Annotated in this window: 43 protein-coding genes and 1 riboswitch (1 of these 44 running past the window's edge); of the genes, 25 read left to right on the forward strand and 18 right to left on the reverse strand. The window is 62.4% G+C overall.

What is annotated here, in order from left to right; translation table 11 throughout:
• Window positions 1–221: 221 nt before the first annotated feature.
• From IV112_RS03100 to IV112_RS03155, 12 genes are all read left to right on the forward strand, one after another.
• Window positions 222–1637 (forward strand): esterase-like activity of phytase family protein, encoded by a 1416-nt coding sequence (locus IV112_RS03100; protein ID WP_304000995.1) that lies wholly within the window; start codon window positions 222–224, stop codon window positions 1635–1637.
• A 777-nt stretch (window positions 1638–2414) separates the two neighbouring features.
• Window positions 2415–3323 carry an exosortase B gene (gene xrtB / locus IV112_RS03105; RefSeq protein WP_304000996.1) on the forward strand — a complete coding sequence of 303 codons (909 nt, stop codon included), beginning with the start codon at window positions 2415–2417 and terminating at the stop codon, window positions 3321–3323.
• Between the two features lie 53 nt (window positions 3324–3376).
• Window positions 3377–4069, forward strand: coding sequence for an exosortase C-terminal domain/associated protein EpsI (locus IV112_RS03110; RefSeq protein ID WP_304000997.1), 693 nt, complete (start codon window positions 3377–3379; stop codon window positions 4067–4069).
• On the forward strand, window positions 4066–5277 hold the full coding sequence (locus IV112_RS03115) for a hypothetical protein (RefSeq protein WP_304000998.1): 1212 nt from the start codon (window positions 4066–4068) through the stop codon (window positions 5275–5277). Before IV112_RS03110 ends, IV112_RS03115 begins: the two co-directional genes overlap by 4 nt.
• Window positions 5274–6596, forward strand: a complete 1323-nt coding sequence (locus IV112_RS03120; RefSeq protein WP_304000999.1) for an O-antigen ligase family protein — start codon at window positions 5274–5276, stop codon at window positions 6594–6596. The genes IV112_RS03115 and IV112_RS03120 overlap by 4 nt, the downstream gene beginning before the upstream one ends.
• Entirely contained in the window at window positions 6586–7737 is a 1152-nt protein-coding gene (locus IV112_RS03125; protein ID WP_304001000.1) for a glycosyltransferase, read from the forward strand. Before IV112_RS03120 ends, IV112_RS03125 begins: the two co-directional genes overlap by 11 nt.
• 2 nt (window positions 7738–7739) lie before the next feature.
• Window positions 7740–8906, forward strand: a complete 1167-nt coding sequence (locus tag IV112_RS03130; RefSeq protein WP_304001001.1) for a glycosyltransferase family 4 protein — start codon at window positions 7740–7742, stop codon at window positions 8904–8906.
• Between the two features lie 51 nt (window positions 8907–8957).
• Window positions 8958–10382, forward strand: coding sequence for a murein biosynthesis integral membrane protein MurJ (murJ, locus tag IV112_RS03135; protein ID WP_304001002.1), 1425 nt, complete (start codon window positions 8958–8960; stop codon window positions 10380–10382).
• A 299-nt stretch (window positions 10383–10681) separates the two neighbouring features.
• Window positions 10682–11569, forward strand: coding sequence for a glycosyltransferase (locus tag IV112_RS03140; RefSeq protein WP_304001003.1), 888 nt, complete (start codon window positions 10682–10684; stop codon window positions 11567–11569).
• Window positions 11566–12735 carry a glycosyltransferase family 4 protein gene (locus IV112_RS03145; protein ID WP_304001004.1) on the forward strand — a complete coding sequence of 390 codons (1170 nt, stop codon included), beginning with the start codon at window positions 11566–11568 and terminating at the stop codon, window positions 12733–12735. The genes IV112_RS03140 and IV112_RS03145 overlap by 4 nt, the downstream gene beginning before the upstream one ends.
• A gap of 42 nt (window positions 12736–12777) precedes the next feature.
• Complete coding sequence (locus IV112_RS03150; protein WP_020164791.1) at window positions 12778–14100, forward strand: UDP-glucose dehydrogenase family protein; 1323 nt, start codon at window positions 12778–12780, stop codon at window positions 14098–14100.
• Window positions 14101–14326: 226 nt separating this feature from the next.
• Window positions 14327–14418: riboswitch (cyclic di-GMP riboswitch) on the forward strand.
• A gap of 206 nt (window positions 14419–14624) precedes the next feature.
• Window positions 14625–19676: a cellulase family glycosylhydrolase gene (locus IV112_RS03155; protein ID WP_304001005.1), complete on the forward strand. Its 5052-nt coding sequence runs from the start codon at window positions 14625–14627 to the stop codon at window positions 19674–19676.
• Between the two features lie 24 nt (window positions 19677–19700).
• On the opposite strand, the gene IV112_RS03160 is transcribed toward IV112_RS03155, so the two are convergent.
• The gene (locus IV112_RS03160) at window positions 19701–20090 is read right to left on the reverse strand and encodes a DUF779 domain-containing protein (RefSeq protein ID WP_304001006.1); all 390 of its coding nucleotides are present in this window, start codon (window positions 20088–20090) and stop codon (window positions 19701–19703) included.
• Window positions 20091–20337: 247 nt separating this feature from the next.
• A complete protein-coding gene (gene adh / locus IV112_RS03165) occupies window positions 20338–21852 on the reverse strand; it encodes an aldehyde dehydrogenase (protein WP_304001007.1) in 1515 nt (504 codons plus the stop codon).
• A 141-nt stretch (window positions 21853–21993) separates the two neighbouring features.
• Here adh and IV112_RS03170 point away from each other — a divergent pair, with 141 nt between their 5' ends.
• Window positions 21994–23181, forward strand: a complete 1188-nt coding sequence (locus tag IV112_RS03170) for a helix-turn-helix domain-containing protein (RefSeq protein WP_304001008.1) — start codon at window positions 21994–21996, stop codon at window positions 23179–23181.
• Between the two features lie 387 nt (window positions 23182–23568).
• Here the strand turns inward: IV112_RS03170 and IV112_RS03175 are convergent, their stop codons facing one another.
• Window positions 23569–24015: an REP-associated tyrosine transposase gene (locus IV112_RS03175; protein WP_304001009.1), complete on the reverse strand. Its 447-nt coding sequence runs from the start codon at window positions 24013–24015 to the stop codon at window positions 23569–23571.
• Between the two features lie 316 nt (window positions 24016–24331).
• Here IV112_RS03175 and IV112_RS03180 point away from each other — a divergent pair, with 316 nt between their 5' ends.
• The 3 genes from IV112_RS03180 (at window position 24332) to IV112_RS03190 (ending at window position 27876) form a co-directional block, all read left to right on the forward strand.
• Window positions 24332–25462: a M14 family metallopeptidase gene (locus IV112_RS03180; protein WP_304001010.1), complete on the forward strand. Its 1131-nt coding sequence runs from the start codon at window positions 24332–24334 to the stop codon at window positions 25460–25462.
• A gap of 73 nt (window positions 25463–25535) precedes the next feature.
• On the forward strand, window positions 25536–26858 hold the full coding sequence (locus IV112_RS03185) for a UDP-glucose dehydrogenase family protein (RefSeq protein ID WP_020164791.1): 1323 nt from the start codon (window positions 25536–25538) through the stop codon (window positions 26856–26858).
• A gap of 10 nt (window positions 26859–26868) precedes the next feature.
• Window positions 26869–27876 (forward strand): NAD-dependent epimerase, encoded by a 1008-nt coding sequence (locus tag IV112_RS03190; RefSeq protein ID WP_304001011.1) that lies wholly within the window; start codon window positions 26869–26871, stop codon window positions 27874–27876.
• Between the two features lie 42 nt (window positions 27877–27918).
• Here the strand turns inward: IV112_RS03190 and IV112_RS03195 are convergent, their stop codons facing one another.
• The 6 genes from IV112_RS03195 to IV112_RS21470 form a co-directional block, all read right to left on the reverse strand.
• A complete protein-coding gene (locus IV112_RS03195; protein WP_304001012.1) occupies window positions 27919–28695 on the reverse strand; it encodes an energy transducer TonB in 777 nt (258 codons plus the stop codon).
• Between the two features lie 130 nt (window positions 28696–28825).
• Window positions 28826–30205 (reverse strand): MATE family efflux transporter, encoded by a 1380-nt coding sequence (locus tag IV112_RS03200; protein ID WP_304001013.1) that lies wholly within the window; start codon window positions 30203–30205, stop codon window positions 28826–28828.
• Window positions 30202–31218, reverse strand: coding sequence for a quinone-dependent dihydroorotate dehydrogenase (locus tag IV112_RS03205; RefSeq protein ID WP_304001014.1), 1017 nt, complete (start codon window positions 31216–31218; stop codon window positions 30202–30204). Before IV112_RS03205 ends, IV112_RS03200 begins: the two co-directional genes overlap by 4 nt.
• Window positions 31219–31523: 305 nt before the next feature.
• Window positions 31524–32276 (reverse strand): arginyltransferase, encoded by a 753-nt coding sequence (locus IV112_RS03210; RefSeq protein WP_304001015.1) that lies wholly within the window; start codon window positions 32274–32276, stop codon window positions 31524–31526.
• 25 nt (window positions 32277–32301) lie between these two features.
• Window positions 32302–33006 carry a leucyl/phenylalanyl-tRNA--protein transferase gene (gene aat, locus IV112_RS03215; RefSeq protein ID WP_304001016.1) on the reverse strand — a complete coding sequence of 235 codons (705 nt, stop codon included), beginning with the start codon at window positions 33004–33006 and terminating at the stop codon, window positions 32302–32304.
• Window positions 33003–34100 (reverse strand): ABC transporter ATP-binding protein, encoded by a 1098-nt coding sequence (locus tag IV112_RS21470; RefSeq protein WP_368500316.1) that lies wholly within the window; start codon window positions 34098–34100, stop codon window positions 33003–33005. Before IV112_RS21470 ends, aat begins: the two co-directional genes overlap by 4 nt.
• A 132-nt stretch (window positions 34101–34232) precedes the next feature.
• On the opposite strand from IV112_RS21470, the gene IV112_RS03230 reads away from it, so the two are divergent.
• A complete protein-coding gene (locus IV112_RS03230; protein WP_304001017.1) occupies window positions 34233–35879 on the forward strand; it encodes an ABC transporter permease in 1647 nt (548 codons plus the stop codon).
• Window positions 35880–36135: 256 nt separating this feature from the next.
• Here IV112_RS03230 and IV112_RS03235 read toward each other — a convergent pair whose 3' ends face one another.
• The 7 genes from IV112_RS03235 to dapC are packed head-to-tail and all read right to left on the reverse strand — an operon-like array spanning window position 36136 to window position 44946.
• Window positions 36136–36585 carry a response regulator gene (locus IV112_RS03235; protein ID WP_304001018.1) on the reverse strand — a complete coding sequence of 150 codons (450 nt, stop codon included), beginning with the start codon at window positions 36583–36585 and terminating at the stop codon, window positions 36136–36138.
• A 27-nt stretch (window positions 36586–36612) separates the two neighbouring features.
• Window positions 36613–39537: a PAS domain-containing sensor histidine kinase gene (locus IV112_RS03240; protein WP_304001019.1), complete on the reverse strand. Its 2925-nt coding sequence runs from the start codon at window positions 39535–39537 to the stop codon at window positions 36613–36615.
• Window positions 39534–40463 carry a 50S ribosomal protein L3 N(5)-glutamine methyltransferase gene (prmB, locus tag IV112_RS03245; RefSeq protein WP_304001020.1) on the reverse strand — a complete coding sequence of 310 codons (930 nt, stop codon included), beginning with the start codon at window positions 40461–40463 and terminating at the stop codon, window positions 39534–39536. The genes IV112_RS03240 and prmB overlap by 4 nt, the downstream gene beginning before the upstream one ends.
• On the reverse strand, window positions 40460–41605 hold the full coding sequence (gene dapE / locus IV112_RS03250) for a succinyl-diaminopimelate desuccinylase (RefSeq protein ID WP_304001021.1): 1146 nt from the start codon (window positions 41603–41605) through the stop codon (window positions 40460–40462). Before dapE ends, prmB begins: the two co-directional genes overlap by 4 nt.
• Before the next feature lie 33 nt (window positions 41606–41638).
• Window positions 41639–42820, reverse strand: coding sequence for a PilT/PilU family type 4a pilus ATPase (locus tag IV112_RS03255; RefSeq protein WP_304001022.1), 1182 nt, complete (start codon window positions 42818–42820; stop codon window positions 41639–41641).
• 43 nt (window positions 42821–42863) lie between these two features.
• Window positions 42864–43682 (reverse strand): 2,3,4,5-tetrahydropyridine-2,6-dicarboxylate N-succinyltransferase, encoded by an 819-nt coding sequence (gene dapD, locus IV112_RS03260; RefSeq protein ID WP_019918184.1) that lies wholly within the window; start codon window positions 43680–43682, stop codon window positions 42864–42866.
• A 49-nt stretch (window positions 43683–43731) separates the two neighbouring features.
• The gene (gene dapC / locus IV112_RS03265; protein ID WP_304001023.1) at window positions 43732–44946 is read right to left on the reverse strand and encodes a succinyldiaminopimelate transaminase; all 1215 of its coding nucleotides are present in this window, start codon (window positions 44944–44946) and stop codon (window positions 43732–43734) included.
• Window positions 44947–45021: 75 nt separating this feature from the next.
• Between dapC and IV112_RS03270 the strand changes: the two genes are divergently transcribed.
• Window positions 45022–45939 (forward strand): DMT family transporter, encoded by a 918-nt coding sequence (locus IV112_RS03270; protein WP_304001024.1) that lies wholly within the window; start codon window positions 45022–45024, stop codon window positions 45937–45939.
• Between the two features lie 98 nt (window positions 45940–46037).
• On the opposite strand, the gene IV112_RS03275 is transcribed toward IV112_RS03270, so the two are convergent.
• Complete coding sequence (locus tag IV112_RS03275) at window positions 46038–46889, reverse strand: bifunctional GNAT family N-acetyltransferase/nucleoside diphosphate kinase regulator (protein ID WP_304001025.1); 852 nt, start codon at window positions 46887–46889, stop codon at window positions 46038–46040.
• A 369-nt stretch (window positions 46890–47258) separates the two neighbouring features.
• Here IV112_RS03275 and IV112_RS03280 point away from each other — a divergent pair, with 369 nt between their 5' ends.
• From IV112_RS03280 to IV112_RS03310, 7 genes are all read left to right on the forward strand, one after another.
• Entirely contained in the window at window positions 47259–48173 is a 915-nt protein-coding gene (locus IV112_RS03280; RefSeq protein WP_304001026.1) for a hypothetical protein, read from the forward strand.
• A gap of 284 nt (window positions 48174–48457) precedes the next feature.
• Window positions 48458–51964 (forward strand): chromosome segregation protein SMC, encoded by a 3507-nt coding sequence (smc, locus tag IV112_RS03285; protein ID WP_304001027.1) that lies wholly within the window; start codon window positions 48458–48460, stop codon window positions 51962–51964.
• 20 nt (window positions 51965–51984) lie between these two features.
• Window positions 51985–53163 carry a cell division protein ZipA C-terminal FtsZ-binding domain-containing protein gene (locus tag IV112_RS03290; protein WP_304001028.1) on the forward strand — a complete coding sequence of 393 codons (1179 nt, stop codon included), beginning with the start codon at window positions 51985–51987 and terminating at the stop codon, window positions 53161–53163.
• The gene (gene ligA / locus IV112_RS03295; RefSeq protein WP_304001029.1) at window positions 53163–55232 is read left to right on the forward strand and encodes an NAD-dependent DNA ligase LigA; all 2070 of its coding nucleotides are present in this window, start codon (window positions 53163–53165) and stop codon (window positions 55230–55232) included. The genes IV112_RS03290 and ligA overlap by 1 nt, the downstream gene beginning before the upstream one ends.
• A gap of 4 nt (window positions 55233–55236) precedes the next feature.
• Window positions 55237–56139 carry a UTP--glucose-1-phosphate uridylyltransferase GalU gene (gene galU, locus IV112_RS03300; protein WP_020164771.1) on the forward strand — a complete coding sequence of 301 codons (903 nt, stop codon included), beginning with the start codon at window positions 55237–55239 and terminating at the stop codon, window positions 56137–56139.
• Window positions 56136–56681 carry a hypoxanthine-guanine phosphoribosyltransferase gene (locus tag IV112_RS03305; protein ID WP_304001030.1) on the forward strand — a complete coding sequence of 182 codons (546 nt, stop codon included), beginning with the start codon at window positions 56136–56138 and terminating at the stop codon, window positions 56679–56681. The genes galU and IV112_RS03305 overlap by 4 nt, the downstream gene beginning before the upstream one ends.
• A gap of 3 nt (window positions 56682–56684) precedes the next feature.
• Complete coding sequence (locus IV112_RS03310) at window positions 56685–57209, forward strand: 3'-5' exonuclease (RefSeq protein ID WP_020164769.1); 525 nt, start codon at window positions 56685–56687, stop codon at window positions 57207–57209.
• Between the two features lie 78 nt (window positions 57210–57287).
• Here IV112_RS03310 and typA read toward each other — a convergent pair whose 3' ends face one another.
• Window positions 57288–57671, reverse strand: partial view of a translational GTPase TypA gene (gene typA / locus IV112_RS03315; RefSeq protein ID WP_020164768.1) — the 3' portion only. 1431 nt of this gene lie beyond the right edge of the window; the window shows 384 of its 1815 coding nt (coding positions 1432–1815); the start codon falls outside the window, past its right edge — the gene reads right to left on this strand; its stop codon occupies window positions 57288–57290.

Genomic DNA, 57671 nt, shown 5'->3' on the forward strand with positions numbered 1-57671 from the left:
AGCTATTCCTACGCTTGCCAGGGCAGAACATACAAGCGAGCTTGCTCGCGATTGCAGCGTGAAGCGAAGCCCGTGGTCTATGTTCGCCGAGCAACGGCCAAGATCTCTCCTACCGCAGACGTGCTCCTCGCGCTCAGAGAAGCCCACCCGCGTCGTATCGCTGAAATATCCCGTCGCTACCCTCGACCGTCCTACAACACACCAACAATCAGGGGGTCTTCATGAAACTCACATCGCTCGCCGCGGCGCTGCTGCTCGCGGCTGTCGCTGCACCGGCATCCGCCGTGTCCTTCGTCAATGGCATCGCCATTCCGGGCTCCACCGGTGATCTGTTCGGCAGCAGCGTGAACGACGGCCGGCTCGGCATGTTCTCCGACATCTACTACGACTCCAACCGCAACGAATGGTGGGGTCTGTCGGACCGTGGCCCGGGCGGCGGCACGCTGCCCTACGACGTGCGCGTCCAGCGCTTCACGCTCGACGTCAATCGCAGCACCGGTGCGATCTCCAACTTCCAGGTGGTCGATACGATCAAGTTCCGTAACGGCGCCGGCACTGTGCTCGGCGGCCAGTTCCCGAGCACGCTCGGTGGTTCTGCCAGCAATCTGGGCACCGCCTTCGACCCGGAAGGCATCGTGATCAACCCGCTGACCGGCCACCTGCTGGTGTCTGACGAATACGGTCCGTCGCTGTATGAATTCGACCGCAGCGGCACGATGATCCGCGCCTTCAACACGCCGCAGGCACTGCGCCCGGCGCTGACGGCCGGCGGCTACAACTATGACGGCGACGGCAATGTCGGCCGTCGCACCAACCGCGGCTTCGAAGGCCTCGCGATCTCGCCGGACGGCCAATACACCTTCGCCATGCTGCAAAGCGCGATGGTGGACGAGGGCGGCGCCAACGGCGTCTACAACCGCATCGTCAAGTTCGACAACGCCAGCGGTGAGGCCGTTGCCCAGTACGCCTACCGGATGGAAACCGCCGCTCAGGGGCGCGGCATCTCCGCGCTGGTGGCGATCAACGAGCACGAGTTCATGGTCCTGGAGCGCAACAACCGCGGCCTCGGCGCCGACGCCACCTTCGCCGGCACTGCCGGCAACAAGAACGTCTATCTGATCGATCTCGCTGGCGCGACCGACGTGACCGGCATCGACCTCGACGCAGCCGGCGTCAGCTTTACCGCCGTCAGCAAGAACCCGACGCCCTTCATCGACCTCGCCGCCAACAGTCTCCCGGAAACCGGCGGCGTGTCACCCGAAAAGTGGGAAGGCCTGGCCATCGGCCCGCAGCTCGACGACGGCTCGTGGCTCATCGTCGCCGGCAACGACAACGACTATTCGGTCACCCAGAACGGCAGCGCGGTGCAGTTCGACGTGCTGTTCAACCCGCTCACGCAACAGCGCATCCAGTGCCCGCTGGGCTCGACCGAAGGTTGCACGCTACACGCCAGCACCACGCCCTACAGCGGCAGCACCGACGGCTTCGAACTGATCCCCGGCGTGCTGCACGCCTACCGCGCCAGCCCGGCAGAACTCGCCGGCTACACCGCCCCGGTGCCCGAGCCCACCACCTGGGCCATGCTGGGCGCGGGTCTGGCGCTGATCGACGCTGTTGCACGTCGCCGGGTCGGCTGATGTCGGTTGCGAAGGAATGCCGCATAAGCGGCATTCCTTCCTTGAATGTAAATAGCCTTCATGGGTTTGTACGTACTCTCATCGGAACAGGCTGCGGACAAAGCCGGGTCATGACGGTAAACCGCACACTGTTCAGAGTGCCGGATTCGGTACATGTGCGAGCTTCATCGGGGCCGACGTGACGTCCTTTCATCCCGTCGTAGCTGTCCGCATATGGGCAAGGAGCATGGGAGCGCATCAGTGGCGGTCCATTGCCCGCTTGTCGAGCCGCGCCAGGCAATCCCGAAGAACCCAGAACGATTTCGGGGCGCGGAATTGCCAGTATCGTCGCTGTTCGCAACGTGAGCCACGAAGTGCCCCGACGCACCCCCAATCCCCCTGAAGCCCTTTTTCCGAACCGTGAGCACTTTCGCCGCTCGTTAGGCGCTAGTGCGATCTTGCGGGTTCCACGGCCTACTGAGTTCGGGAACGACGACGTCCCCTGTCAGTCCATCGACCGAGATGCCTGAAGGTCACTTGGCTGCAATCGTGACGTAGTACTCTCAGGCAAGTTGCGGTGCCGCATACCTTTAGGCTACTTTCAGAGCCTCTCTCTGCTGCTAAACCCAATGGTCACGTGCTTTCAAGTTGTTTTTGGCATGCGTGACGTGTCGATCGGTTGGGCTCGGATCCGTCGTAGGGAAGACGGCATCAACTCCAAACATCACAAAGCACGTGCTCTCTTGCGTTGTCGTTGCGAGCTCCTTTTTTCATTCTTATTCTGACTTTTACATGCGCATGAGCGACCCCAGTCAATCCGAGTCGGTAGTGAAATCTGGAAATCTGTCACTGAATCTTAATGATCTGATCCCTTGGCTTGTTTTGCTACTGGGTCTCAGCGCGTTGTACGTGCCCACGTTTAAAGAGCTCTTCGATACGTTGTGGTCGACCGATCAGAATGCACATGGCCCCATAGTACTTGCAGTTTCCATGTGGTTTCTCTGGTTCAAGTCCCGTGAAATCGGAGAGAAAGGTGACGTTGTGGTGAAGCCGGCTCCATTAGCTGGATGGGCTCTTCTGCTGCTCGGGCTGTTGTTTTACGTGGTGGGGCGATCGCAAGACTTCTATCTATTTGAGGTTGGCTCACTACTGCCAGTAATTGCCGGTGGGATTGTTATTTTTTTTGGCGTCTCTGTTCTGAAAAGGCTTTGGTTCGCCTTCTTCTTTATGTTTTTCATGATCCCGCTTCCCGGTGCGGTGATCGATACACTGACGCAGCCAATGAAGATCGCAGTTTCATGGGGTGCTGAGCACATTCTTTACGAGTTTGGCTATCCCGTCGCCAGGAATGGTGTGGTTCTAATGGTCGGACAGTATCAACTGCTAGTCGCCGATGCGTGTGCGGGATTGAATTCTCTATTCACTCTTGAAGCGCTCGGTCTCCTCTACATGAATCTCATGCGGCACGAATCCCCATTTCGGAATATTGTGCTCGCAATTCTGATCGTTCCTATCAGCTTTACGTCGAATCTTGTTCGGGTGATCACGCTATCTTTGATCACGTTTCACATGGGTGACGAGGCAGGTCAGGGGTTCTTGCATGCATTCTCCGGAATGGTCCTCTTTTTAACTGCCCTGCTGCTTATTATCGCCCTTGATGGACTGCTGCGGAAGGTGTCGATTAAGTTTCGCGATGTTGCTGTTTGATTTTTTGATAGGATTCCGGGTGTATGTTTTCAATTAGACTTCCGAAGATAGGGTTGAAGTCCGCCATTTCTGTTGCGCTAGCGCTGGGGGTGGCCGCCATGGCAGCAATCGCCGCGACCCCGGCCTTGGATATGTCCAGAGCGTTGCCAGAATTTGAGAAGATTGTTCCCGGAAGAATTGGGGGCTGGAGAGAGGTAAAGAGTCCGTATGTGCAAATTGCTGTCGCAACTGACGATCGTGGTCAAGCAGTGGCGGCTACCTACGATGAAACCTTGATGCGGACCTACGTTGATGACGCTGGCCATGCAGTAATGCTTGCATTGGCATACGGGTTGAATCAGCGACAGGAGGCGAAGATTCATCGACCAGAATTATGCTATGTCGCGCAGGGGTTCAAAGTACTCGCCATTGAGTCCTCACTCGCGCACGTACCAGGTGTTCCAGACGAAAAAGTAGTAATCAAACGCATGCTGGTCGAGGGTAGGGATAGAAAAGAAGCTGTCAGCTATTGGATTCGCGTAGGTAAGCTTTTTAGTGAAAGCGCTTTCGATACGCGCGTCTACATACTGGGCCAAGGTCTCAAAGGGGAAGTACCCGACGGGATACTGGTGCGTGCTTCGCAAATAGTCCCGCGTTCGATTGAAGGCGAAGAGCTTGAACGCATTTACGCCGTGCAGGAGAAATTTCTTTCAGATCTTGTTAAGGCCGTACCGGAAACCAGCCGAGCTTCGCTGACAGGGTGGTGAATCTCTTTATGCACATTTCAGTTGATTTTAAACGGCGAATAAAAAGTCTATTTATTGTGGTTTTAACGGCCGGCTGCGCATCACTGGTCGTGACTCCGTTGAGGGCGGAAGATTCATCATTCATGCTCGGTATTGCTGGGTCGATCAACGATCCGTCTGCCGCGTGGATCGCCGCTAAAGGCATAGGCGCAATGAGTGTGCGCCTTGATGCTCCATGGGCTCAAATCGAACGTCGCAAAGGGGAATATCAGATCCCCCCCAGGTTAATGCGTGCTATCGACGATATTAAGTCGAACGGGCAGGAACCTTTACTTATTCTTGCTTATGGCAATCCACTGTACGGTGGTGACAAGCCAAAGGCACGAGAAGCAATTGAAGCGTTTGCGAAGTACTCAGAGTGGCTGGTGAAGGCGCTTGACGGAAAGGTCAGGTATTTCCAGCTGTGGAACGAATGGGAAACAAAGGTGGGCGGTACCACCCCAGGAAGCGCGGACGATTATGTTTCCTTCGCGAAGGTCGTTGTTCCTGTGATTCGTAAAGCGAGTCCTCAGGTTGTGCTGCTTTCCAATGGAATATCATACCCAGGGTTTAAGGACGGCTGGATAGAACGCTTCTTGCAACTGGGCGGCGCTGCACTATTCGACGGCATCGCATTACATCCATATGTGTGGCATGTCCGGGCCGACTGGAGACCTGAGGCCAGTATCCAAATGGTAGATGCCATTCACGAGAAAGCAGTTGCCGCTGGAGGCGGAGCGCCCGTAAATATATTCATAACAGAGATTGGGTATCCGACCTTTGAGGGAGAGCTTGGGACCAGTGAGCAGTCAGCCGCATGGTACCTCACTCGTTTCGTTCTGCTCTCCTACTCCAGGCCATGGATCAAAGGCATATGGTGGTACGGGATACGTGACCAGGGCTCAGACTCGAGAGAGAAGGAACATCGGTTCGGTGTATTTAGTCATGACATGCAACCCAAGCCGGCATCTTTCGCTTTCAGGAAAGCAGCGGAGCTTGTGTCCTCGGATGTAAGAGGAAAAATTGAGAACGTCGAAGACCTCTATACTTACAAATCCACGAACGGTCTTTATGAGGTGACTTGGAAATCATCCAAGCCGACGTTGGGAAAGCTATCGTCATTCATCCAGAGGTCCTCGGACGACTCTTCCGGTCGCCCCGTTGTCATCGAACGAAAGTCACCTAAATGACATTCACTCTTGGCCTGTTACTCGCAACAGGCGTTCTTGCTGGGTTGCTCATCAGTCTTGTTTTTCCTCTGCGCCTTCTTACATTTCTTGCAGGTGGCCTTTCGACGCTGCAAATATATACATTGCCGATTGGCAACGTCTTCTTTTCAGCCTCTCATCTCGGCGGACTCGGTGCATGGAGAGTACTCGGGAAACAGGATGTGTGGAGCTTTGGCTGGTACCGCGCAATTGCAGCTTTGGTGTTGATCCAAGCACTTGCGATGTTGTGGTCACCGGAACCTTTCCTGGCCTTCCGTCAGGTGATCTATTGGCTGCCCTTCCTCTTCGTTGTGCCTGCGGTAATCGAGATGTCCGTTCGAGACAGAGCGTTCGTTGAGAAGATCATCCGAATCGCACTGATAACCAGTGCGATTGAAGCAATGCTTGTGATTGCATTTCGAGTTTCGCCTGAGTTGGAAGGGATGTTCCTTTCTTCTCCAATCTCTCGGCTATTCATATCAGCCAAGCTTCTGTCCGAAGTTGGAAATGGAGCTTATACGGTTTTTGATCCAGGCAAGGCTGGTGGGGTTTTTATCAACGCGAATGTCGCGTCAGCGTTTTTGGGCTTTTCTGCGATGGTGGCTTGGGGCGTTGCTCGTGCATTCAAGTCGAAGCTTCTTTTGTGGATCGGTGTGCTCGACATAGCCGCAGTGTTCTTCACCGGTTCGAAGGCGGGCATGGCACTCGCTGTTTTTTTTCCTGCATTGATATTCTCAAGACATGTCATTCGCTCAGGGCAAGTCAATATAAAGTTTGCCGCCGCAGCATGTTTCTTGTCGGCAGCGATCGGTCTCGCCTTATATTTGGGTTATGAGTACTTTCTCGAAAGTCGCTACGTCGCAAATTCTGAAAAGACACTTTCCTATCGGCTTGCTATCTGGGAATTTGCATGGATCGTTCTGCAAAAGAACCCGTTCATTGGCATCGGTTTTGGCGGTTGGGAACTTGATTGGCCTGTTTTCGCGCGAAGCAGAGGGCTGAATCCGTTCTTTCCGCCACATAATTCATTCATTGCCATCTACGCACAGAGCGGTTTGATTGCGGTCACCCTTGGTTTTATTTACTGTTTCAGTATTCTTAGATACTTGTGGCGGACTCTGAAAGTCAATGATCCTGAGGTCAAGCGCCTTGGGGAGGGGTTGCTGTGCGCTGTGCTATGGATGCTCATACAAAGCCAGGCCGAGAATTACGGATTGATTGGTGAGGTACACCTGACGCCCCTATTGGCGACGGTACTGGGTTACATGGTTTTTCGGTTCCGAGAATTGAATGAGAAATGACACAGAAGTGACAAGCGCTCCGGTAGCCGCAATCGTAAGGCTTCAGCTCTTCAAAGCATCCGAGGTCTTTATTTCCGAGCAAGTCAATGCGTTGACGAGGTTCCGCCCAGTTTTAATCGGACGGGACTGCGTCGGCTCTCCAAAGAACGATTTCGAGTACCGCGTTATGGCGCCTGCGAGCCGCCCGCTTCGAGCGATACGAGCAGGATTTGGGACAGATTCTTTTTTTCGATCTGCACTTGCGGATTACAAACCTTCAGTTGTTCACGCGCATTTCGGCATTGATGCAGTTGCTGTAATGAACTCAGCACAATCCTTGGATTTGCCTCTAGCAACGACTTTCCACGGTTTTGATGCGACAACGCGTTTTGATCGTCTATTAAGGTCCGGAAGTCCTTCCCTGATTCGTTATGCGCTTGGACGTAATCGATTGTCAAGGCAAGGCGATCTCTTTATTTGCGTTTCGGATTTCATAAGGAAAAAAGTACTGGAACTGGGCTTTCCGGAAAACAAGGTTGTGCGACATTATATTGGCACCGATGTAGCTCGTTTCGATGCTGTTTCCGCAGAACGCAACGAAGGGGTGCCGATAGTCCTCCATGTTGCGCGTCTGGTGGAAAAAAAGGGAACCGCTTACCTCTTGGCCGCGTTCGCGCGCGTCCGGCGCCAATGTCCGGATTCACGCCTTGTCATTATCGGTGAAGGCCCTCTTCGTGCGCAGCTCGAGGCCCAGATTGACGACTTGGGGTTGGGTGATTCAGTAGAGATGCTTGGTGCGTGCTCTCACGATGAAGTCCTGCAATGGCTTAAGCGCGCCTCGATATTTGCGTTGCCGAGTGTTACCGCTTCAGATGGCGATACCGAGGGGCTGCCTATTTCCATAATTGAGGCTGCCGCAGCGGGGTTGCCGATCATTTCTACATGGCACAGTGGGATTCCCGAGGCCATACAGGATGGCGTAGGAGGTGTTCTCGTAGCAGAACGGGACACCGCCGCATTGGCAGATGCTCTTCGGCTGCTGCTGTTAGATCCTCAAACAAGAACTCGTATGGGTACGTCTGCACAGCAGTTCATACGCGAGAACTTCGATATACGTACTCAGACGAAAAAGCTTGAAGAGCTCTACGCCCGGATTAGATGACCATGCATATTCTTGGTGTAAGTCGCACTTTGCCCTTTCACAGCATCGGTGGAATGCAGGCGATCGCGTGGGATCTGTTCAAAGAGTTTGTTCAACTTGGGCATAGAGTGACTGTGGTTACAACACGTATTCCAGGCTACCCTGAAAAATTCGTGGAAGATGGGGTTGAGGTTGTTGCCTTGCAAAAGGCTGCTCCAGAACGCTACACGAGAGCGTGGTGGATTGAATCACGACGAGAAGTCTCGAAAATGTCGGGCGGTATTGACGCTGTTCTTAGTATTAGCGCTGCGGCAGCTGGATTACTTCCAATACGGACGAGGTTGAAGGGGGTGCCCTTTCTTTTTCAAGCACACGGTACTTCATGGGGTGAAATTCTCTCGAAATGGAGTTCCGGAAGGCCTCTGCAATATCTTAAGTCAATAAAGAACTTATATTGGTTGTTCAAAGATATATTAATTTACCGAGGTTTTGATGAGGTAATTTTGGTCGGTGATGTGTTGGAGAAACAGTTTGCGTCTTGGCCGCTAACTGTGTTAACCACCCACGTCTCTAAGATGGTTATTAGAAATGGTGTAAATACATCTGTTTTTGCGCCTGACTCTGAAGCAAGGAGGCAAGAGCGCGCTCGACTGGGTTTGAATGATTTTAATCGATTGGTTGTCTTTGCTGCCCGAATGCATCCGCAGAAAGGTGGGCGTCAAGTATTGCTGGCATTTAGTAAACTGAATCGGGTTTCCCCTGAGTCACATCTTCTTATGATAGGCGGGGGGGAGGACGAAAAGAATCTTCGCCTAATGGTTGTTAAACTTGGCCTGTCATCTAGGGTTCATTTTACTGGGGCGGTCTCGCGCGATAAGGTTCCAAAGTTGCTTGCTGCTGGCGATGCGTTTGTTTTTCCAACGTTGCGTCAAGAAGGATTGCCGATGAATGTTTTGGAGGCGCTCGCAACTGGGCTGCCAACTATTTGTTCGGACTCTATGCGTGGTGTTTTTGATGCAGACTTGCCTATTCAATATGTGAAGCCTGAGGATATAGATGGTTTGTCGGATGCCATGAAAGATGGGGTGATGCGCGGTGCTGAAAACAGATCTTTACTTTCAGAGGATTACACCCTCCGCCTTTGTGCAAAATCCTACATTGATCGCCTAGAGTTTTGGATGAAGCGGTAAATTATGTTCTCGGTTGTGCGTGTTCTTGTCTTGGGTGGGTTGGTGGGGAAGATGCTTGGCGTACTCCGCGAGCTTCTATCTGCCTGGCTTTTTGGGACAGGTCTTGTCGCCAATTCGTATAGACTTTCCCAGTCTGCGTATCTAATACCTCTTCATGGTTTTGTCTCGGATGCCGTAAATGGGGGCTTTTCGCCTCGTTTTTCAGTGTTGAAATCAACGGATCCGATCAAAGCGCGTGCTTTGTTTGCATGGCTCCATTTAATACTGCTTGTATTGTCGATTGTCGTTGCGGCTTTTTTGGTTGTTTTTTCAACTCAGTGGGCGAGGTTCTTGGCACCGGGGTTCGGCCCCTCAGCAATTGCTCTTTCGTCCGATTTCATTCGGGTTTTGGCAATATCGCTCCCGTCATATGCGGTTGTCTCTCTTTATTCGGCCGTTGATCTTTCGGCGGGCTCTGGTGCTATATCTGCTGCAAGGGCTTCGATTCAAAGTTTAGGTTTGATAATCGGTACCCTGCTTGCTTGGTTAATGGGGCAACCACTTTTTATTGCTGGCGGCTTTGTGGTGGCCTATTTTTTGCTGAGCTTTTGGGGCGCCCGTGTTGCGCTCGGCCACGGGATGAGTTTCTCCGTTTTTGATTGCTTTAATAATGCGCGAAGTGAACTTATCGATGTCTGGAGATCGTTCAGGACATTGATTTGGATCCCTGTTTTGCTGCAGGTCCATCAAACTATTGAGAGACAAGTCGCGTCTATTGTTCATCCCGATGCAATATCGGCGTTAGATTACGCACGGTTTGTTAGTGATACCCTTGTCGTTCTCGTGGCGGTGCCATTTGCGACAGCCGGTTTGTCAACAATGGCAAGGATGAGTGATGCAGAGTTTATTGCCGGTGCATCTAGATCTTTTCGGGTTCTGTTGCTGATTGGCGTTCCAGTTTCCGCTATTTTTTTTCAGGGTAGCGAGTTTATTGTTCGCTTGCTTTTTCAGCGAGGTGCTTTTGGCGAAGGTTCTGTACTAATCACTAGTGATTTGATGGCGGCACTGTCGGTTGGGGTGTGGGGTCAGCTGATTGGATACGCAGGAGGGCGCTTTCTCAGCGCAAGAGCACGGAACGCTGAGGTGCTCGTAATAACTGCGATTAGTGTTTTCGCAAATATTGCGGTCAACCTTAGTTTGGCGCGCGAGTTCGGCGTCGCCACGATGGGTGTTGCAGCAGCCGTAAACGGTATCTTGTTTGGAGGACTTGCTCTCTGGCGAGTAGGTTTAGATAAGTCCTGTTTTAAATTTCTTCTGCAGGTTATTTTCTTCGCGGTTCTTTATTGCCTTCTTGTTCAGCTTTTATTTTCTTTTTCTGATGGGGTGTTTTCGTTCTTCGGTGTCACGGCTCTCTTCTGGCTGTTTGTTTTATTTTCCTCTCGGCGAATGAAAGACGTATTCCTTGATTTGCTTGCGATATTGCGCCGTGGGCAGTAATTGCATTGATTTTAGGGTTTTTGTTTATGCGAGATATAGTGCTTCTTTCTACTGCTGACTGGGATAATCCGTTTTGGACAAATAAGCAACATGTAGCATGCGAGCTCGCGAGGCGAGGTCACAGGGTTCTCTATGTTGACTCTCTCGGGTTGCGCCGCCCTTCGGCTAGCACGCAGGATTTGACGCGAATTCTAAGGCGCCTCAGAAAGGCGCTCCGTGCGCCCCGCGAAGTACGGGCCGGCGTATGGGTGTGGTCGCCCCTTGTTATTCCATTTCAGCGTTTCGGCTGGATACGGACCTTGAACAGACTTCTGCTGCGGCTGGGGCTTCAGTTCAATCTGTGGTGGTTAAGAATGAACAGAGATCTGTTCTGGACCTATAATCCGATGACAGTGCGATTTTTCGATCACAAGCGATTCAAGCAGACGATCTATCACTGTGTGGATGAAATTAAGGCTCAACCCGGAATGCCCGTTGATGAGATTGAGCGGGCCGAAGATGAGCTTGTTCGTGCCGCAGACCTGTGTTTTGTAACGGCGGAGCATTTGTTGGAAACAAGGCGCAGACTCAACCCTAATACGCATTACTTTTCGAATGTCGCAGATTTTGAGCACTTCTCCAGAGCGATGGATTGTTCTGTTGACATTCCGAATGATTTGACGGTTCTTCCACCTCCGCGAATAGGCTTCATTGGCGCAATCAGTGGTTATAAGGTTGATTTCTCATTGTTGCGCGCGATGGCTGAGGCACATCCCGATTGGTCTATTGTGCTTATCGGGAAGGTCGGTGAGGGCGATCCGTGGACTGACGTATCTTCGCTCAAGGATCTCGAGAATATTCATTTCATCGGTCCAAGAAGCTACGAATCCCTTCCTGCATATCTCAAGGGATTTGATGTTGCGATCCTTCCCAGCATGATCAACGAGTATACGCGAGGTATGTTTCCAATGAAGTTCTTTGAGTACCTTGCTGCGGGTTGCCCTGTCGTGTCCACACGTCTTCATGCAATTTCTGGGTATGCAGGTGTGGCTTACCTCGCGGATGATCGGTCGGATTTTATTAGAGGTGTCGAACAGGCGCTTTCAGGTCATTGTGCACGATTGCCCGAACGCCTTGATGCGGCGAGAGATCAGACATATGAACGCCGGACGGAAAGGATGATGCAGCTGGTTGGCGAATCGACATGAGTTCCTCACCTATGCGAGTTGCAATCATTCATGACTGGTTGACTGTGTATGCCGGCGGCGAGAAGGTTCTCGAACAGATGCTTCATGTTTGGCCGGACGCGGATCTTTATTCCGTCGTTGATTTTCTGAGAGATGATCAACGTGGTTTCATTCGTGGAAAACGAGCGTGCACAACTTTCATTCAGAGATTGCCAAAGGCGAAAGATAAGTATCGGAGTTATCTTCCGCTGATGCCGCTGGCAATTGAGCAGCACGATCTTTCTGGTTATGACCTCGTTCTTTCTTCGAGCCATGCGGTTGCCAAAGGAGTGTTAACTGGCCCCGATCAAGTGCATGTGAGCTACGTTCACTCTCCTATCCGTTATGCGTGGGATCTTCAAAGTCAGTATTTGCGTGAGGCGGGGCTTCTCAGTGGGTTAAAGTCCTGGATTGCTCGGTCTATTTTGCATTACATCCGTCTATGGGACTATCGTACTGCAAATGGCGTTGATCAGTTTCTCGCAAATTCTGAGTTTATCGCGCGTCGTATTCGTAAGGTGTACGGGAGAGACTCAGCAGTTCTTTACCCTCCTGTAGATGTCGATCGATTTACAGTCGGAGTTGAGAAAGATTCATTTTATTTGACGGCGTCTAGGATGGTGCCTTACAAAATGATTCCGTTAATCGTTGAGGCTTTCTCGAGGATGCCCGAGAAGACTTTGATAGTTATCGGAGATGGCCCCGAGTTTGGGCGCGCGAAGGCTGCCGCGGGATCCAATGTCCAATTACTTGGATTCCAGTCGACCGATGTAATGGTGGAGTACATGCAAAAGGCTCGCGCTTTTGTTTTTGCAGCCGAAGAGGATTTTGGCATCACTCCGGTCGAGGCGCAGGCTTGTGGGACTCCTGTAATCGCTTACGGTAAGGGCGGTGCTCTTGAAACCGTCGTCGGCGCGGAGGGTGGAAGCTCAAGAACAGGGGTGTTTTTCGGCGCGCAGACGGTGGAACAGATCTGTGAGGCAGTCCGCACATTTGAGTGCTTGCCGATTCCGATCTCGGCGGATGCATGTCGCCGCAATGCGGAGAGATTCTCTGTGGAGGCTTTTCGTTCAGGACTCCGCGAGCTTGTGGATGGCGCTATACGGGCACACCACTCGAACTACCGATCTTGTTCTGAACAGCGTTGAGTAGCTGTCTTCCATTGGCTTCGATGTTTTTTCGGGAAAATTATGAAGATCACCGTAATCGGCACCGGGTACGTAGGCCTGGTCTCCGGGGCCTGCATGGCCGAGATGGGCAACGACGTGCTGTGTCTGGACCTTGATCCGGAGAAGATCCGCATCCTGAAGGAAGGCGGCATTCCGATCCACGAGCCGGGCCTGGACGCGGTGGTTGCGCGCAACGTCGAGGCAGGGCGGCTGCACTTCACGACGGACGTGGCCGAGGCGGTGCGCTTCGGCACCATCCAGTTCATCGCCGTGGGCACGCCGCCGGACGAGGACGGCTCGGCCGACCTGCAATACGTGCTGTCGGCCGCGCGCAACATCGGCCGGCTGATGACCGACTACAAGGTGGTGGTCGACAAGAGCACGGTGCCGGTGGGCACGGCCGACAAGGTGAAGGCGGCGATTGCCGACGAACTGGCCAAGCGCGGTCAGGAGATGGAATTCGCCGTGGTGTCGAACCCGGAATTCCTGAAGGAAGGTGCGGCCGTTGAAGACTTCATGCGTCCGGACCGCATCGTGGTGGGTGCCGACGACGAGCGAGCCATCCACCTGATGCGCGCGCTGTACGCCCCGTTCCAGCGCAACCGCGACAAGCTGGTGGTGATGGACGTGCGCAGCGCGGAACTCACGAAGTACGCGGCCAACGCGATGCTTGCCACGCGGATCAGCTTCATGAACGAACTGGCACTGCTGGCCGACCGGATGGGTGCCGACATCGAAATGGTGCGCCAGGGCATCGGCTCGGACCCGCGCATCGGCTACCACTTCCTGTACGCCGGCTGCGGCTACGGCGGCAGCTGCTTCCCGAAGGACGTGAAGGCGCTGATCCGCACCGCACGCGAGAACGGTCAGGACCTGAAAGTGCTGCAGGCGGTGGAAGACGCCAACGACGTGCAGAAGATGGTGCTGGTGGACAAGATCGTCGCGAAGTTCGGAGAAGATCTGTCGGGCCGCCGCTTCGCGCTGTGGGGCCTGGCGTTCAAGCCCAACACCGACGACATGCGCGAGGCGCCGAGCCGGGTCATCATCAACGAACTGTTCCGTCGCGGCGCGACGGTGACGGCCTACGACCCGGTGGCGATGACGGAAACGAAGCGCATCTACGGCGACGAGCCGCGGCTGACGCTGGCCGACAAGCCGATGGACGCGCTTGAAGGCGCGGACGCGCTGCTGATCGTGACGGAGTGGAAGGAATTCCGCAGCCCGGACTTCGAGCGGATCAAGTCGGCGCTGAAGCAACCGGTGATCTTCGACGGACGCAATCTGTACGAGCCGGAGGTGCCGCGCGCCGCCGGCATCGAGTACTCGGCCATCGGCCGGCGCTGAAGTAAGCCAGCAAGTTGCGGCGCAGACCAATTACGGACGTCAACGATGTTCGCAGAACGGCTACAGCTGATGGCAGAGGCGGCCTGCGGCTTTGCCTCTCGCACGGCGCGAAGGGTGATGTCTGATGAGAATAAGGGGCACTTCCTTCTTCTGTTGTTTTCCGTAACACATCTTTCGCTAAAGTAGAGTGCGTGCTTGACGTTGATTGCGTCAGTTCACGTTTTTTAACTGAAAAGGGCAAGCCCAGCTGAAAGGTTGGGTACGCAAAGTCTCCGGTCTAAGGGAAGCTCCGTCTTCTACGATAGCGGGATTGCCAGTGGTTCTCCTCTTGTCGCTCGTCCTGAGCGCGGGGTACGTCCTCCTTGCCCGGCAGCATTGAATTTTTCTGATGCTGTGTTCATATCGGGAGTTCCCGGATGCATACCCCCAAATCGCTTGTCGTCCAGTTCTTTCGTTCTCTGTTGAGAACGCAGTTGTTTCACACTCGTGGATCGCGCAATTTCTTGGCAAGGGTGCGGGTATGCATGATGGCGCTGCTGATGTCGGTTCTGGCATCTGGCGCACAGGCAGGAACGATACTGGATCAGTTTGAGGACCCGGATCTCACCGGCTGGAGCATCTATCGGATACCGGCGACCAGCGATGTTGGCTCGATCAGTCCTGTCGCCGGATATCTCGGATCCGGCGGTCTTGCTCTTAACTACAACTTTACTTGCACAACGGTAGATACGACTTGCGGCCAGGCTGCAGCAGCGGTCTTCACGTTGCCGCAAGCGATGACGCCGGGAGTTGGCATTGGTTTCATGACGCGTTCGTCACCGGAGGTGACGTTGTACGTGCGCGTACTGGACGAGAGCGGACAGACGTTGCAGTACCGGGCACCGAGGCCGCTGCAGGGGTTTGATCCGCAGGCGTGGTACTCGGTGGCGATAGACCTGAGCAAACCTACGAGTTACTGGGGAGGCGCGAACAGCGGGGCGATCCAGGGCAAGGTGAAGGCTATCTGGGTGCTGGGCGAGAGCCGAATTGGACGCTCGATCAGCGGAGTCGTGTCGATCGATGATCTGGTGATGCTGACCGCATTGCCGGCAGAGCGCGTGCTGACGTATGTGAATGGCAAGGCGTTGCTGGATGGATTCGACAACCGGACGATGGTGGAGCCGTGGTCGTTTGCCAAGAGCTCCGTGGCGGGTACGGCAGGCAGTGTTGTATCGGGAGCAGGGCATTCAAGCACGCGAGGGCTCGCGCTGAACTACGGCTTCACGTGTGCAACGGTCGGCGCGAACTGCGGGCAGTACGTGATGGCGCAGCTGGAGTTGTCGGAGCCGTTGGTCGCCGGACTTGGGCTGCGTTTCATGACCCGTTCGTCGCCGGAGATCACGCTGTTTGCGCGCGTGGTGGATGAGAGCGGTCAGACGCTGCAGTACCGCGTTGCACGGACGGTTGAGGGCATTGATCCGGCGGTGTGGTACGAGGCAGCAATCGACTTTGCGTTGCCCATGGGTCACTGGGGCGGCGCGAACAGCGGGCGTATCCAGGGGAAGTTGAAGGCGATCCAGATTGTTGCGGAGAGCCGCGTGGGCAGGGCGATAAGCGGAGCGGTGTTGATTGACACGGTATCGATGTCGTCGGAACTGCCCGCGGCGCGCACGCTGAGTTACACGAACGGTCGCTTTCTGCTGGATGGACTGGACACGCGAGCCATCTATGAGCCGTGGTCATTCGGTAAATCGGGAACGGGCACAAGCGGCGGATTGAGCCTGGTTACAGGGCATGCGAGCACGCGCGCACTGGGTCTGAACTACGGTTTCACCTGCACGACGGCGGGAAGCAGTTGTGGTCAGAGCGTGACCGCGACACTGAATCTGGAGCAGGCCCTGCCGGCGGGGGGCGGCATCAGTTTGATGACCCGTTCTCCGGCTTCGGTGCGATTGGTATTGCGCGTGCTGGATACGAGTGGCCAGACGCTGCAGTACGCGTTGGCACGTCCGTCGGAAGGTAGCGACGGTATGACCTGGTACGAAGCGAGCGCTGATCTGAGCAAGCCGTCTAGCTATTGGGGCGGAGCGAACTCGGGCTCAATCAGTGGCTACGTCCGTGCGATCACTGTGCTTGTGGAGAGCACCGGAGGCGTTGCGACATCGGGCAGCGTTTCGATTGATAGCCTGAGCATGCTCCAGTTGGCGCCCTTGCCCTCCTTTGTCGCGGGTAAGGCTGTTCTTGACTCTGCTGAGTCGCCCAACCTTCCTGGGTGGAGCTTCACTAGCCTGGGTAACGGAGTAGGAGGGGCGATAGAAGGGGCGGCGGGTTACGCGAGCACCCAATCGATCGGACTGAACTACGCGTTCACATGCATAGCGGGCGAAGCGACCTGCAACCGTGCTGCAGCAGCGGTCTTCACGTTGCCGCAAGCGATGACGCCGGGAGTTGGCATTGGTTTCATGACGCGTTCGTCACCGGAGGTGACGTTGTACGTGCGCGTACTGGACGAGAGCGGACAGACGTTGCAGTACCGGGCACCGAGGCCGCTGCAGGGGTTTGATCCGCAGGCGTGGTACTCGGTGGCGATAGACCTGAGCAAACCTACGAGTTACTGGGGAGGCGCGAACAGCGGGGCGATCCAGGGCAAGGTGAAGGCTATCTGGGTGCTGGGCGAGAGCCGAATTGGACGCTCGATCAGCGGAGTCGTGTCGATCGATGATCTGGTGATGCTGACCGCATTGCCGGCAGAGCGCGTGCTGACGTATGTGAATGGCAAGGCGTTGCTGGATGGATTCGACAACCGGACGATGGTGGAGCCGTGGTCGTTTGCCAAGAGCTCCGTGGCGGGTACGGCAGGCAGTGTTGTATCGGGAGCAGGGCATTCAAGCACGCGAGGGCTCGCGCTGAACTACGGCTTCACGTGTGCAACGGTCGGCGCGAACTGCGGGCAGTACGTGATGGCGCAGCTGGAGTTGTCGGAGCCGTTGGTCGCCGGACTTGGGCTGCGTTTCATGACCCGTTCGTCGCCGGAGATCACGCTGTTTGCGCGCGTGGTGGATGAGAGCGGTCAGACGCTGCAGTACCGCGTTGCACGGACGGTTGAGGGCATTGATCCGGCGGTGTGGTACGAGGCAGCAATCGACTTTGCGTTGCCCATGGGTCACTGGGGCGGCGCGAACAGCGGGCGTATCCAGGGGAAGTTGAAGGCGATCCAGATTGTTGCGGAGAGCCGCGTGGGCAGGGCGATAAGCGGAGCGGTGTTGATTGACACGGTATCGATGTCGTCGGAACTGCCCGCGGCGCGCACGCTGAGTTACACGAACGGTCGCTTTCTGCTGGATGGACTGGACACGCGAGCCATCTATGAGCCGTGGTCATTCGGTAAATCGGGAACGGGCACAAGCGGCGGATTGAGCCTGGTTACAGGGCATGCGAGCACGCGCGCACTGGGTCTGAACTACGGTTTCACCTGCACGACGGCGGGAAGCAGTTGTGGTCAGAGCGTGACCGCGACACTGAATCTGGAGCAGGCCCTGCCGGCAGGTGCAGTTATCAGCTTCATGACGCGATCGCCTGTACATACCCAATTGAGCTTACGCGTAATAGATGAGAGCGGCCAGACTCTGCAGTATCGATTGATTCGACCGTTGGAGGGGTACGACCCCGTAGTTTGGTATCAAGTGCATGTCGACTTGGCTAAACCGAGCACCTATTGGGGCGGGGCGAATAGCGGGGTAATTTTTGGGCGACTGATTGCTATTTCCGTTTTGGTTGAAAGCGGGGTGGACCAGCAGGTTAGTGGGACCGTGTCACTTGATGCAATAACCATGCTATCAACTGCCCCTGAGTTACAAGAGAAAGCGTTTTCAGACGGCGCACTCAGCATCGACACATTCGACAGTCGAGAAGTAGCAGCACCATGGGTATCGGGTACATCCGACGCTCGGACAACAGCCAGTGTTGCGATTGCGGAAGGTTATTCAAGCAGAAACGCCTTGTCGCTAGCCTATAGTTTTTCTTGTGAATCATCGAACTCATGTGGCACATATGCAGTGGCTGACTTCAGTCTTCCATTTCCGCATCAAGCGGGGGCTGCGTTCCAAATGAGGGTGAAGCATGCAGCTGATGTTAAATTGAAACTGAGAGTTCGAGATCAAACTGGGCAAACGCTTCAATATGAGGTTGAGAGAACGCTTGAAGGGCAATACCCTGATCGGTGGTATCTCGCAAACGTTCGCCTCGACACTCCCGAGACCTATTGGGGCGGAAGCCAGACGGGCAGGATCGGTGGAAGCGTCGTGGGAGTCTCTTTGATAGTCGAGAATACGCTTCAAATACCCGGCGCAGGTACGGCTCTGTTCGATGATCTAAGAGTCGTTGAGATGCCAATTGATAGCCATTTCATTGATTTGCAGGCTGTTTCGCTTATTGCCCCTCCCACTACTGCTCGCTTGGTGGGCAACCGTTTCGGAGTGGCAAACCACACTAGAACAATTTCAACTCCTTACGAAAAGGCCAGCTCCGCCGGATTGTCATTCGTTCGAATGGACTTGAAGTGGGAAGCTATCGAGGTGGACGGCTTCTTTAACTTTTCTCATTTTGATACGGCTTTGTCGCTGGCTGAAGCAAACGGACTGGGGATGCTTTTTATTATCGACTATGGACACCCTTCGTACGATCTATCCACAGTTGATGGAATGAAGGGGTTCGGACGGTTTGCCGAGGAGGCTGCGCGGCGCTATGCTGGACGCAATGTCCGATTTGAAATATGGAATGAACCGGATCATCCTCAGTTCTGGTTTGGCAATCCGAATCCGATCGAATACGCCAATCTGTGCAAAATTGCCGTGGCGGCCATAAGAAAAGTCAACCCATCTGCGATAGTCTCCACTGGAGGGCTGACGAAATTCAATTTCAGTTATCTTAAGGCTATGCTGAATTCAGGGGGCGCGACAAACTTCGACGCGATTTCCGTTCATAGTTACGAAGAGGATACGCCGGAACTGATTGTCGATGGAGTGGTAATGTCTAGAGAGCTGATCGAGAGAGCCACGGGGAGAGAATACCCTCTGTGGATGACAGAATCAGGCTTTTCGAATGGCCGGGTTCCCGGACTCGCATCGTCAATCGAATTTCAGGAGATTCAGGCTCAGTACTTGACACGGAAGATGCTGACTTTCTGGGCGTTGGATCTTCCTCTTGCGGTGTGGTACAGCTTGGTTGACCGTGGCATCGATCCCATTGAGAGGGAAGATAATTTTGGGATGCTTTTTAACGATTTTTCTGACAAGCCGTCCATCAATGCAATGCGAGTTTTCTCGGATAACCTCGGGTCACAGACATACATGGGTTTGCATGATCATTTGCCTCCAAACATGCATGCGATGTCTTTTGAAAATTCTACGGATCGCACCCTTGTTGTTTGGCAAGATGGTCTGGGAAAGACTGGCCGGATTTCTATCTCCTCAAACAAATTAATCGACGCTCAAGACTATCTGGGCAGAACGATTACAGGGGACTGGGGTTCAGATGGGTTGGTTTCATTCGAGCTGACAGATCTCGGAGGCCCGGTTTACATAAAATTTAGAAAATAATTGATACGCAAATCAGGAAGGCGCTCAGTAAAATGTATCCCCCCTTAGCGGCGGGCCGAGCTTTTCGAGTTCGGCCTCCTCAACCGGCTCATACAGCCGCGAACGGGTCAGGAAGCGGATGCCCTCCGGCGATTCGATCGAGAAGCCGCTTCCACGGCCCGGAACGACGTCGATGATGAGGTGGGTGTGCTGCCAGTACTCGAACTGCGACGCGCTCATGCAGAAGGGCATGCCGCCGATTTCGCCGAGGAGCACGTCGGAGCTGCCGAGTATGAATTCATTGCGCGGGTAGCACATCGGGGCGCTGCCGTCGCAGCAGCCGCCGGATTGATGGAAGAGCAGGGCGCCGTGTTTGGCGGCGAGTCTGGCGATCCATTCGAGCGCCGCGGGGGTGGCGCTGACGCGGGTGACCATGGGTTCTCCTCCTGCGTGGGTTCTAGTGTAAGTGACGACCGTGCTGTGCCGGGGATGGTTGCCGGCGCAGGGGCGGTTGGACGGATGCTGATCGTCGTAGGAGCGGTCTTCTGACCGCGACCGCGGCGGTAAGGGAAGCGTCGGTGCATCATTACCGGCCCTGTCGCGGTCAGAAGACCGCTCCTACATGGTCAGCGCTGTCGACGAAAAAAAAGGGGCGCCCGAGCGCCCCTTTCTCATTGCTGCCTCAGAAGAAGCCCAGCGCCTTCGGCGAGTAGCTCACCAGCAGGTTCTTGGTCTGCTGGTAGTGGTCCAGCATCATCTTGTGCGTTTCGCGGCCGATGCCTGACTGCTTGTAGCCACCGAACGCGGCGTGTGCCGGGTAGAGGTGGTAGCAGTTGGTCCATACGCGGCCGGCCTGGATGTTGCGGCCGAAGCGGTAGGTGCGATGCACCGAGCGCGACCACACGCCGGCGCCGAGACCGTACAGCGTGTCATTGGCGATCTGCAGCGCGTCGGCTTCGTCCTTGAAGGTGGTCAGGGCGAGCACCGGGCCGAAGATTTCTTCCTGGAACACGCGCATCTTGTTGTGGCCCTTCAGCACGGTCGGCTGGATGTAGTAGCCGCCGGTTTCCGATTCCTGACGCTTGGCGCCACCGATCAGCACTTGCGCGCCTTCCTGGCGGCCGATGTCGATGTAGGACATGATCTTTTCGGCCTGGTCGGAGCTGGCCTGGGCGCCGATCATCGTTTCGGTGTCGAGCGGGTGGCCGCCGCGCACCTTGGCAACACGGGCGATGGCGCGCTCGATGAACTGGTCGGCGATCGATTCCTGCACCATGGCGCGGCTCGGGCAGGTGCACACTTCACCCTGGTTCAGCGAGAACATGGCGAAGCCTTCGAGGCACTTGTCGAAGAAGTCGTCGTCCTTGTCCATCACGTCGTCGAAGAAGATGTTGGGCGACTTGCCGCCCAGTTCGACGGTCGACGGGATTATGTTCTGGGACGCATATTGCAGGATGAGGCGGCCGGTCGTAGTTTCGCCGGTGAAGGCGATCTTGGCGATGCGCGGGCTGGTGGCCAGCGGCTTGCCGGCTTCGATGCCGAAACCATTGACGATGTTCAGCACGCCCGGCGGCAGGATGTCGGCGATCAGTTCGGCCAGCACCATGATGGAAACCGGGGTCTGCTCGGCCGGCTTCAGGATGATGCAGTTACCGGCGGCCAGCGCCGGAGCGAGCTTCCACGCGGCCATCAGGATGGGGAAGTTCCACGGGATGATCTGGCCGACGACGCCCAGCGGCTCGTGGAAGTGGTAGGCGACGGTGTCGTCGTCGATTTCCGACAGGGAACCTTCCTGAGCGCGGATGCATCCAGCGTAGTAGCGGAAGTGGTCGATGGCCAGCGGGATGTCGGCAGCCAGCGTTTCGCGGATCGGCTTGCCGTTGTCCCAGGTTTCGGCGACGGCCAGCATTTCGAGGTTGGCTTCGAGGCGGTCGGCGATCTTCAGCAGCACGGCGGCACGGCCGGCCGGCGAGGTGCGGCCCCAGGCGTCGCGCGCCTTGTGGGCGGCGTCAAGCGCGAGTTCGATGTCGGCGGCCTGCGAGCGCGCGGCCTGGCAGAAGACCTTGCCCGTGACGGGAGAGACGTTGTCGAAGTATTGACCCTCGACAGGCGCCACCCACTTGCCGCCGATGAAGTTGTCGTAACGGGGCTTGAAGGTGATTTTCGAACCGGGTTGGCCGGGGTCGGCGTAACGCATGTACTTTCTCCTCGTGTTGTCGATTGCCCCTGCGGTCGGCCACAATGCATGACAGAACAACACAGGGTCACCGCGCACGCTAATACGGCGCAGGTAGGTATCCGGTAGGTAGCTTGCAGGTTGAGTGGTGGAGCGAGACCAATGACAGCTTCTAGTGCAAGTCTGGCGGCACGCCGGCGGCGCATCGAATCGATCCGGCGCGGCGAGCGCACGGTCGGCGAGCGCATCGTGGTGGTCGGCATGGACATCGCCGGCTCGTGGCAGCGCTCGCGCGAGGCCGTGTCGGAAACCTGCTCGGCAGCGCCGATCGACGCTGACGCGCCGGACTGGACGACGACCCCGTACGGCGAGGCGGTCAATTCATGCGTCGACGAACTGGAAACCGTGGCCCGCGAGAGCGGCATGGTGGCGGCGGTCAGCGATGCCGACGGCCGCCTGCTCTGGACCGGTTGCAGCCGCAGCATGCGCACCCGCGCCGAACGCGTGCATTTCGTGCCCGGCGGGCGCTGGGACGAGCGCTCGGTCGGCACCAATGCGCTGGCGCTGGCGCTGCGCTACCGTCGCCCGGCCAGCGTGTTTTCGGCAGAACATTTCATTCCGGCCGTGCAGGACTGGGTATGCTACGCCGCACCGGTGCGCGACGCCGGCAGTGGCGAGGTGATGGGCGTGGTCGATCTGTCGACCACCTGGAACCGTCATTCACCGCTGGCGCTGCACGCGGTCGAGCGCTTTGCGCAGCGCGTGTCGCAGGCGCTGCAGTCGTTGAGCCACGCACCGGTGCTGCGCCTGCGCATGCTGGGCACACCGCAGGCTTTCCTGCAGGGCAGGGCACTGGCGCTGTCGCCGCGCCAGCTCGAAATCCTGTGCCTGCTGACACTGCATCCCGAAGGGCTGGATCTGGAAAGGCTGCACGCCGCGCTGTACGGTGATCGCCCGGTCGGTGTGGCGACGCTGAAGACCGAGGTGTCGCAGCTGCGCGACCGCCTGGGTGGTGCCATCGGCTCGCGTCCTTACCGGCTGCTCGTCAACTGGCAGGCGGATTTCCGCGACCTTGAGCAGGCACTGGACGCCGGCCGTATCGAAACCGCGCTCGCCTGCTACCGCGGCGCCTTCCTGCCGCGCACCGAAAGCCCGCTGCTGCGCGCTTGGCGCGACTGCCTCGAATTCCGTCTGTCGGACGTCATCTTCCGTGTCGACGATCCCGATGTACTGCTGAATCACCTCGGCCAGTCACCCGAGGCGGTCGACGCACTGCAGCGCCTGGGCGAACTGCTGCCACCGGATCACCCTGGTCGGCAACTGCTGGCAAGGACTTTCGGCGAGGTCTGACGGACGCCGCGCCGGCTCTTCCCCGCAGGGTCGGCGTTGATCCAATCGTGTGGTGTGCAAGTGCCGTGTCGCGGCCAAGGCCGCTCCCACAGGAAATGCGCCCGATTTGCCGTCGGAGCATGGGCTGGGTTTCTGTGGAAGGGGTGTTCTGACCCCGACAGTGGCCTGTACCGGAGCTTGCGGCCTGTCATCGCCGCGTAGCGGCCAAGGGCGCTCCCACAGGAAACGAGTCCGATCTGCCGTCGGAGCATGGGCGGGGTTTCTGTGGGAGGGGTCTTATGACCCCGACAGCGGCCCGTATCGAAGCCTGCGGCCTGTCATCGCCGCGCCGCGGCCAAGGGCGCTCGCACAGGGGGCGCCTTCGTGCTTCCGCCTGTCTGCCGGGCCTCAGTCAAGCCAGACCGCGTCCCAGTGCGGATAGTCGCCTATTCGAGTGACGAGCCCGGCGCGCAGCGGGTTGGCGACGATGTAACGTGCGACCGCTCTCACGTCGTCGTCTTCTCGGATCGCCCGGTCATGATAGCCAGCCTGCCAGATCGGGCGCCCTACTTGATGTGCGCTGATGCTCTTCATCGTGCGCATCAGGGTGGGCAATGTGCCGCCCTCTCCAAGCTGGATAAGCCAATGCAGATGATCAGGCATCAGCGCGAAACACAAGCTTCTGGAAAGAGTGCGCTCGGCGGCGCGATACATGACCCGGATGACTGTTCTCGCATGGCCGAGGTCGATGAATACAGGCTGGCGGTACTGGGTATTTACGGTCACGTGATAGATCTGACCGGATAAGGACACCCGTCCGTCGCGCAGCCGATGATATCCATGGTTCTGATCCATGCTTTCATCATATATCGGGTCCGCTGATTGTGTGGTTGTGAAAGCAGCCTTCTGCCGGGAATGGGGCTATGAAGGATGATCACCGGCCGTGTCGGGGTCAGAAGACCCCTCCCACAGAAGCCCTGCCCGGGCCCAGGCCGCGGTCTGGCGCCCCTCTCCTGTGGGAGCGGCCTTGGCCGCGACGCGGCTTCTGCGGACCGTTGACCTCGATCCATGCTGGCACGGCAAGAAGAGCGCGATGCGGTCGGCTTCCTCACTGCGAGCGGTCGACAGGTGAGCGGTATACTTCGGCCGACTTCACGCTAGGAGCCCTGATTTGATCCGTATCAGCAGCCAGTTCGACAGTGGTGCCATCGAGGTGCTGGACTGTTCGGACGCGTCGAACATCCGTCTAGCTCTGCCGGCCGACAATGCGGCGGATTTCCGGCAATGGTTTCACTTCCGCCTGCAGGGGGCGCGCGGTCAGGCTTGCGTGCTGAGCTTCGAGAACGCCGGGCAGTCGGCGTATCCGAGTGGCTGGGACGGCTACCGCGTGGTGGCGTCCTACGACCGGCGCAACTGGTTCCGGCTGTCCGCCGGCCAGTACGATGGACAGCGTTACAGCTTCCGCATCACGCCGGACTACGACAGCGTCTATTTCGCCTATTTCGAGCCCTATGGCTGGGATCGTCACCTCGATCTGCTCGGCGCGGCGGACGCGGCGCCGGTGGCTTCGGTCGACGACCTCGGGGCAACACACGACGGACGCGACCTCAACCTGATCACCGTCGGCCGCCCGGCTCCGGGCAAGCGCAAGGTGTGGATCACCGCCCGCCAGCACCCGGGCGAGACGATGGCGGAGTTCTATGTCGAGGGGCTGCTGGAAAGGCTTTACGACACGTCCGACCCGGTGTCGCGCCGGCTGCTCGAACGCGCCTGCTTCCATATCGTGCCGAACATGAATCCGGACGGTTCGGTGCGCGGCAATCTGCGCACCAATGCGCGCGGCTGCAATCTGAACCGCGCCTGGCGCGAGCCGGACATGGATTTCAGCCGCGAAGTGGCGCTGGTGCGTGATCGCATGTTGGCGACGGGTGTGGATGTTTTCCTCGACATCCACGGCGACGAGACACTACCGTTCGTGTTCATCGACGGTAACGGCATGGTGCCGGGCTTCACCGAGGCGCAGGGTGCGCAGGAGAAGCGTTTCTGCGATGCGCTGCTGGCCGCCAGCCCCGATTTTCAGGTGGGCGAGGGCTATGCGCCGGACCGCTTTACCGACGAGTTGCTGACGCTGGCGTCGAAATGGGTGTTCAACCACTTCGGCTGCCTTTCACTGACGCTGGAAATGCCTTTCAAGGACAACGCCCATCTGCCCGACGGACTGTTCGGCTGGAGTGCCGCCCGCAGCCGGCGCCTCGGCGCCGCGACGCTGCAGGCGCTGCTGGCCGTGCTCGACCGCGACTGACCCGTCTGCGTCCTCCTTGCTTTTCTCACCGCAGCGTTCACCTCAGATTTCACTTTTCGCCGGAAACTCCTGAATGAAAATAACCGTAATCGGCACCGGGTACGTAGGCCTGGTCTCCGGGGCCTGCATGGCCGAGATGGGCAACGACGTGCTGTGTCTGGACCTTGATCCGGAGAAGATCCGCATCCTGAAGGAAGGCGGCATTCCGATCCACGAGCCGGGCCTGGACGCGGTGGTTGCGCGCAACGTCGAGGCAGGGCGGCTGCACTTCACGACGGACGTGGCCGAGGCGGTGCGCTTCGGCACCATCCAGTTCATCGCCGTGGGCACGCCGCCGGACGAGGACGGCTCGGCCGACCTGCAATACGTGCTGTCGGCCGCGCGCAACATCGGCCGGCTGATGACCGACTACAAGGTGGTGGTCGACAAGAGCACGGTGCCGGTGGGCACGGCCGACAAGGTGAAGGCGGCGATTGCCGACGAACTGGCCAAGCGCGGTCAGGAGATGGAATTCGCCGTGGTGTCGAACCCGGAATTCCTGAAGGAAGGTGCTGCGGTGGAGGACTTCATGCGTCCGGACCGCATCGTGGTCGGGGCCGACGACGAACGCGCCATCCACCTGATGCGCGCGCTGTACGCGCCGTTCCAGCGCAACCGCGACAAGCTGGTGGTGATGGACGTGCGCAGCGCGGAGCTGACGAAGTACGCGGCCAACGCGATGCTGGCCACGCGCATCAGCTTCATGAACGAACTGGCGCTGCTGGCCGACCGGATGGGGGCCGACATCGAAATGGTGCGCCAGGGCATCGGCTCGGACCCGCGCATCGGCTACCACTTCCTGTACGCCGGCTGCGGCTACGGCGGCAGCTGCTTCCCGAAGGACGTGAAGGCGCTGATCCGCACCGCACGCGAGAACGGTCAGGACCTGAAAGTGCTGCAGGCGGTGGAAGACGCCAACGACGTGCAGAAGATGGTGCTGGTGGACAAGATCGTCGCGAAGTTCGGAGAAGATCTGTCGGGCCGCCGCTTCGCGCTGTGGGGCCTGGCGTTCAAGCCCAACACCGACGACATGCGCGAGGCGCCGAGCCGGGTCATCATCAACGAACTGTTCCGTCGCGGCGCGACGGTGACGGCCTACGACCCGGTGGCGATGACGGAAACGAAGCGCATCTACGGCGACGAGCCGCGGCTGACGCTGGCCGACAAGCCGATGGACGCGCTTGAAGGCGCGGACGCGCTGCTGATCGTGACGGAGTGGAAGGAATTCCGCAGCCCGGACTTCGAGCGGATCAAGTCGGCGCTGAAGCAGCCGGTGATCTTCGACGGACGCAATCTGTACGAACCGGAGGTGCCGCGCGCCGCCGGCATCGAGTACTCGGCCATCGGCCGGCGTTGAACCTCGCGCGATGAAAGTCCTGCTCACCGGCGCCGCCGGTTTCATCGGCATGCACGTCGCGCTGCGCCTGCTCGAACGCGGCGACGAAGTGGTCGGTCTGGACAACCTGAACGACTACTACGACGTGCGGCTGAAAGAAGCGCGGCTGGCCCGGCTCACGCCGGCCGCTGGCTTCCGCTTCGTGAAGATGGCGGTCGAGGACCGCGACGGCATGGCGAGGCTGTTCGAGGCCGAGCGCTTCGACCGCGTCGTGCACCTCGCGGCCCAGGCCGGCGTGCGCTATTCGCTGCAGAACCCGAACGCCTACATCGACGCCAACATCGTCGGCTTCATGAACGTGCTCGAAGGCTGCCGGCATTCGGCGGTGAAGCATCTGGTGTACGCCAGCAGCTCCAGCGTCTATGGCGGCAACACGAAGATGCCGTTCAGCGAAGCGGACAGCGTTGACCACCCGGTCAGCCTGTACGCCGCGACCAAGAAGGCCAACGAACTGATGGCGCACACCTACAGCCATCTGTACGACCTGCCGACCACCGGCCTGCGCTTCTTCACGGTCTATGGCCCGTGGGGCCGGCCGGACATGGCGCTCTTCCTGTTCACCAAGGCGATGATCGAAGGGCGGCCGATCGACGTGTTCAATCACGGCGACATGCAGCGCGACTTCACCTATATCGACGACATCGTCGAAGGCGTCATCCGCACGCTGGATCGCGTTGCCGAGGCCGATCCGGCCTTCGATGGCGACCACCCGCATCCAGGGCATTCGAAAGCGCCGTTCAGAGTGTTCAACATCGGCAACCAAGGGCCGGTGCCGCTGATGGATTTCATCCACGCGATCGAGAAGGCGCTGGGCATCACCGCGCAGAAGAACCTGCTGCCGATGCAGCCGGGCGACGTGCCGGCGACCTATGCCGACGTGTCGGAACTGACGACCTGGACCGGCTTCTCGCCGAGCACCGCCATCGACGACGGGGTGGCGCGCTTCGTCGCCTGGTACCGCGACTACTACCGGGTCTGAACGACCCGCGTCACGCAGAAAAGGGCGCCGCTGGCGCCCTTGTCACTTCTTCAGCTTGTAGTCGATCGGCAGCAGGAATTCGAGCCGCTGGCCGGCGAGCGCTGCCGGTACCGGTGGCAGCTTCGTCTTCTTCACCAGCGCCAGCGCCGCTTCGTCCAGCACCGACTGGCCGGATTCGTCGACCAGGGTGGCCGATACGAGCTGGCCGTTCTCGATGACGATGAGCACCTTGGGCGTACCTTCCAGCCCGCGCATCGCCGCCAGTCGCGGATAGGTCTGCCCTTTCTTGATCTCTGCCGACAGCGCCTGGCCGTAACCCGCCTTCAGCGACTGGAAATCGACGCTCGGCGCGGCAGGTGCCGGCGCGGGCGCGGGGACCGGCGCCGGTGCGGGTGGCGGTGGCGGCGCATCGATCGGCGGCAGCGGCGCCGGCGGCGGTTGTACCGGCACCACGCGTTCCTCGGGCGCCGGCGATGGCGCCGGCGGTGCGGCCAGCACCGGCAGCGGCGCCTGCTGCGGCACCGGCTTGGGCGGTTTGGGTACCGGCTTCGGCGGTGGCGGCGGGGGCGGCGGCTCGACCGGCTTCGGCGGCGGAGGAGGCGGTGGGGGAGGCGGCGGAGGCTCTTCCTTGATCATCCGCACATCGACGCGGATCTCGGTCGGCGCCACGCGCGGCACATACACGGACGCCCGCCAGACGACGAAGCTGTGCACCAGGATGGACGCGACGAAGGCGGCAGCCCAGAGCCAGGAGCGGAATCGCGTGAAGTCGCTGAAGTAGGCGACGTAAGGCGGACGGAGGACGGAAGTCGGATTCATCGGCGAGGCGGTGGCAAGCCCGGACGAGTGGTTTGTTCTGTTCCGGGCGGGGCAGCCGCGGACTTTACTTCAATTGCCGCGTGCGGTGCACCGTCGGGAAAACATCCCGCTCGCTGTTGCTGCGCAGCAATCATGCGATGGCGCGTGGATGTCGACGTATCACCCGCAACAGGATGACGCCGATCATCAAGCCGGCCAGCACGGTCGACAGCAGCGTTGCCAGCCAGAAACCGGCCGCCCCCATGGGCTGCGCGATCAGCGCGATGCCGGCCCCGGGCAGGCCGTGAAAGGCGAGCAGGTAACCGCTGCCTAGGCCGACGCCCCAGAAGCAGACGGTGTGCACGATCATCGGCGCCACCGTCACCTTGTAGCCGCGCAGCGCGAACGAAGCCAGCGTGTGCGCGGCGTCGATCAGCACGAACAGCGCGACATAGGGCAGCAGGCTGCGGGCGACGCCCAGCACCGCCGGGTCCTTGCTGTAGAAGGCCAGCACCGACTCGCGCGACAGCCACAGCAGCAGGCCGACGAATACCGCGAGCACGCTGGCCATCGCCAGTCCGGTCAGCGCGGTGTGGCGGGCACGCAGCCAGTCGTGTGCGCCGGCTGCCTGACCGACCAGCACCAGCGTGCCGCTGCCCAGCGCCAGCGGCAGCATGAAGCAGACGCCGTTGATGTTGGCGATCACGCGGTGTCCTGCGACCACGTCGGGGCCGAGCCGGGCGACGAACAGCGCGATCAGCGTGAAACTGGTGATCTCGACGAAATTCGATACGCCCATCGGTCCGCCCAGCCGCAGCATTTCGCGCTGTGCCCAGGCTCTGGGCGCCTGCCAGTCGTGAAAGGGGCGCAGCGCGCGCAGTTGCGGCGAGTACTTGAGCCACAGCAGTGCGCAGACCACCGACAGCCAGTTCACCACCAGCGTGGACAGCCCGCAGCCGAGCGCACCGAGCGGCGGGCCGAAAGCGCCTGTGGTGAGTGCCCACGCCAGCGGCACATGCACCGCCAGGCAGGCCAGCATGATCACCATCACCGGCCGCGGCTGGCCGATGCCGTTCATCAGCGCCTGAAAGGCGCGGAACAGCAGCGCGCCGGGTACCGCGAAGGCGAGGGCGAGCAGGTAGTCGCGCGTCTTCGCCTCGACCACCGGATCGAGCTGCGACAGTGCGAGCAGCGGGTCGGGCAGGGCGAGCAGCAAGGCGCCGGGCAGTGACAGGAAGAGCGCCATCCACACCGCCTGCTGGAAGGCGGGTGCGATGTCCTCGCGCCGGCCGGCGCCGACGTGGTGCGCGATAATGGGCGCGGCGGCATACAGGATGCCGATCAGCGCGATCACCACCGAAATGAACAGTCCGCCACCGACCGCGACGGCAGCCAGATCGGCGGTCGCGTGATGGCCGGCGATCAGCGTGTCGGCGACATTGGTGCCTATGCTCGCCAGCTGCGACACCAGCATCGGTGCGGCCAGCGCGAAGATGCCCGCAGCGGTGCCGCGGCGGGCGTCGGCGGTCACGATTCCGCCAGTGCGCGCGCCGCGTCGGCGACCAGCGCCGGGCCGCGGTAGATCAGGCCGCTGTACAGCTGCACCAGTTGCGCGCCGGCGTCGACCTTATCCTTCGCGTGATGGCCTTCGGTGATGCCGCCGACGCCGATCAGCGCGACCTTGCCGTCGAGCTTCTGCGCCAGGGCGCGCAGCACGGCCGTCGATTTCTCGCGCACCGGCGCACCCGACAGACCACCCGCTTCGCCGCCGTGCGGCAGGTTTTCGACACCGGTGCGCGACAGCGTGGTGTTGGTCGCGATCAGCGCGTCGATGTGGTGGCGCACCGTCGCGTCAGCGATGGCATCGATCTGCTCGGCGTCGAGGTCGGGTGCGATCTTCAGGGCGATCGGCACGGTACGGCCGGCGGCGGCGTCGAGCTTCTGCCGTTCGGCGTCGAGCGCGCCCAGCAGCTGGTTCAATTCGTCCGCGCCCTGCAGCTGGCGCAGGTTCTTCGTGTTCGGGCTGGAAATGTTGACGGTGATGTAGCGCGCGTAGGGGTGGGCGCCGCGCAGGCCGATCAGGTAATCGTCGGTCGCGCGTTCGATCGGCGTGTCGGCGTTCTTGCCGATATTGATGCCGAGAATGCCGCCCTCGCGGACCCAGCGTGAGCGCTTCACGTTTTCGATCAGCGCATCCAGGCCCAGGTTGTTGAAACCCATGCGGTTGATGATGCCCTGCGCCGCCGGCAGCCGGAACATGCGCGGCTTCGGATTGCCCGGCTGCGGACGCGGCGTGATGGTGCCGATCTCGATGAAGCCGAAGCCGAGCCGCGCTAGACCGTCGATCGCCGCACCGTTCTTGTCGAGACCTGCGGCGAGGCCGACCCGGTTCGGAAAGTCCAGACCCATACAGCGCACCGGATCGGGCGCGATGCGTTGCAGTGGCACCAGCCCCGGATGTTTCGCCAGCGTGCCCAGCGTCAGGTCATGGGCTCGTTCGGCGTCGAGCGAAAACAGCAGCGGGCGCAGCAGCGGGTAGAGCATGGGTGGAATCCGGTTCGCGGGTCGCAGGGGTGCGACGCAAAGGCGCGGATTATCGGCCGGGCAGCGAGGGCAGGCAACCCGCGGGGCGGTGGCAAGAGCCTGGGTTGCGTGGAAAGGGCTTCTGACATCGACGGGGGTCTGCTGAAGCCGCATCGCGACCAGAGGTCGCTCCCACGAAAGTACCCCCTGACGTCGGACGGAGCCGGGGTCTTGTGGGAGAGAGCTTGCTCGCGATTGTGGCCTCAATCGAAGCCGGCGGTCTGCCGAAGCCGCATCGCGACCGCAGGTCGCCCACACGAGCGGCGCTACAGCCCCAGTTCGCCGTCGCCCAGTTCGCGCCAGACGCTGTCGATCCGGCCCTCGAGTGGGCGGAAGCGGGCCTTGTAGGCCATCTTGGCGCTGTCGCGTATCCAGTAGCCAAGATAGACGTAGGGCAGACCGAGCAGGCGGGCCAGGCTGACCTGCCACAGGATGTTGTAGGTGCCGTAGCTGGCGCCTTCGACATCAGGGTCGTAATAGGTGTAGACCGACGACAGGCCGTCGTCGAGGATGTCGATGATGCTGACGATGCGCAGCGGCGCGTCCGGCTCGCTGCCTTCGCGGAATTCGATCAGTCGGGTATCGACGTGGCTCTGCAGCAGGAAGTGCGAATACTGTTCGCGCGAGTCCTGGTCCATGCCCCCGCCGCTGTGCCGGCTCGACTGGTAGCGCTGGTACAGCGCGTAATGCTCCTCGCGGAAGGATAGCGGCGCCTCGCGGGCGACCAGATTCTCGTGTCTTCTTTCCGAGCGGCGCTGCGTGCGCGAGGCGGTGAAACGGTTGACCGGCAGACGGACCGGCGTGCAGGCGCGGCAGGCGTCGCAATAGGGGCGGTAGGTGAACACGCCGCTGCGGCGAAAACCGGCGCGCACCAGATCACTGTAGAGCCGGGCGTCGATCAGGTTGGACGGCGTGGCAACCTGCGAGCGCGCGGTGCGGCCCTGCAGGTAGGAGCAGGCATAGGGTGCCGTTGCATAGAACTGCAGCGTGGTGAAGGGCAGGTCCTTGAGCAGCGCCATGGCGTCAGCGGAATCGGTGTCCGTTTCAGAGTCTGAAGTAAGCCGGTATTTCGTCGGGCCGCCAGCGCCGCGGATGGGCCGACTGCACCGACTGTGACAGCACGCGGCAGAATTCGCTGCGTGCAATTTCACGTCCGCCCATGGACGCCAGGTGCGCGGTGTTCATCTGGCAGTCGATCAGCGCATAGCCCTGCGATTCAAGATAGCGTGCGAGATGCACCAGCGCAATCTTCGAGGTGTCGCGGGTGCGCGAGAACATCGATTCGCCGTAGAACATCCGCCCCAGCGCCAGACCGTAGAGACCGCCCGCAAGTTCGCCATCGACCCAGGTTTCGACGCTGTGCGCCCAGCCCTGTGTGTGCAGCGCGCCGTAGGCGGCGATCATGTGGTCGCTGATCCAGGTGCCGGCCTGGCCATCGCGCGGTTCGGCACAGGCGCGCATGACAGCCTCGAAGGCGGTGTCGCAGCGGATTTCGTACGGCCGGTTGCGCAGTACCTTGCGCATCGACGGCGTGATGCGGATTTCGGCCGGCACCAGCACCATGCGCGGGTCCGGGCTCCACCACAGCACCGGCTGACCCTCGGAGAACCACGGGAAGATGCCTTGCCGGTAGGCGTCGAGGATGCGCTGCGGCGTCAGTTCGAGACCGGCCGCCAGCAGCCCGTCCGGGTCGCGCAGCGCCGTATCGACCGGCGGAAACGGGTCGCCGGGTTCCAGCCAGGGAATCACGCCGCGCTGGACAGCGGTTCGGCTGCGGTCTCGGGGTGGCGGAAGGCCACCACGTGGTCGGCATCGAGACGGATGCCGATGAATTCGCCGATCGCGTGGTTGTGGTGCGACGGCACCAGCGACAGCACACGGCGGCCCGAACCCAGGCGCAGGGTGTACAGGAATTCGGCGCCGCGGAAAGACTTGCACAGCACTTCGGCGCGCAGCGGTGCGGCGTCGTCGTGCACCACGTCGTCCGGACGCAGCAGCACGTCGACCCGGTTGTCGGCGGCGCAGTGCGGACAACCGTCGTCGCAGCGGAAGGGGAATTCGCTGCGCAGCACGCCCAGTTCCATTTCGACCTCGTGGTCGCCGCGCAGCGTGCCCGGCAGGAATACGCCCTGACCGACGAAATCGGCGACGAAGCGACTCTCCGGCTTGTGATAGAGGTTGTACGCACTGTCCCACTGCAGCAGCCGACCGCCCTGCATGACGCCGATCTCGTCGGCGATGGCGAAGGCTTCCTGCTGGTCGTGCGTAACCAGGATGGCGGTGATGCCGCGCGCCTTCAGGATGTCGCGCAGTTCCGTGGCGAGCCGGGTGCGCAGTTCGACGTCGAGGCTGGAGAAGGGCTCGTCGAGCAGCAGCAGTTCCGGGTCCGGTGCCAACGCGCGGGCCAGTGCCACGCGCTGCTGCTGGCCGCCCGACAGCTGGTGCGGGTACTTGTCGGCGTGATCGGTCAGCCCGACCACCGCCAGCATTTCGTTGGCGCGCACCCGCTTTTCGTCACGCGAACCGCTGCGCAGGCCGAAGGCGACGTTGTCGGCGACGCTCAGATGCGGGAACAGTGCGAAGTCCTGGAACACCATGCCGACGCGCCGCTGTTCCGGCGCCAGGTGCTGGCGGCTGGACGACACCGTGACACCGTTGATGTCGATGTGTCCCTCGCGCAGCCGCTCGAAGCCGGCGATGGCACGCAGCACCGTCGTCTTGCCGCAGCCCGAAGGGCCGAGCAGGCAGCCGATCTGGCCGCGTTCGAGACGCAGCGACAGGTCGCGGACCACTTCGGTGGTGCCGTACGCGATGCGCACGGATTCAAGCAGCAACTGTGACATGGACCGAAGTGTGACGAAGGGGACCGTACAAAAGAGTGATCAGGATCAAGATCGATAATCGCTCTCAATTATAATGCGCTTGCCGCTGCGTGAGCGTAACGGCCACCGATAACTCAAGCCGGGACAGCCGGCATGCCCCACTTGTCTGCCCGCCGTCTTCATCCCCTGTCGCTGATCGCTCTGCTGCTGGCGCTGCTGGTGGCTGCGCCGGTGCTGTCGGTGCTGTTCAACCTGTTCAGTGGCGGCACCGCAGACACCTGGGCGCACCTGGCGTCGACCGTGCTGCCGGACTACGTCGCCAGCACGCTGTGGCTGTGCCTTTGGGTCGGGCTGGGCACCGCAGTGATCGGCGTGTCGACCGCTTGGGCCACAGTAATGTGGGAGTTCCCCGGCCGCCGCGTGCTGGAATGGGCCATGGTGTTGCCGCTGGCGACGCCGGCCTACGTGATGGCCTATACCTACACCGACCTGCTGCAGTTCGTCGGCCCGGTGCAGACGGCCTTGCGCGACACCTTCGGCTGGGAGCGCGGCGACTACTGGTTTCCGGATGTGCGCACCGTCGGCGGTGCCGCCTGCATGTTCATCGCCGTGCTCTATCCCTATGTATACCTGCTGACGCGGCAATCGCTGATCGAGCGCGCAGCCGGGCTGAACGAGGCGGCCCGCATGCTGGGGCAGGGCGCCTGGGAAGCCTTCTTCCGCGTGACGTTGCCGCTGGCCCGCCCGGCCATCGCGGCCGGCGTGTCGCTGGCGCTGATGGAAACGCTGGCCGATTACGGTGCGGTGAGCTATTTCGGCGTGCAGACCTTCACCACCGGCATCTACCGCGCCTGGTTCTCGCTCGGCGACCGCGTTGCCGCGGCACAGCTGGCCGCGTTGCTGCTCGGTTTCGTCACCCTGCTGCTGCTGGCCGAACGGCTGAGCCGCGGCGGTGCGCGTTTCCATGACAGCGGTCGCGCCGGTGGCAGTGCGCGCCGCCATGCGCTGTCGCGCGCCGCCGGCTGGGGCGTCACCGTCGCCTGTGTGCTGCCGCTGGCCGCCGGCTTCATCGTGCCGGCAGCGGTGCTGCTGAAATGGGCGTTTTCGGAGGGCGATGCGCAGTTCGGCGAGCGTTTCGTCGGGCTGGCGATCAACAGCTTCACGCTGGCCGCCGTCGCCAGTGTCTGTGCGGTGGCGCTCGCGCTGTTGCTCGCCTACGCGGTCCGCACCAGCCGCTCTCGTCTGGTGGCGCTGGCGCGCTCGGCCGTCGGTCTGGGCTACGCAGTGCCGGGTGCGGTGATCGCGGTCGGTATCCTGATTCCGGTCACCCGCCTCGACCACCTGCTGTCCGGGCTGTGGCAGCAGTGGACCGGCAGCAACCCGGGCCTGTTGCTGACCGGCGGCATCGCCGCGCTGGTGTATGCGTATCTGGCGCGCTTCCTGACGGTGTCGCTGCAGTCGGTGGAATCGGGTCTGGCGCGCATCACGCCGAGCATGGACGAAGCGGCGCGCAGCCTCGGCCTCGGTGTCGGCGCGACCCTGCGCCGCGTGCACTGGCCGATGCTGCGCGGCAGCCTGCTGACCGCATCGCTGCTGGTATTCGTCGATGTGATGAAGGAACTGCCGGCGACGTTGGTGATGCGGCCGTTCAACTTCGACACCCTCGCCACCCAGGCCTACACGCTGGCCAGCGATGAAAGACTGCAGGAAGCATCGACCGCAGCGCTGGCCATCGTCGCCGTCGGCCTGCTGCCGCTGATCGCGCTGTCGAGACAGATCGCACGATCGCGGCGGGATTGAGCAGGCATACCACCCCTGTGGGAGTGGTCTTCTGACCGCGACGCGGCCGTTGATGTACGCAGGCTTCGATACAGGTTGCTGTCGGGGTCAGAAGACCCCTCCCACAGAACCTCGGCTCAGGTACAAGTCGTGGAGCTAGCGCATCGTTCCTGTGGGAGCGGCCTTGGCCGCGACACGGCCTGTGCATGTCGCAAGCTTCGATCACTCACGGCCGCCGTCGGGGTCAGAAGACCCCTCCCACAGAATCCTGGCGCGCTCAGTTCGAGGGGGGATCGACCGGCTCGTTCAGCACCAGCCAGTACAGACCGAGCTGGCCGACGGCGTAGATGAACTTCTCGAAATCCACCGGCTTGCGGATGTAGCTGTTGGCGCCGAGCTGGTAGGCCTCGTAGATGTCCTGCTGTTCGCGCGAGGTGGTCAGGATGACGACCGGCAGCAGATTGGTGCGCGCATCGGCACGCACCCGGCGCAGCACTTCCAGGCCGTCTACACGCGGCAGTTTCAGGTCGAGCAGGATGACTGCCGGTGCGACCGACAGGTCGCGACCGGCGTGGTGGCCGGTGCCGAAGAGATAGTCGAGCGCTTCTACGCCGTCGCGGGCCACGACGACTTCGTTGGCGATGCGGTTCTTGTGAAAGGCTCGAAGCGTCAGCGCCTCGTCGTCGGGATTGTCTTCAACCAGCAGTATCGGGCGTTCGCTTGCCATAAAACCAGCCTGTCCAGGTCACCCGCATCACTGCGATGGGGGTTCCAGCGTGAAGAAGAAACTTGCTCCGCGTTCCACCTCGGCTTCGGCCCAGATCCGCCCGCCGTGCCGTTGCACGATGCGGTGGACGATGGCCAGACCGATGCCGCTGCCTGAAAACTCACCGACCGAGTGGAGTCGCTGGAAGGGGCCGAAGAGCTTTGTTGCGTATCGCATGTCAAAGCCCGCGCCGTCGTCCTTCACAAAATACACGAGCTCTCGTCCACGCTGCAAGCAGCCGATTTCGATGCGCGCGGCGTCATGGCGGCTGGTGAACTTCCATGCATTGCGCAACAGATTGTCGATCGCGATGCGCAAGAGGTTGGCGTCAGCATACACGCGCATCGACGGCTGGATGAGGAATTCTGCCCTGCGCTCGGGCTCGGTCCGGGCGAGGTCGGCAACCAGTTCCGAGGCCATCGCGCTGAGATCCACGACCTGCCGGTTCATTTCGTTGCGCGTGATGCGGGCGAGGCCGAGCAGGTCGTCGATCAGCCGGTGCATGCGCTGCGTGCCGGCGCGGATGCGCTGCAGGTAGTCGCGGCCGCGTTCGTCGAGCCGGTCGGCGTAATCCTCCTCGATCATCCGCGAAAAACCGTCGATGCCGCGCAACGGTGCCGCGAGATCGTGCGATACCGAGTAACTGAAGCTCTCAAGTTCGCGCATCGCGGTGACCAGTTCGGCCGTGCGCTCGCGCACGCGCGTTTCCAGCTGCTGGTTCAGCGCCAGCACGCTGCGTTCGGCGTCCTTCTGCGCGCGGATGTCGAGGCCGGTACCGAGCAGGTGCGGCAGACCGTCGAGGTCGATGCGGTAGAGGCTGAACGCGTGCGCCAGGTGTTCGCCACCGGCCGACAGCAGCTCCGCCTCGAAGGTGGCGTCGCGGTGTGTCAGGGCGCGCCGGGCCTGACGCCGCAGCAGCGGGTGGAACTCCGGCGGGAAGAGGTCGAGCGCCGGCTTGCCGATCAGATCGAGAGCGCGGTGGCCGGTGACCGCCTGCAGGTTCTCGTTCCAGCGACGCAGCGCGCCGCGTGCGTCGAGCAGGAAGAAGGCGCCCGGCATGCTGCGCACCAGCGCGGCCGAAAAATTCTCCTCGCGGCGCGCGGTGTCAAGCGCACGGCGACGGGCGGTGTCGTCGGAGAAGATCCAGATGGTTTCGCCCGCTTCATCGGCGTCGCTGGCCAGCTGGCGCACCGAAACGTAGGCATGAAGCGGACTGCCGTCGCGCCGCTGCAGCGTGGTTTCCTGTGCGTAGGGCTGCGGCTTCACGCGCGCAGCGCCTTCGAGCAGGCGCGACAGTTCCATCTCGTCGCGGAAGAAGGGTTCCATCGTCTGCCCGATCAGCGCCCGGCGGTCGTGGCCGAAGATTTCCTGACAGCGCCGGTTGCAGTCGGCGATACGGTCGTCGCGCACATAGACGATGGCCACCGGCACGTCGTCGAGCAGGGCCTGCTTCTCGGTCACCAGCGTGCGCACCGCCTGTTCGGCCAGCTTGCGCTCGGTGATGTCGGTGATCGAGCCGGAGAAACGCAGCACCTTGCCGACCGTGTTGCGCGTCGCCAGACCGCGGTCGCGCACCCACAGGTAGTGACCGTCCTCGTGCCGCATGCGGTATTCGATATCGAACGATTCACGCCGCAGGAAGTGCTCGTCGATTGCGTGCTGCAGCCGCGACAGGTCGTCCGGATGCACGCGTTCGAGCAGCTGTTCGTGCGTCTGCGGTTGCATGGACTGAGGCAGGCCGAGGATCTCGCTCAGTCGTGGCGACAGGAAGTAGCGGCCGGCGCCGATGTCCCAGTCCCAGGCCCCGTCGAAGGAACCCCGCACCGCGTGGAACAGCCGTGCCTCGCTTTCGCGCAGCGCGTCCAGCGTCATGCGATCGCGTGTCACGTCCTCTATCGTGCCGGACACGTAGAGCGGCTTGCCCACGGCGTCGTGATGGGCGCTCGCGCGCAGCCGGAACCAGCGGTAGGTGCCGTCGCGCACGCGCAGCCGGATCTGGTCGTCGCTGTGCGTCATTTCGCGCCCGAACAGCCGTTCGCGCGCGCGCCGGACGGTGCCAGCGTCGTCCGGGTGGGTGGCGGCGCCCCAGTTGAACTGCTGCGCGAACGAGGCGTCGCCGCCGTAGCCGAGCAGGTCGGGAAAGCGATCGCTGTACCAGATCTGACCGGTCTGCAGATTCCATTCCCACTGCGCTTCGTCGTGCGCGCTGGCCACCCGCGCCAGACGCTCGGCCTCGGCGACGGCGTCGCGACGGCGCTGTTCGAGGGCCGCGCAGGCGGCTTCCAGCGCCTGTGCCAGCGCGCTCAGCGGATGCCCGGCCGGGAGGGCGACACGCCCCACCGGTTCGCCGCGCACCAGCGCCGTCGCCGCCGCCTCGACCGGACCGATGGCGTTGGCGACGCGCCGTCGCTCGGCGGTACGCGCGCCCCAGGCGACCAGCACGCAGAAGACGGCCAGCGCACAGGCCGGCAGCAGCGTGGTCAGCAGCACCGGCAGCCCGGTGTCGCGCGCGGCGCCTATCGTCAGCGTACCGACCAGCACGTCGTCGACGCGCAGACTGCCTTCGGCGCGCAGCGTGAGCGCGCTGTCGTCGGTGGCAGAGGGGGGCAGATCGACCAGAAGTTCCCCCTTCGCGTCGCGCAGGCTGGCTTCGGTCAGCAGACCGCGGTCGTGCGCGTCGGACAGGATGCGGCGCAGTTCGGGCGTCTGCCGCGCCTGCAGCGGCGCCATCAATGTGTGCGCAAGTTCCGCGTGAACAGCACGCAGATCGCCGCGTGCCGACAGGCTGGCCAGGCCGAGCGAAATCATCAGCACGAAGATGCCGAGCGCGATCGCCTGCCAGCTCGTGGCGGACAGGCGGTGCGAACGGCGATGCGGTGTGGTGTCGGCCGGAGGCGTTTCGCTGCTGCTCATTGCTCCAGATCTTCTGCCCGCAGCAGGAATACGGGAGCAGTGGCCGAGTCGGTGTCGAGCCAGACCAGCGGCAGCTCGGGCAGCGCCGCTTCGGTTTCGGCCTGGTTGCGGCCGACCTCGACCAGCAGCAGACCGCCCGGATTCAGGTGGCGGCCCGCTTCGGCGACGATGCGGCGCACGATGTCCATGCCGTCGGCGCCGGCGCCGAGTGCCATTTCCGGTTCGCGGCAGAATTCGTCGGGCAGCGCAGCCATGGCCGCTTCGGTCACGTAGGGCGGATTGGAAATGATGAGGTCGTAGCGTCGCTCACTCACCGGTTCGAACAGGTCGCCATGCAGCACTTCGATGCGATCACGCAGCGCGTGGTCGTGGATGTTGAGCTGGGCGACCTTGAGCGCGTCGGCCGACAGGTCGACGGCATCGACCCGTGCCTCCTGGAAGAAGTGCGCGGCGGCGATCGCCAGACAGCCGGAACCGGTGCACAGGTCGAGGATGCGCTCCGGTTCGCCCATGTCGTCGAGCCACGGCGCGAAACCGTCCTGCATCAGTTCGAAAATGTGCGAGCGCGGAATGATGACGCGCGGATCGACGCGGAAGCGGAAGGGGCCGAGCCAGGCTTCGCCGGTGATGTAGGCGGCCGGCTCGCGCTCTTCGCAGCGGCGCTCGGTCACGCGCATCAGGCGCTCGCATTCTTCGACCGTCAGTGCCGCGTCGAGGAAGGGTTCCAGGCGATCGAGCGGCAGATGCAGCGTGTGCAGCACCAGATAGACGGCCTCATCCCAGGCGTCGATGAAACCCTGGCCGAAGGCGACTTCGGCCGCGCCCATGCGGCTGACCAGATAGCGCACCCAGTCGCGCACCGACATCAGTTCTTCCGGCGGCACCGTTTTCTTCGCAGGTGCCTTGTCGCTGGTCTTGAGTTTCATGCTGTCTTTCCTTGACCGAGCAGCCGGTCGAGCAGGTTTTCGTAGATGCGCGACAGCGGTTCGATGTCGGCCACCGCCACGCATTCATTCAGTTTGTGGATGGTGGCGTTGCTCGGGCCGATCTCGACCACCTGGGCGCAGATGTCGGCGATGAAGCGGCCATCGGAGGTGCCGCCGGTGGCCGACAGTTCGGTCGTCAGCCCGGTCACGTCGCGGATGGCGGCTTCGGCCGCATCGACCAGCGTGCCGCGCGGCGTCAGGTAGGGCTTGCCGCCCAGCGTCCACACGATGTCGTGGTCGACGCCGTGCCGATCGAGTACGTCAATCAGCCGCGCTTTCAGCGATTCGGGCGTGCTGGCGGTCGAGAAGCGGAAGTTGAACAGCACTTCGAGCGTGCCCGGAATGACGTTGGTCGCGCCGGTGCCGCCCTTGATGTTGGAAATCTGCCAGCTGGTCGGCGGGAAGTATTCGTTGCCCTCGTCCCAGCGGATGGCGGCCAGCTCGGCCAGCGCCGGGCCGAACATGTGAATGGGGTTCTTCGCCAGATGCGGGTAGGCGATGTGGCCCTGCACGCCCTTGACCGTGAGCTTGCCGGACAGCGAGCCGCGGCGGCCGTTCTTGATCATGTCGCCGAGTTTCGTCACCGAAGTGGGCTCGCCGACCACGCAGTAATCAAGCTTCTCGCCGCGGGCGGCAAGCCGCTCGACGACGCGGACGGTGCCGTCGATGGCGTCGCCTTCTTCATCGGAGGTGAGCAGGAAGGCGATCGAACCGGCGTGATCGGGCACTCGGGCGACGAAGCGTTCGGTGGACGTGACGAAGGCCGCCAGCGAGGCCTTCATGTCGGCCGCGCCTCGACCGTACAGCATGCCGTCGCGCACGACCGGTTCGAACGGGTCGCTGTTCCACTGGTCGAGCGGGCCGGTCGGCACCACGTCGGTATGACCGGCAAAGCAGAACAGCGGGCCGGCGGTGCCGCGACGCGCCCACAGATTGGACACGCCTCCTGCGTCGATGCGTTCGAGGCGGAAGCCGGCGGCCGCCAGACGGGCGCCGATGGTATCGAGACAGCCGCCGTCGACCGGCGTGACCGAACGGGTGGATATGAGCTGTCGGGTGAGCTCAAGCGTTGCTTCTGACATCGGGGAAAATCCGGGGTAGGTCGGGCAGGGCGGTCAGCGGCCGCCCTCGTCGAGATTGAGCGAGAATTCGGCGAACGAAGCGCCGCTCGGCTCGGTCGATTCGAGGTCGCGCAGTTCCGGACTGGGCGTATCGACCTTGGGTGTATCGGTCACGCCGAACTGCGAATTGTTGATGAGCCAGGACAGATTGGTCGGCGAGTCGGAATTCGACAGCGCTTCGTCGAGCGTGATTTCGCCCTCGCGATAGAGGCGGAACAGATCCTGTTCGAAGGTCTGAGAGCCGGGCGCCATGCTGCGCTCCATCGCTTCCTTCACGCTGTTGATTTCGCCGCGCTCGACCAGTTCGGAAATATGGCGCGTGTTCAGCAGCACTTCGACCGCCGGCATGCGGCGCCCATCCGGCTTGCGCACCAGACGTTGTGAAATGATGCCCTTCAGTGTGACCGACAGGTCGAGGAAGAGCAGCGGACGGCTGTCCAGCGGGAAGAAATTGACGATGCGGTTCAGCGCGTGGTGGGCGTTGTTGGCGTGCAGCGTCGCCAGGCAGAGGTGGCCGGTCTGCGCGTAGGCGAGCGCGGCCTGCATCGTTTCGACGTCGCGGATCTCACCGATCAGGATGCAGTCCGGCGCCTGGCGCATTGCGTTCTTCAGCGCCGGCGCCCAGCCCTCGGTGTCCATGCCGATCTCGCGCTGGTTCACGATCGATTTCTTGTGCTTGAACAGGTACTCGATCGGGTCTTCGACCGTCAGGATGTGGCCCGACTTGTTGGCGTTGCGATGGTCGATCATCGCCGCCATCGTCGTCGACTTGCCGGAACCGGTGGCGCCGACGACCAGGATGAGCCCGCGCTTTTCCATGATCAGCTCGGTCAGCACCGGCGGCAGGCCCAGCGTGTCGAGCGGCGGAATGTCGCCGAGGATGTAGCGCACCACCATGGCGATGCTGCCACGCTGCCAGAACATGTTGACCCGGAAGTTGCCGAGGTCGCGCCGGCCGAAGGACAGGTTCAGTTCGCGCGTCTTCTCGAACCTCTGCTGCTGCTCGTCGCTGAGCATTTCGTAGGCCATGCGCTGGATCGTTTCCGGATCCATCACACGCTGGTTGATCGGCACCGTGGTGCCCTGGATCTTGATCGCGATCGGCGCGCCGGCCGAAATGAAGATGTCGGAGGCGTTCTTGTCCGCCATGACCTGGAACAGCTTGTCGAGAATCACGGCGGGCCTCCGACGGCAGCGACTTCAGTGGATCAGTAAGGGCTCAGGCGCGCAGCAGTTCGTTGATGCTGGTCTTGGCGCGCGTCTGCGCGTCGACCCGCTTCACGATGACCGCGCAGTACAGGCTGTACTTGCCGTCGGCCGACGGCAGGTTGCCGGACACGACGACCGAACCTTCGGGCACGCGGCCGTACATCACCTCGCCGGTGGCGCGGTCGTAGATCTTGGTGCTCTGGCCGATGTACACACCCATCGAGATGACGCAGTTGTCCTCGACGATGACGCCTTCGACCACTTCCGAGCGGGCGCCGATGAAGCAGTTGTCACCGATGATGGTCGGGTTGGCCTGCACCGGCTCGAGCACGCCGCCGATGCCGACGCCGCCCGACAGGTGCACGTTCTTGCCGATCTGTGCGCAGGAACCGACGGTGGCCCAGGTGTCGACCATGGTGCCTTCACCGACGTAGGCGCCGATGTTCACGTAGGAGGGCATCAGCACCGCGTTCTTCGCGATGAAGGCGCCGCGGCGCACGGTGGCCGGCGGCACGACGCGGAAACCGCCGGCGCGGAAGGCCGCTTCGTCGTAGCCGGCGAACTTCATCGGCACCTTGTCGTAGTAGCGCGTTTCGGCGCCGTCCATGACGACGTTGTCCTGCATGCGGAAGGACAGCAGCACCGCCTTCTTGATCCACTGGTGGGTGACCCACTCGCCGTCGATGCGCTCGGCGACGCGCAGTGCGCCGCTGTCCAGCTGCGAAAGGACGAAGTCGATGGCTTCGCGCACCTCGGCCGGTGCATTGGTCGGCGAGTACTGGGTGCGGTTTTCGAAGGCGGTTTCGATGATCTGCTGTGCGGCCTGCATGGAGGGTGTCCCGTAAGTTTTATGGTGTGGAGGGTAGTGGCGCCGCGGCTCAGAGCGCGCGGCAGAACTGCACGATGCGTTCGGCGGCCTCGATGCACTCGCCGGCGGGTGCCACCAGCGCGATGCGGACAAAGCCAGCCCCCGGATTGATGCCGTGGGCGTTGCGGGCAAGGTAGCTGCCCGGCAAGACTGCAACATTATATTCGGCGAGCAGGCGGCGGGCGAATTCGGCGTCATCGATCGGCGTGCGCGCCCACAGGTAGAAGCTGGCGTCCGGCAGCGGCGCGTCCATGACAGACGCAATCAGCGGTTGCACCGCGTCGAACTTCGCCCGGTACTGGTCCCGGTTGTCGCGCACGTGCGCCTCGTCCTGCCAGGCCGCGATGCTGGCACGCTGAACCGCCAGCCCCATCGCACTGCCGTGGTAGGTGCGGTAGAGCAGGAAGCGCTTGAGCAGGCGGGCGTCGCCAGCGACGAAGCCGGAGCGCAGACCGGGCACGTTGGAACGCTTGGACAGGCTCGAAAACACCACCAGCCGTTCGAAACCGCTGCGGCCCAGGGCCTGCGCGGCCTGAAGGCCGCCGAGCGGCGGTGCTGCCTCGTCGAAATAGATTTCCGAATAGCACTCGTCCGAGGCGATCACGAAGTTGTGGCGGTCGGCCAGTTCGAACAGCGTGCGCCATTCGTCCAGCGTCATCACTTTGCCGCAGGGATTGGCCGGCGAGCACACATAGACCAGCTGCACGCCCCGCCAGTCGGCCTCCGGGATGCGGTCGAAATTGCAGGCGAAACGGTCGTCCGGCAGCTGGTTGTAGAAGGCGATCCGGGCGCCGGCCAGCAGGGCCGCGCCTTCGTAGATCTGGTAGAAAGGGTTGGGCGCCAGCACCTTGGCGTCCGGCCGGCTGGCGTCGATCACGCACTGCGCGAACGAGAACAGCGCCTCGCGCGAACCATTCACCGGCAGCACCTGGGTCGCCGCATTCACGGCAGGCAGACCGTAGCGGCGCTGCAGCCAGGCCGCGATACACTCGCGCAGCGCATCGATGCCAGCCGTCGTCGGATAGACCGCGAGGCCGTCCAATGCGCCGGTCAGTGCGTCCTTGATCAGCTGAGGCGTGGCATGCTGCGGCTCGCCGATCGACAGGCGCACCAGCGGCAGATCGGCTGGGCCGGTCACGCCGGCGGTCAATTCCTTCAGTCTTTCAAAGGGATAGGGTTGAAGCAGAGACAGATGGGGCGTGACGGGCAGGGTGTCGTTCAGCATGAAAGTCAGCAATTTCGGTTCTTGAAGCCGTTGGCGTCGATGGTGGCGCCCGGAAACGCATAAGTATACGTCCCGATGCTCACTTCCCGCCGGCCGTCTTCACGGCTGCTGCCCTCGGTCGCGCTGCTCGCCGGCGCCGTCATCTGGGGCCTAATCTGGTACCCCTACCGCGTCATCGACGCCGCCGGCATGGGCGGTGTGACCGCCACCTTCATCACCTACGGCCTTGCCTTCATGTTCGGCCTGATCCCGCTGTGGCCGGTACTGCGCCGCACCCGGCCCAGCTTCTGGCTGGTCGCGCTGGCGCTGGCGGCCGCCGGCACCAATCTCGGTTATGTGCTCGGCACCCTGGACGGCGTGGTGATGCGCGTGCTGCTGCTGTTCTACCTGTCGCCGCTATGGACTGTGCTGCTGTCGCGCCTGCTGCTGGGCGAACGGCTGAGCCGGGCCGGCACCGGTGTGATCGCGCTGTCGCTGGCCGGTGCCTTCGTCATGCTGTGGCGGCCGGAACTGGGTCTGCCCTGGCCGCAGGGCTCGGCCGAGTGGATGGGCCTGGGCGCCGGCGTCTGCTTCGCGCTCGCCAACGTGCTCATCCGCCGCACCGCCCACATCGAGATCGAACAGAAGGTGATGGCCGTCTTCCTCGGCGTCATCGCCGTAGCACCCGTCGCTGCCTGGCTGCGTGGCGAAGCCCCGCTGCAGCAGTTCGCCGCCATCGGCGTCGACACCTGGCTACTGCTGGCGCTGATCGGCGGCGTGCTGCTGCTGGTCAATCTGGTGGTGCAGTACGGCATCACCTTCCTCAGCGCCAACGCCGCGATCGCGCTCTTCCTGTTCGAACTGGTGGTCGCCGCGATTTCGTCCTTGTGGCTGGCGGGTGAGGTGATGGGGCTGAAGGAGTGGATAGGCGGCGCGATGATCATCGCGGCCAGTCTGTTTTCGGGGCACTTGGAGGCGCCGGCGCCGGAGAGCGAAACCGCTCCTCGCGCGTAGCGGCGGATCAGTATCCGGCAGACGCACTCCACGAGGCGCCACTGCGTGCTGGTCGCTGTAATGATGTGCAACCTGCCGCGGAGGCGCGGCCTGCGATCCTACAGATGGAAATCGCCCGCCGCCTCCGGCTGGTAAAGCACGCGCTCGATCCGGATGCGCCGGGTCCGGTGCGGCATACGCCAGTCGATGCAATCGCCCTCCCGGTAACCGAGGATCGCGGTGCCGACACTCGAGCACACCGACAGTTTCCCGGCACTGCCGTCCGCGTCCTGCGGGTAGACCAGAGCCACTTCCATTTTCTCGTCGTCCAGATGCAGCACGGCCCGCGAGTTCATCGTGACCACGTCCCGCGCCACCTTGCGCGAATCGACGACGATGGCGCGCTCGACCTCGTGTTCGAGATCGACCACATCCGCGTCGTCCTCCAGCGCGATCAGGTTCCGGAGCCGGGCCTGGTCGATTTCGGTGACGTAGATCCCGGAGGGGTCATCGACCGTATCCTCGCGCAGACGCTGCAGATAGCGCTCCGAACTCATCGCGAATGACTTCAGCGTCGGTGTCTCGCTTTCGAGCACGAAGCCACAGCGCAGGAAGGCCTTCAGCGAGCGCGTGTTGTCGGCGTGAATCCTGGCGATCAGCTTCTCGGCCCGCATGTCGAAGAAGGCGAGCTTCATGCCTTCGCGCAGCGCACTGGCGCCTAGCCTGCGGCCCCAGTTGTCGCGGTCTCCGATGACCAGCACGATTTCGCAGTCTGCGCCGTTCTTGACGAGGCGGACGAAGCCCACCGGCCGATCATGCCGGTCGCAGGCCATGAAGAAGCGGCCGCCCTGGTTGAACAGATGGGTCAGGACGGGTAGCTGGACCCGGTTGACGACCTGTTCGATGTGGCGGGAGACATGACGCGAATCGCTCAGGTAGCGGACGACGTTCTCGTCCTCCAGCCAGTCCATCAGATTCAGCGCGTTGGCCCGGGTGATTTCCGGGCACAGAGAAATGAAAGGCTTGCTCATTTTCACCCCATTCGATTTCAAGGATGAAAGCCTTCCATGGTCAGTGCCATGACGGTTCTTTCGACTGAGGCGGCATTTTAAGGCAGTGGGCACGAACGGGCCAGTTCGCGCGCCGCAGCAGACACAGCTTGCCTCAGGCAGAAGGACCGATGCCCGTGCTTTCGCGTCATGCGCGGCGAGGGAGCCGTAAGGTCGCTTTTCACGCGTTCGCAAGAATGCGTGACTTGGTACGGATGTGACAGGTGTTGCACTGCACAAGATACGACTTTTGGCCTAGCATGAAATCGTTACCTTCGTGTGGATCGAACGATGCAACGCGATACCGAAGAAATCTACCCACTCGGCTGCAAGCGCAAGGTGGCGGGCGAGTACCGGGTGCATTACTACGGCTACTGGATCAAGATCTATGAGCCGCCCGCTGACTCGCTGTCGGCGAAGAAGAAGCTGATCGAGGCCTTGACCCGGCGCCTGTTCAACCATGTCGAGCACGGCATCAACATTCCGGGCTCCCGCCTGAACGAGGCACGCGCTGCCTACGATGCCGAGCAGGATCCCGCGCTCAAGCGGGTCAAGGGCGGCATGCTCGCGGGGGCGCTGTTCAACCGTGCGACGGACATATTCACGAGGCTGGTCGAACTGCAGGCGGCGGGCGTCGAGATCGACAGCGACAACGGCCTGATGCGCGAGTGCGGCCACTGTCTTCAGGAAGCGCTGGAACTCGGGCGCTCGGTGCGGCACCGCAGCGGCGAAGAAGGCATCGACGAAATGTGGGGCGAGCCGTTCAAGGCATTTTCAGTGCCGGTCGAGTCGTTCTACGAAAGCCGCTACATCAAGATCGCGCTCACCATGCGCGATATCGATCTGATCGCCGGCGAACTGTGCGACACCTTCGGCAATCGCCCGCGCTTCAAGGGGATTTCCGACCTTGTCGTGAGCTTCGCCGATGCGGCCAAGATCAAGACGGAAACCTTGCGCACGGACAAGTCCATCTTTGATGTCTGGGCCAGCTTCGCGGTGTCGGCTGAAGAACTGCTCGCCTTCGTGCCGGACGATGCGGACTGTACGGATGCCGAACGGCGCGATCTCGATCTGGGTGTGCGCCTGATCCGTCAGGGCACGGAACTGCTGAGCGACATCACACGGGCACGGGTGCCGATGCCCAAGAGCACGCGCGACTTCGTCACGCGCTGCGCCGATTACCGCTTGCGTGCGCCGTCCTGTTGATGCGATCGCCAAGGCAGGCACGGGCGTGATCGCCGCAGTACTGCCGCGAAACCGTCGCCGTGCCCGGTGTGGTGTCCGATCATGCAATGAGCCACAACGGACGGGCTGAAACCGCCCGGCGGCTGAAGGACTGACCGACCGTATCGATGTGGGCGGCATGGCGTTTGCCGCCCGGCCGTGCCCACCCGGTCAAAGCCGGAGAGCGGGGGGCGATGCTATCATTCGCGCCAATCCGGCCATTCCCGGCCTCATCTGCCCGACTCTGCCCCTCCCGCCGCCGACCCGTGCGACTGTCCAAGCTCAAACTCGCCGGTTTCAAGACCTTCGTCGATCCGACCACCATACAGATGCCTGGCCAGCTGGTCGGCGTGGTGGGGCCGAACGGCTGCGGCAAATCCAACATCATCGACGCGGTGCGCTGGGTGCTCGGCGAGTCGCGTGCGTCCGCCTTGCGCGGCGACGCGATGACCGACGTCATCTTCAATGGTTCGGGTACGCGCAAGCCGGTGGGCCGGGCCAGCGTCGAACTGGTGTTCGACAACGCGCAGGGCAGGGCGGCCGGGCAGTGGTCGCAGTACGCCGAAATCGCGGTCAAGCGGGTGCTCGAGCGCGATGGTCAGTCGGATTACTTCATCAACAACACCCGCGTGCGCCGGCGCGACGTGATCGACGTGTTCCTCGGCACCGGCCTGGGCCCGCGCGCCTACGCCATCATCGAGCAGGGCATGATCACCCGCATCATCGAGGCGCGCCCGGAAGAGCTGCGCGCCTTCCTCGAAGAGGCGGCGGGCATCACCAAGTACCGCGAGCGGCGCAAGGAAACACAGGGCCGGCTCGACGACGCGCGCGACAACCTGGTGCGGCTGGACGATATCGTCGGCGAACTGGGCACGCGTATCGAACGGCTGCAGAAGCAGGCCGAGATCGCCGCCCGCTACACCGACATGAACCGCCGCCTGTCCGAGCGGCAGGCGCTGCTGTGGGCGATGAAGCAGCGTTCGGCAGCGGCCGAGGCCGACGCGCTGACGCTGGAAGCCGGCCGCATCGAGAACGACATCGAGCGTGAGACCGCGGCGCTGCGCCACCACGAGGCGGCGCTGGAGCGCATCCGCACCGAACATTTCGCCAGTTCCGAGGCGGTGCACGCGGCACAGGCGGAACTGCTGACCGCCAATGCCGAAGCCAGTCGCCTCGAAGACGACCTGAAGCGCGCCGCCGAGAACCGGCACAAGCTGGAAGCGCGCATCGCCCAGCTCGAGGGCGAAGTGGCGAACTGGCGCGCGCGCATCGAGGCGATCGAGACCGACACCGGCCGCTGGACCGAACTGGCCGAGCACGCGGCGCACCGCATCGAACAGGCGGAAGCGCGTCACGAAACGACCAGCGCGCTGCTGCCCGAAGCGGAAGCCGCTTTCCAGGAAGCGGAACAGCAGGCCAGCCTCGCGCGGCGCGAACTCGCCGCGGTCGAGCAGCAGCTCAAGGTCGAGGAAACCCACCGCGCCAACGCCGGCCGCACGCTCAATTCACTGGCCGGACGGCGCGAGCGCATCGCGCACGACGAGGCGCAGCTGATCGAGCCCGACCGCGAGGCGCTGGCGCAGGCGCAGGACAAGCTCGAATCGCTGCAGATGGCGCAGGAGGCGGCGCAGCAGCGTCTGCAGGCCGCACAGAACGCGGTGCCGCAACTGCAGGCGCAGGTGCGCAACGCGCAGGACGCCGAGCGCGCCGCCACGCGGACGCTGACCGAAACCCGCGCCCGTCGCGACGCGCTGGTCGAGCTGCAGCGCAAGACGCAGACCGACGGCAAGCTCGCCCCCTGGCTGGCCGCGCTCGGCCTGCAGGACGCGAAGCCGCTGTGGCAGTCGCTGCAGGTCGATGCCGGCTGGGAACTGGCGGTCGAGGCGGTGCTGCGCGAACGGCTGGGCGCGCTCGAAGCGGCGTCGGCCGATACGCTGGCGTCTGCCTGCGCGGCCGGTGCGGCACCGCAGAACCTGACGCTCGCACTCCCCGGCAGCGACGCGCGCGCGGACGTCGGTGCCGACAGCCTGCGCCACCGCGTGCGCGCCCACGACGCGCGCTGGGACGCACTGCTCGATCTGTGGCTGGGTCCGGTCGCCGCCGTCGAGTCGCTGGATTTCGCCGCCAGCGGTCTGCGCGTCGACCAGGAAGGCCGTGTCGCGCAGGGCGCGTCGCTGACGCTGTATGCGCCGGACGCCCGCACGCACGGCGTGCTCGAGCGCGCGCGCGACATCGACCGTCTCGCCGAGGAGATCGAACTCGCCGACGCCCAGCTCGCCGAATCGCGCGAGGCGCTGCGCGAAGCCGAGTCGGCACTGGCCGGCGCACACGAGGAACAGGCCGCCGCGCGGCGCGAACAGCAGTCGCTGACCCAGGCTGCGCACAGCGCCCAGGTCGAGCAGATCAAGCTGGCACAGGCGGTGTCGCGCTACGACGAACAGCGCGCGGGGCTGGCGCGCGATCGCGCCGAAGTCGATCAGGCCGAGCAGACCGAGCGTGCCCACCTTGAACGCGCCGACGCCGAGATCGAGCGCGCGCGCGAACTGATCGAGGTGCAGCGCATGCGACTCGACGCCGCGACCGAGGCGCAGAAGAACGCCGACAGCCAGCTGCGCGAGGCGCGCTTCGCCGATCAGGCGGCGGCGCGCGAACTGCAGGAGGCGAACTTCTCGCAGCGTGAATGCACGAGCCGCCTGACCGATCTGGCGAACAACCTCGCGGTGGCCCGGACCCAGCTCGAGAACGCCGAACTGGAGTGCGCGCTGCGCCGCGACGAATTCGCGCAGATCGACGAAGGCAGCATAGACAGCCGGCTGCAGCAGGTGCTGGACAACCGCCGGGCGCGCGAACAGGTGCTGGCCACCTGCCGCGACGCGCAGGAAGTGCTCGCCGCCCAGCTGCGCGAACTGGAATCGCAGCGCGCCAATACCGAACACCTGCTGGCGCCGGCGCGCGAGCGGTTGGCCGAACTGAAGCTGAAACAGCAGGCGGCCGCGCTGAATGCCGAACAGTACGCGCAGCGCCTGGGCGAGATCGAACTGCCGGACGGCCGGCTCGATGCGCTGCTGGCCGAGGGCGAGGCGGAGAAGGTGCGCGAGGGCGCACTGACTGCAGAGATCAGCCGCCTGACGCGGGAAATCGCGGCACTCGGCGCGGTGAACCTCGCCGCGCTGGAAGAGTTGGCGCAAGCCAGCGAGCGCAAGGGTTATCTCGATGCGCAATCGACCGATCTGCGCGATGCCATCGCCACGCTGGAAGACGCCATCCGCCGCATGGACCGCGACACGCGCGCCCTGCTCAAGGAGACGTATGATCGCGTCAATACCGAGTTCGGCCGCATCTTCCCGGAACTGTTCGGTGGCGGTGAGGCCCGACTGGTCATGACCGGCGACGAGATTCTGGATGCGGGCCTGCAGGTGTTCGCGCAGCCGCCGGGCAAGCGCAACGCGTCGATCCAGCTGCTGTCCGGCGGCGAGAAGGCGCTGACCGCGACGGCGCTGGTGTTTGCCTTCTTCCAGCTCAACCCGGCACCGTTCTGCATGCTGGACGAGGTCGATGCGCCGCTGGACGACACGAATACCGAACGCTTCTGCGAAATGGTGAAGCGCATGTCCGCTTCGACGCAGTTCGTGTTCATCAGTCACAACAAGATCACGATGGAAATGGCGCAACAGCTGGTTGGCGTCACCATGCAGGAGCGCGGGTGTTCGCGCGTGGTCGAGGTCGATATGGAAGCGGCGCTGAAACTGCGCGACGAAGCGCTCAGCGTCTGAACAAAAAGGGATACGGATTCATGCAACTGACTGAACTGCAGATGGGGCTGATCGCGCTCGGCGTGGTCGGTGTCGGTGCCGTGATCGGCTACAACCTGTGGCAGGAGCGGCGCCACCGCCGTACGGCCGAACGCGCGCTCGGCGACGCCCAGCCCGACGTGCTGATCGATCCGCTGCACCAGCCATCGCGCCGCGTCGAACCGACGCTGGATTTCGACCTGGGCAGCGATCTCGGCAACGAGCTCGCGAGCGACACGCCGGTCGGGCCGGCGATCGATCTGCCGACGGACGAGCGGATGAGCGCCGCGGCCGACGACACCGTGCAGCTTGCCCCGCAGCGCGAGCCGGTGCTCAAAGCGGCGCCGGCTGATGACACAGCGCCGGCGTGGGCCGATGCCAAGGTCGAAGAAGTCATCGTCGTCGAACTGGAGGCGCCGATTGCGGCAACCGAGTTCCAGCGCGCTTGGGGCGAGCTGACGCGTCAGGTCGATACCGGCCTGCGCCTGCGTGGCCGCGACGAACAGGCCGGCCGCTGGCTGGAGCTGACGCCGGAGACCGCCGGCAATCTGTCGCGCATCGAAATGGCGGTGCAGCTCGCCGATCGCCGCGGCCCGCTCAGCGAGGCCTCGCTGTCGGCGCTGGCGCACGCGCTGCAGGCCGTCGCCGACCGCTTCCTCGCCGTCGTGCATTTCCCCGACGCACGCGATCTGCTCACCCGTGCGCGTGAGCTCGACAGCTTCGCCGCGTCGGTCGACGTGCAGATCGGCCTCAACCTGGTGGCCGGTGAACACCCGATTTCCGGCACCAAGCTCCGTGGTCTGGCCGAAGCGCAGGGCTTCGCGCTCGATAACGGCCTGTTCCGCGCGCGCGACGATGCCGGCGCGACGATCTACACGCTGGGCAATCTCGACGCCGCCGAATTCATCGCCGAAACGATGAAGAACCTGCAGACGCCGGGCGTGACACTGCTGCTTGACGTGCCTACGGTCGCCGACGGCGCGCGCAATTTCGACCGCATGGTCACCATGGCCGAACAGTTCGCGCACGCGCTCGGCGCCCGCGTGGTCGATGACAACCGGCAGCCGCTGTCGCCCGCTTCGCTTGGCGTGATCCGCAGCAAGATTGCCGAATTCCAGACCCGCATGACGCAGTTCGGCGTAGCGCCGGGCAGCGCGTCGGCGCGCCGCCTGTTCAGCTGATGGATGCGGCTGTCCTTGCGCGCGCGGCCGAGCTGCGCGCGCAGATCGCCCGTCACGACCGCCTCTACTACGAACTCGACGCACCGGAGATTCCGGACGCGGAATACGACCGCCTGTTTCGCGAACTGCAGGCGCTGGAAGCCGAGTACCCGACGCTGCGCACAGCCGATTCGCCGACGCAGCGGGTCGGCGGCAAGCCGCTCGACAGCTTCGCGCCGGTGCGCCACGTCGTGCCCATGCTGTCGATCCGCACCGAAACCGATACCGAGGCGAGCGGCGCGCTGAATTTTGACGCCCGTGTGCGGCGCGAACTTGGACTGACCGAGGAGGCGCCGCCGGTCGAATATGCCGCCGAACTGAAGTTCGACGGCCTCGCCATCAATCTGCGCTATGAAAACGGCGTACTGGTGCTCGCCGCCACGCGTGGCGACGGCGAGACCGGCGAGGACGTGACGCAGAACGTGCGCACCATCCGCGATGTGCCGCTGGCGCTGAAGCCGCTTCCGACCACGGGCCAGCCCTCGCTGTTCGATGCACCCGGCCTGCCCGAGGTGCTGGAGGTGCGCGGCGAGGTCTACATGCGGCGCGACGACTTCGACGCCTTCAATGCACGCGCCATCGAGGCGGGCGAGAAGACGCTGGTGAACCCGCGCAACGGTGCGGCAGGCAGCATCCGCCAGCTCGACCCGGCGATCGCGGCGAAGAGGCCCTTGTCCTTCTATGCCTACGGCCTCGGCGAAGTGCGCGGCTGGACGCTGCCCGACACCCACGCCGGTGTGCTCGACGCGCTGGCCGCCTTCGGCCTGCCGGTCAGCGAGCACCGCGCGGTGTGTAGCGGCGGCGAGGCGCTGGCCGCATTCCACGCGCGCATTGCCGAGGCGCGGCCGACGTTGCCCTTCGACATCGACGGCGTGGTCTACAAGGTGAACAGCCTGGCCCTGCAGCAGCGCATGGGTTTCGTCACCCGCGAGCCGCGCTGGGCGGTGGCGCACAAGTACCCGGCGCAGGAAGCGCTCACCACGGTGCAGGACATCGAGGTGCAGGTCGGTCGCACCGGCAAGCTCACGCCGGTGGCGCGGCTGGCGCCGGTGTTCGTCGGTGGCGTGACGGTGACCAACGCGACGCTGCACAACGAATCGGAAATCCGACGCAAGGACGTGCATGTCGGCGACACCGTCATCGTGCGCCGCGCAGGTGATGTCATACCTGAGGTCGTGTCGGTGCTGTCGGACAGACGGCCGGCGGACGCGCGTGCATTCTCCATGCCCAGCCACTGTCCGGTCTGCGGTTCGGACGTGGTGCGTGAAGAAGGCGAGGTCGATCATCGCTGCACCGGGGGCTTGTACTGTTCAGCGCAGCGCAAGCAGGCGCTGCTGCATTTCGCGCAGCGTCGCGCGATGGACATCGAAGGATTGGGTGACAAGCTGGTCGAGCAACTGGTGGATGGCGGACTGATCCGCAGCCTGCCTGACCTCTACCGGCTGGGCGTGCTCAAGCTGGCCGAGCTGGATCGCATGGCGGTGAAGTCGGCGGAAAACCTGGTGACCGCACTGGAACAGTCCAAGCGCACCACGCTGGGGCGCTTCCTGTTCGGTCTGGGCATCCGCCACGTCGGCGAGGCGACCGCCAAGGATCTGGCGCGCCACCTAGGCAGCATGGATCGCATCATGGACGCTTCGGTCGAGGAACTGGCCCAGGTGCCTGACGTCGGTCCGGTGGTCGCGGCCAGCATCCACACCTTCTTCGCGCAGCCGCACAACCGCGAGGTGGTCGAGCAGCTGCGCGCCTGCGGCATCGTCTGGGAAGAGGGCGAAGCACAGGTGGCGAGCGGTCCACTGGTCGGCAAGACAGTGGTGCTCACCGGCACGCTGCCCACGCTTTCGCGCGATCAGGCCAAGGACTTGCTTGAGGCTGCGGGCGCGAAAGTGGCCGGCAGCGTGTCGAAAAAGACCGATTTCGTGGTGGCTGGCACGGACGCCGGTTCCAAGCTCACAAAAGCGCAAGAACTGGGCATTAATATTCTCGATGAATCCGGGCTCATGTCGATGCTCGAGAAAAGGGAGCCATAGAACGATGAAATCCGTACGCAAAGCAGTCTTTCCCGTCGCCGGTCTGGGCAGCCGTTTCCTGCCCGCCACCAAGGCCAACCCGAAGGAAATGCTGCCGGTGGTCGACAAGCCGCTGATCCAGTACGCCGTCGAGGAAGCCGTGGCCGCCGGCTGCACCGACCTCATCTTCATCACCGGTCGCACCAAGCGCTCGATCGCCGACCACTTCGACAAGGCCTACGAGCTCGAGCACGAGCTCGAGATGAAGAAGAAACATGACCTGCTGGCGCTGTGCAACACGGTGCCCAAGCACGTGAACTGCATCTACATCCGCCAGTCGGAACCGCTCGGCCTGGGCCACGCCGTGCTGTGCGCGGCGCCGGTCGTCGGTGACGAGCCGTTCGCCGTGCTGCTGGCCGACGACCTGATCGACGGCGAGCCGCCGATCCTGAAGCAGATGACCGACATCTTCGACCGCTTCGGCCGCTCCATCCTCGGCGTGCAGCAGGTGCCGCGCAGCCAGACCGGCAGCTACGGCATCGTCAGCACCGACGCCGACGTCGGCGGCCTGTACGGCGTGACCGGCATCGTCGAGAAGCCGAAGCCCGAAGTGGCGCCGTCTACGCTGGCCGTGGTCGGCCGTTACGTGCTGACGCCGCGCATTTTCGATCACCTGCGCGCGATCACGCCGGGTGCCGGCGGCGAGCTGCAGCTGACCGACGCGATCGCCGCGCTGCTGAAGGAAGAGGCGGTGCTGGCCTATCCGTTCAAGGGCACGCGCTACGACTGCGGTTCCAAGCTGGGCTATCTGCAGGCGACCGTCGCACTGGCGCGCAAGCATCCTGAAGTCGGCGCAGCATTCACCGCCTGGATGGACGCGCAGGAAGTGTCGCGCGAAGAGATTTCGCGCGAAGCCGACGCAGCGTGAGTCGTCTGGCCGACGCGCAGGCACTGCTTGCAGGTGCCGACCTGATCTGTTCCGCCGCTGAAGTCGAGGCGGCGGTCGATCGGGTCGCGCGGGAGATCACGGCGGCGGTCGGCGACAGCTACCCGCTGCTGCTGTCGGTGATGGGCGGCGCTGTCGTGTTCACCGGCAACCTGCTGCCCAAGCTCGCGTTTCCGCTCGACTTCGACTACCTGCATGTCACCCGCTACGGCGACGAGACCTCGGGCGGCGAACTGCGCTGGATCAACGAGCCGCGCACGCCGCTGGTCGGGCGCACCGTGCTCGTGCTCGACGACATCCTCGACGAGGGCATCACGCTGGCGGCGATCCGCCAGCACATCCTGTCCAAGGGCGCGACGCGTTGCCTGACCGCTGTGTTCTCGGACAAGCAGATCGGTCGCGCCAAGCCGATCACCGCCGACTTCACCGGGCTGGAACTGCCCAACCGCTACGTGTTCGGCTACGGCATGGACGTGCGCGGTGCGTGGCGCAATCTGCCGGCCATTTACGCGCTGAAGGAGTAGGGCGTGACAGACGCCGGAACCGACGCGCTGCCGGTCTTCCTCGACATCGAGGCGTCCGGCTTCGGTGCCGGCAGCTATCCGATCGAAGTGGGCTGCGTGCTGCCGGACGGGCGCACGCTGTGCTGTCTGGTGCGTCCGCCGGAGCAGTGGCGGCACTGGGATGCCAGCGCCGAGTCCATCCACCACATCACGCGCGACGTGCTGATGCAGCACGGTCTGCCGGTCGAGGAGGTCGTGTGCCGGCTCGACGAGGCGCTGCGCGGGCGCGAGGTGTACAGCGATGCCTGGGGCAACGATTACGCCTGGCTGTCGCGCCTCTACGACGAGGCGGATCGCGTGCCGCGCTTTCATCTGCGCAGCCTGCGCGAACTGCTGAACGAAGACCAGGCGGCGCGCTGGCATGGGGTCAAGCAGGCGGTGGCGGAAGAGCTGCACACCACGCGCCATCGCGCCAGCAACGACGCGCGCGTGCTGCAGACCACCTACGCACGGCTGCGTGCACAGGCGGCGATCGAGCGCCGCACCTGAAGCCAGGCTCCGGACGAGGCACACATGAAAAGAGCGCCCTTGGGCGCTCTTTTCATTTCATTCGACGCTGCCCGGATATCAGGCTTCGTCGCGCGAAGCGCGCTTGCGCTCGTGTTCCTTCAGGTGACGCTTGCGCAGGCGGATGTTCTTCGGCGTGATCTCGACCAGTTCGTCGTCGGCGATGAATTCGATCGCCGATTCCAGTGTCAGCGCGATCGGCGGAATCAGGCGCACGGCTTCGTCGGTGCCCGAGGCGCGCACGTTGGTGAGCTGCTTGCCCTTGATCGGGTTCACCACCAGGTCGTTGTCGCGCGAGTGGATGCCGATGATCATGCCTTCGTACAGCACATCGCCCGGATTGACGAACATGCGGCCGCGGTCCTGCAGGTTCCACAGCGCGTAGGCGACTGCTTCGCCGTCGTTCTGCGAAATGAGCACGCCGTTGCGACGTTCCGACATGGC

This window comes from Methyloversatilis discipulorum, assembly GCF_018780585.1.
Taxonomy (GTDB): domain Bacteria; phylum Pseudomonadota; class Gammaproteobacteria; order Burkholderiales; family Rhodocyclaceae; genus Methyloversatilis; species Methyloversatilis discipulorum_B.

Excerpts from the sequence above, each read along its gene's own strand:
- IV112_RS03100 (WP_304000995.1), top strand. The coding sequence starts at position 222 with ATGAAACTCACATCGCTCGCCGCGGCGCTGCTGCTCGCGGCTGTCGCT.
- xrtB (WP_304000996.1), top strand. The coding sequence starts at position 2,415 with ATGAGCGACCCCAGTCAATCCGAGTCGGTAGTGAAATCTGGAAATCTG.
- IV112_RS03120 (WP_304000999.1), top strand. The coding sequence starts at position 5,274 with ATGACATTCACTCTTGGCCTGTTACTCGCAACAGGCGTTCTTGCTGGG.
- IV112_RS03125 (WP_304001000.1), top strand. The coding sequence starts at position 6,586 with ATGAGAAATGACACAGAAGTGACAAGCGCTCCGGTAGCCGCAATCGTA.
- IV112_RS03130 (WP_304001001.1), top strand. The coding sequence starts at position 7,740 with ATGCATATTCTTGGTGTAAGTCGCACTTTGCCCTTTCACAGCATCGGT.
- murJ (WP_304001002.1), top strand. The coding sequence starts at position 8,958 with ATGCTTGGCGTACTCCGCGAGCTTCTATCTGCCTGGCTTTTTGGGACA.
- IV112_RS03145 (WP_304001004.1), top strand. The coding sequence starts at position 11,566 with ATGAGTTCCTCACCTATGCGAGTTGCAATCATTCATGACTGGTTGACT.
- IV112_RS03150 (WP_020164791.1), top strand. The coding sequence starts at position 12,778 with ATGAAGATCACCGTAATCGGCACCGGGTACGTAGGCCTGGTCTCCGGG.
- IV112_RS03155 (WP_304001005.1), top strand. The coding sequence starts at position 14,625 with ATGATGGCGCTGCTGATGTCGGTTCTGGCATCTGGCGCACAGGCAGGA.
- IV112_RS03160 (WP_304001006.1), bottom strand. The coding sequence starts at position 20,090 with ATGGTCACCCGCGTCAGCGCCACCCCCGCGGCGCTCGAATGGATCGCC.
- adh (WP_304001007.1), bottom strand. The coding sequence starts at position 21,852 with ATGCGTTACGCCGACCCCGGCCAACCCGGTTCGAAAATCACCTTCAAG.
- IV112_RS03170 (WP_304001008.1), top strand. The coding sequence starts at position 21,994 with ATGACAGCTTCTAGTGCAAGTCTGGCGGCACGCCGGCGGCGCATCGAA.
- IV112_RS03175 (WP_304001009.1), bottom strand. The coding sequence starts at position 24,015 with ATGGATCAGAACCATGGATATCATCGGCTGCGCGACGGACGGGTGTCC.
- IV112_RS03185 (WP_020164791.1), top strand. The coding sequence starts at position 25,536 with ATGAAAATAACCGTAATCGGCACCGGGTACGTAGGCCTGGTCTCCGGG.
- IV112_RS03190 (WP_304001011.1), top strand. The coding sequence starts at position 26,869 with ATGAAAGTCCTGCTCACCGGCGCCGCCGGTTTCATCGGCATGCACGTC.
- IV112_RS03195 (WP_304001012.1), bottom strand. The coding sequence starts at position 28,695 with ATGAATCCGACTTCCGTCCTCCGTCCGCCTTACGTCGCCTACTTCAGC.
- IV112_RS03205 (WP_304001014.1), bottom strand. The coding sequence starts at position 31,218 with ATGCTCTACCCGCTGCTGCGCCCGCTGCTGTTTTCGCTCGACGCCGAA.
- IV112_RS03210 (WP_304001015.1), bottom strand. The coding sequence starts at position 32,276 with ATGGCGCTGCTCAAGGACCTGCCCTTCACCACGCTGCAGTTCTATGCA.
- IV112_RS21470 (WP_368500316.1), bottom strand. The coding sequence starts at position 34,100 with ATGTCACAGTTGCTGCTTGAATCCGTGCGCATCGCGTACGGCACCACC.
- IV112_RS03230 (WP_304001017.1), top strand. The coding sequence starts at position 34,233 with ATGCCCCACTTGTCTGCCCGCCGTCTTCATCCCCTGTCGCTGATCGCT.
- IV112_RS03235 (WP_304001018.1), bottom strand. The coding sequence starts at position 36,585 with ATGGCAAGCGAACGCCCGATACTGCTGGTTGAAGACAATCCCGACGAC.
- IV112_RS03240 (WP_304001019.1), bottom strand. The coding sequence starts at position 39,537 with ATGAGCAGCAGCGAAACGCCTCCGGCCGACACCACACCGCATCGCCGT.
- prmB (WP_304001020.1), bottom strand. The coding sequence starts at position 40,463 with ATGAAACTCAAGACCAGCGACAAGGCACCTGCGAAGAAAACGGTGCCG.
- dapE (WP_304001021.1), bottom strand. The coding sequence starts at position 41,605 with ATGTCAGAAGCAACGCTTGAGCTCACCCGACAGCTCATATCCACCCGT.
- dapD (WP_019918184.1), bottom strand. The coding sequence starts at position 43,682 with ATGCAGGCCGCACAGCAGATCATCGAAACCGCCTTCGAAAACCGCACC.
- dapC (WP_304001023.1), bottom strand. The coding sequence starts at position 44,946 with ATGCTGAACGACACCCTGCCCGTCACGCCCCATCTGTCTCTGCTTCAA.
- IV112_RS03270 (WP_304001024.1), top strand. The coding sequence starts at position 45,022 with ATGCTCACTTCCCGCCGGCCGTCTTCACGGCTGCTGCCCTCGGTCGCG.
- IV112_RS03275 (WP_304001025.1), bottom strand. The coding sequence starts at position 46,889 with ATGGACTGGCTGGAGGACGAGAACGTCGTCCGCTACCTGAGCGATTCG.
- IV112_RS03280 (WP_304001026.1), top strand. The coding sequence starts at position 47,259 with ATGCAACGCGATACCGAAGAAATCTACCCACTCGGCTGCAAGCGCAAG.
- IV112_RS03290 (WP_304001028.1), top strand. The coding sequence starts at position 51,985 with ATGCAACTGACTGAACTGCAGATGGGGCTGATCGCGCTCGGCGTGGTC.
- ligA (WP_304001029.1), top strand. The coding sequence starts at position 53,163 with ATGGATGCGGCTGTCCTTGCGCGCGCGGCCGAGCTGCGCGCGCAGATC.
- galU (WP_020164771.1), top strand. The coding sequence starts at position 55,237 with ATGAAATCCGTACGCAAAGCAGTCTTTCCCGTCGCCGGTCTGGGCAGC.